Origin of the sequence: Dulcicalothrix desertica PCC 7102, from assembly GCF_003991905.1 — a bacterium.
Taxonomy (GTDB): domain Bacteria; phylum Cyanobacteriota; class Cyanobacteriia; order Cyanobacteriales; family Nostocaceae; genus Dulcicalothrix; species Dulcicalothrix desertica.
This window is the reverse complement of record NZ_RSCL01000011.1, coordinates 68,984-126,654: the sequence shown is the minus strand read 5'-3', so window position 1 is coordinate 126,654 and position 57,671 is coordinate 68,984. Positions and strand designations below refer to the sequence as shown.

At 37.4% G+C, this 57,671-nt stretch carries 52 protein-coding genes and 1 pseudogene (1 of these 53 cut by a window edge); 31 read left to right on the top strand and 22 right to left on the bottom strand.

Annotation, left to right across the window (positions count from 1 at the left end):
- The 3 genes in view from arsJ to DSM106972_RS23130 are tightly spaced (at most 45 nt apart) and all read left to right on the top strand, a layout consistent with a single transcriptional unit that may run on beyond the window.
- Positions 1 to 1,217: the 3' portion of an organoarsenical effux MFS transporter ArsJ gene (arsJ, locus tag DSM106972_RS23140; RefSeq protein WP_127082924.1), read on the top strand. Its footprint begins 31 nt before the window's first position; the window shows 1,217 of its 1,248 coding nt (coding positions 32–1,248); the start codon falls outside the window, past its left edge; the stop codon is at positions 1,215 to 1,217.
- 36 nt (positions 1,218 to 1,253) lie between these two features.
- Positions 1,254 to 2,225 carry a phosphate ABC transporter substrate-binding protein gene (locus DSM106972_RS23135; protein WP_127082923.1) on the top strand — a complete coding sequence of 324 codons (972 nt, stop codon included), beginning with the start codon at positions 1,254 to 1,256 and terminating at the stop codon, positions 2,223 to 2,225.
- Between the two features lie 45 nt (positions 2,226 to 2,270).
- Positions 2,271 to 2,618, top strand: coding sequence for a phosphatase domain-containing putative toxin (locus DSM106972_RS23130; RefSeq protein ID WP_186538598.1), 348 nt, complete (start codon positions 2,271 to 2,273; stop codon positions 2,616 to 2,618).
- Between the two features lie 28 nt (positions 2,619 to 2,646).
- Here DSM106972_RS23130 and DSM106972_RS23125 read toward each other — a convergent pair whose 3' ends face one another.
- Entirely contained in the window at positions 2,647 to 4,368 is a 1,722-nt protein-coding gene (locus tag DSM106972_RS23125) for a transposase (RefSeq protein ID WP_127082922.1), read from the bottom strand.
- Positions 4,369 to 4,683: 315 nt separating this feature from the next.
- On the opposite strand from DSM106972_RS23125, the gene DSM106972_RS23120 reads away from it, so the two are divergent.
- Positions 4,684 to 4,824 (top strand): hypothetical protein, encoded by a 141-nt coding sequence (locus tag DSM106972_RS23120; RefSeq protein WP_186538595.1) that lies wholly within the window; start codon positions 4,684 to 4,686, stop codon positions 4,822 to 4,824.
- 138 nt (positions 4,825 to 4,962) lie between these two features.
- On the opposite strand, the gene DSM106972_RS23115 is transcribed toward DSM106972_RS23120, so the two are convergent.
- Positions 4,963 to 6,015, bottom strand: coding sequence for a PstS family phosphate ABC transporter substrate-binding protein (locus DSM106972_RS23115; protein ID WP_127082921.1), 1,053 nt, complete (start codon positions 6,013 to 6,015; stop codon positions 4,963 to 4,965).
- Positions 6,016 to 6,222: 207 nt separating this feature from the next.
- Between DSM106972_RS23115 and arsB the strand changes: the two genes are divergently transcribed.
- Positions 6,223 to 7,374, top strand: coding sequence for an ACR3 family arsenite efflux transporter (gene arsB / locus DSM106972_RS23110; RefSeq protein WP_127082920.1), 1,152 nt, complete (start codon positions 6,223 to 6,225; stop codon positions 7,372 to 7,374).
- 48 nt (positions 7,375 to 7,422) lie between these two features.
- On the opposite strand, the gene DSM106972_RS23105 is transcribed toward arsB, so the two are convergent.
- Entirely contained in the window at positions 7,423 to 7,752 is a 330-nt protein-coding gene (locus DSM106972_RS23105; protein ID WP_127082919.1) for an ArsR/SmtB family transcription factor, read from the bottom strand.
- A 96-nt stretch (positions 7,753 to 7,848) separates the two neighbouring features.
- Positions 7,849 to 8,172 (bottom strand): ArsR/SmtB family transcription factor, encoded by a 324-nt coding sequence (locus DSM106972_RS23100; RefSeq protein ID WP_127082918.1) that lies wholly within the window; start codon positions 8,170 to 8,172, stop codon positions 7,849 to 7,851.
- An 89-nt stretch (positions 8,173 to 8,261) separates the two neighbouring features.
- Between DSM106972_RS23100 and DSM106972_RS23095 the strand changes: the two genes are divergently transcribed.
- Positions 8,262 to 8,675: an ArsI/CadI family heavy metal resistance metalloenzyme gene (locus DSM106972_RS23095; protein WP_127082917.1), complete on the top strand. Its 414-nt coding sequence runs from the start codon at positions 8,262 to 8,264 to the stop codon at positions 8,673 to 8,675.
- On the opposite strand, the gene arsC is transcribed toward DSM106972_RS23095, so the two are convergent.
- The 3 genes from arsC to DSM106972_RS23080 form a co-directional block, all read right to left on the bottom strand.
- A complete protein-coding gene (gene arsC / locus DSM106972_RS23090; protein ID WP_186538593.1) occupies positions 8,646 to 9,050 on the bottom strand; it encodes an arsenate reductase, glutathione/glutaredoxin type in 405 nt (134 codons plus the stop codon). The two genes, DSM106972_RS23095 and arsC, sit on opposite strands and share 30 nt — an antisense overlap.
- A gap of 39 nt (positions 9,051 to 9,089) precedes the next feature.
- On the bottom strand, positions 9,090 to 9,785 hold the full coding sequence (locus tag DSM106972_RS23085) for an MIP/aquaporin family protein (RefSeq protein WP_127082916.1): 696 nt from the start codon (positions 9,783 to 9,785) through the stop codon (positions 9,090 to 9,092).
- Between the two features lie 201 nt (positions 9,786 to 9,986).
- The gene (locus DSM106972_RS23080; protein ID WP_127082915.1) at positions 9,987 to 10,940 is read right to left on the bottom strand and encodes a phytanoyl-CoA dioxygenase family protein; all 954 of its coding nucleotides are present in this window, start codon (positions 10,938 to 10,940) and stop codon (positions 9,987 to 9,989) included.
- Between the two features lie 454 nt (positions 10,941 to 11,394).
- Between DSM106972_RS23080 and DSM106972_RS23075 the strand changes: the two genes are divergently transcribed.
- The 8 genes from DSM106972_RS23075 (at position 11,395) to DSM106972_RS23040 (ending at position 19,611) form a co-directional block, all read left to right on the top strand.
- The gene (locus DSM106972_RS23075; RefSeq protein ID WP_127082914.1) at positions 11,395 to 14,502 is read left to right on the top strand and encodes a peptidase domain-containing ABC transporter; all 3,108 of its coding nucleotides are present in this window, start codon (positions 11,395 to 11,397) and stop codon (positions 14,500 to 14,502) included.
- A gap of 213 nt (positions 14,503 to 14,715) precedes the next feature.
- Entirely contained in the window at positions 14,716 to 16,323 is a 1,608-nt protein-coding gene (locus tag DSM106972_RS23070) for a beta-barrel domain-containing protein (protein WP_127082913.1), read from the top strand.
- A gap of 20 nt (positions 16,324 to 16,343) precedes the next feature.
- Entirely contained in the window at positions 16,344 to 16,766 is a 423-nt protein-coding gene (locus DSM106972_RS23065; RefSeq protein WP_127082912.1) for a HetP family heterocyst commitment protein, read from the top strand.
- Between the two features lie 225 nt (positions 16,767 to 16,991).
- Positions 16,992 to 17,222, top strand: a complete 231-nt coding sequence (locus DSM106972_RS23060; protein WP_019496950.1) for a hypothetical protein — start codon at positions 16,992 to 16,994, stop codon at positions 17,220 to 17,222.
- Positions 17,223 to 17,295: 73 nt separating this feature from the next.
- Complete coding sequence (locus tag DSM106972_RS23055) at positions 17,296 to 17,532, top strand: hypothetical protein (RefSeq protein ID WP_127082911.1); 237 nt, start codon at positions 17,296 to 17,298, stop codon at positions 17,530 to 17,532.
- Between the two features lie 74 nt (positions 17,533 to 17,606).
- Positions 17,607 to 17,894 (top strand): hypothetical protein, encoded by a 288-nt coding sequence (locus DSM106972_RS23050; RefSeq protein ID WP_127082910.1) that lies wholly within the window; start codon positions 17,607 to 17,609, stop codon positions 17,892 to 17,894.
- Between the two features lie 53 nt (positions 17,895 to 17,947).
- Complete coding sequence (locus tag DSM106972_RS23045) at positions 17,948 to 18,679, top strand: peptidylprolyl isomerase (RefSeq protein WP_127082909.1); 732 nt, start codon at positions 17,948 to 17,950, stop codon at positions 18,677 to 18,679.
- A 101-nt stretch (positions 18,680 to 18,780) separates the two neighbouring features.
- Positions 18,781 to 19,611 carry a hypothetical protein gene (locus DSM106972_RS23040; protein WP_127082908.1) on the top strand — a complete coding sequence of 277 codons (831 nt, stop codon included), beginning with the start codon at positions 18,781 to 18,783 and terminating at the stop codon, positions 19,609 to 19,611.
- A gap of 54 nt (positions 19,612 to 19,665) precedes the next feature.
- Here the strand turns inward: DSM106972_RS23040 and DSM106972_RS23035 are convergent, their stop codons facing one another.
- The 4 genes from DSM106972_RS23035 to DSM106972_RS23020 all read right to left on the bottom strand — a co-directional run bounded on the left by DSM106972_RS23035 (position 19,666) and on the right by DSM106972_RS23020 (position 23,857).
- Complete coding sequence (locus DSM106972_RS23035) at positions 19,666 to 20,073, bottom strand: GNAT family N-acetyltransferase (RefSeq protein ID WP_127082907.1); 408 nt, start codon at positions 20,071 to 20,073, stop codon at positions 19,666 to 19,668.
- Between the two features lie 187 nt (positions 20,074 to 20,260).
- The gene (locus DSM106972_RS23030; protein WP_127082906.1) at positions 20,261 to 20,659 is read right to left on the bottom strand and encodes an Mpo1-like protein; all 399 of its coding nucleotides are present in this window, start codon (positions 20,657 to 20,659) and stop codon (positions 20,261 to 20,263) included.
- Between the two features lie 68 nt (positions 20,660 to 20,727).
- Positions 20,728 to 22,431, bottom strand: a complete 1,704-nt coding sequence (locus tag DSM106972_RS23025; RefSeq protein WP_127082905.1) for an N-acyl-D-amino-acid deacylase family protein — start codon at positions 22,429 to 22,431, stop codon at positions 20,728 to 20,730.
- A gap of 145 nt (positions 22,432 to 22,576) precedes the next feature.
- Positions 22,577 to 23,857, bottom strand: a complete 1,281-nt coding sequence (locus tag DSM106972_RS23020; RefSeq protein WP_127082904.1) for a glycosyltransferase family 2 protein — start codon at positions 23,855 to 23,857, stop codon at positions 22,577 to 22,579.
- 240 nt (positions 23,858 to 24,097) lie between these two features.
- Between DSM106972_RS23020 and DSM106972_RS23015 the strand changes: the two genes are divergently transcribed.
- From DSM106972_RS23015 to DSM106972_RS55395, 4 genes are all read left to right on the top strand, one after another.
- A complete protein-coding gene (locus DSM106972_RS23015; RefSeq protein ID WP_127082903.1) occupies positions 24,098 to 25,447 on the top strand; it encodes an AAA family ATPase in 1,350 nt (449 codons plus the stop codon).
- Positions 25,444 to 28,143: an ATP-binding protein gene (locus DSM106972_RS23010; protein ID WP_233787212.1), complete on the top strand. Its 2,700-nt coding sequence runs from the start codon at positions 25,444 to 25,446 to the stop codon at positions 28,141 to 28,143. Before DSM106972_RS23015 ends, DSM106972_RS23010 begins: the two co-directional genes overlap by 4 nt.
- Positions 28,134 to 28,322 (top strand): DUF8622 domain-containing protein, encoded by a 189-nt coding sequence (locus DSM106972_RS23005; RefSeq protein WP_127082902.1) that lies wholly within the window; start codon positions 28,134 to 28,136, stop codon positions 28,320 to 28,322. Before DSM106972_RS23010 ends, DSM106972_RS23005 begins: the two co-directional genes overlap by 10 nt.
- Before the next feature lie 496 nt (positions 28,323 to 28,818).
- On the top strand, positions 28,819 to 29,178 hold the full coding sequence (locus tag DSM106972_RS55395; protein ID WP_127082901.1) for an Imm5 family immunity protein: 360 nt from the start codon (positions 28,819 to 28,821) through the stop codon (positions 29,176 to 29,178).
- 113 nt (positions 29,179 to 29,291) lie between these two features.
- Here DSM106972_RS55395 and DSM106972_RS22995 read toward each other — a convergent pair whose 3' ends face one another.
- Positions 29,292 to 30,059 carry a zinc-binding dehydrogenase gene (locus DSM106972_RS22995; RefSeq protein ID WP_233787663.1) on the bottom strand — a complete coding sequence of 256 codons (768 nt, stop codon included), beginning with the start codon at positions 30,057 to 30,059 and terminating at the stop codon, positions 29,292 to 29,294.
- 353 nt (positions 30,060 to 30,412) lie between these two features.
- On the opposite strand from DSM106972_RS22995, the gene DSM106972_RS22990 reads away from it, so the two are divergent.
- The 5 genes from DSM106972_RS22990 to DSM106972_RS22970 all read left to right on the top strand — a co-directional run bounded on the left by DSM106972_RS22990 (position 30,413) and on the right by DSM106972_RS22970 (position 35,926).
- On the top strand, positions 30,413 to 32,653 hold the full coding sequence (locus DSM106972_RS22990) for a CHAT domain-containing tetratricopeptide repeat protein (RefSeq protein ID WP_127082899.1): 2,241 nt from the start codon (positions 30,413 to 30,415) through the stop codon (positions 32,651 to 32,653).
- The gene (locus DSM106972_RS22985; RefSeq protein ID WP_127082898.1) at positions 32,650 to 33,063 is read left to right on the top strand and encodes a hypothetical protein; all 414 of its coding nucleotides are present in this window, start codon (positions 32,650 to 32,652) and stop codon (positions 33,061 to 33,063) included. Before DSM106972_RS22990 ends, DSM106972_RS22985 begins: the two co-directional genes overlap by 4 nt.
- Positions 33,064 to 33,069: 6 nt before the next feature.
- Complete coding sequence (locus tag DSM106972_RS22980; RefSeq protein WP_127082897.1) at positions 33,070 to 34,533, top strand: hypothetical protein; 1,464 nt, start codon at positions 33,070 to 33,072, stop codon at positions 34,531 to 34,533.
- Positions 34,534 to 34,656: 123 nt separating this feature from the next.
- Positions 34,657 to 35,268, top strand: a complete 612-nt coding sequence (locus DSM106972_RS22975) for a hypothetical protein (protein ID WP_127082896.1) — start codon at positions 34,657 to 34,659, stop codon at positions 35,266 to 35,268.
- 13 nt (positions 35,269 to 35,281) lie between these two features.
- Positions 35,282 to 35,926, top strand: coding sequence for an Imm5 family immunity protein (locus tag DSM106972_RS22970; RefSeq protein ID WP_127082895.1), 645 nt, complete (start codon positions 35,282 to 35,284; stop codon positions 35,924 to 35,926).
- A gap of 113 nt (positions 35,927 to 36,039) precedes the next feature.
- Here DSM106972_RS22970 and DSM106972_RS22965 read toward each other — a convergent pair whose 3' ends face one another.
- The gene (locus tag DSM106972_RS22965; protein ID WP_127082894.1) at positions 36,040 to 37,074 is read right to left on the bottom strand and encodes a zinc-dependent alcohol dehydrogenase family protein; all 1,035 of its coding nucleotides are present in this window, start codon (positions 37,072 to 37,074) and stop codon (positions 36,040 to 36,042) included.
- Positions 37,075 to 37,213: 139 nt separating this feature from the next.
- Here DSM106972_RS22965 and DSM106972_RS22960 point away from each other — a divergent pair, with 139 nt between their 5' ends.
- Entirely contained in the window at positions 37,214 to 37,669 is a 456-nt protein-coding gene (locus tag DSM106972_RS22960) for a cupin domain-containing protein (RefSeq protein ID WP_127082893.1), read from the top strand.
- A 143-nt stretch (positions 37,670 to 37,812) separates the two neighbouring features.
- Here the strand turns inward: DSM106972_RS22960 and DSM106972_RS22955 are convergent, their stop codons facing one another.
- The 4 genes from DSM106972_RS22955 to DSM106972_RS22940 form a co-directional block, all read right to left on the bottom strand.
- Positions 37,813 to 38,580 (bottom strand): phycobilisome rod-core linker polypeptide, encoded by a 768-nt coding sequence (locus DSM106972_RS22955; protein WP_127082892.1) that lies wholly within the window; start codon positions 38,578 to 38,580, stop codon positions 37,813 to 37,815.
- Between the two features lie 216 nt (positions 38,581 to 38,796).
- The gene (locus DSM106972_RS22950) at positions 38,797 to 39,531 is read right to left on the bottom strand and encodes a phycobilisome rod-core linker polypeptide (RefSeq protein WP_127082891.1); all 735 of its coding nucleotides are present in this window, start codon (positions 39,529 to 39,531) and stop codon (positions 38,797 to 38,799) included.
- 62 nt (positions 39,532 to 39,593) lie between these two features.
- A complete protein-coding gene (locus tag DSM106972_RS22945) occupies positions 39,594 to 40,154 on the bottom strand; it encodes a hypothetical protein (protein ID WP_127082890.1) in 561 nt (186 codons plus the stop codon).
- Positions 40,155 to 40,198: 44 nt separating this feature from the next.
- Positions 40,199 to 40,789 (bottom strand): phycobiliprotein lyase, encoded by a 591-nt coding sequence (locus DSM106972_RS22940; protein WP_127082889.1) that lies wholly within the window; start codon positions 40,787 to 40,789, stop codon positions 40,199 to 40,201.
- A gap of 349 nt (positions 40,790 to 41,138) precedes the next feature.
- Between DSM106972_RS22940 and DSM106972_RS22935 the strand changes: the two genes are divergently transcribed.
- Positions 41,139 to 41,306, top strand: coding sequence for an NblA/ycf18 family protein (locus tag DSM106972_RS22935; RefSeq protein ID WP_127082888.1), 168 nt, complete (start codon positions 41,139 to 41,141; stop codon positions 41,304 to 41,306).
- Positions 41,307 to 41,496: 190 nt separating this feature from the next.
- On the opposite strand, the gene DSM106972_RS22930 is transcribed toward DSM106972_RS22935, so the two are convergent.
- The 4 genes from DSM106972_RS22930 to DSM106972_RS22915 all read right to left on the bottom strand — a co-directional run bounded on the left by DSM106972_RS22930 (position 41,497) and on the right by DSM106972_RS22915 (position 48,044).
- Positions 41,497 to 41,733 (bottom strand): hypothetical protein, encoded by a 237-nt coding sequence (locus DSM106972_RS22930; protein WP_127082887.1) that lies wholly within the window; start codon positions 41,731 to 41,733, stop codon positions 41,497 to 41,499.
- Positions 41,734 to 41,942: 209 nt separating this feature from the next.
- The gene (locus tag DSM106972_RS22925) at positions 41,943 to 46,370 is read right to left on the bottom strand and encodes an nSTAND1 domain-containing NTPase (protein WP_127082886.1); all 4,428 of its coding nucleotides are present in this window, start codon (positions 46,368 to 46,370) and stop codon (positions 41,943 to 41,945) included.
- A gap of 81 nt (positions 46,371 to 46,451) precedes the next feature.
- A complete protein-coding gene (locus tag DSM106972_RS22920; protein WP_127082885.1) occupies positions 46,452 to 47,366 on the bottom strand; it encodes a DUF1822 family protein in 915 nt (304 codons plus the stop codon).
- Positions 47,367 to 47,408: 42 nt separating this feature from the next.
- Positions 47,409 to 48,044 carry a sigma-70 RNA polymerase sigma factor region 4 domain-containing protein gene (locus DSM106972_RS22915; RefSeq protein ID WP_127082884.1) on the bottom strand — a complete coding sequence of 212 codons (636 nt, stop codon included), beginning with the start codon at positions 48,042 to 48,044 and terminating at the stop codon, positions 47,409 to 47,411.
- A 257-nt stretch (positions 48,045 to 48,301) separates the two neighbouring features.
- Between DSM106972_RS22915 and DSM106972_RS22910 the strand changes: the two genes are divergently transcribed.
- The 6 genes from DSM106972_RS22910 (at position 48,302) to DSM106972_RS22885 (ending at position 57,372) form a co-directional block, all read left to right on the top strand.
- The gene (locus tag DSM106972_RS22910; RefSeq protein WP_186538809.1) at positions 48,302 to 48,508 is read left to right on the top strand and encodes a hypothetical protein; all 207 of its coding nucleotides are present in this window, start codon (positions 48,302 to 48,304) and stop codon (positions 48,506 to 48,508) included.
- 353 nt (positions 48,509 to 48,861) lie between these two features.
- On the top strand, positions 48,862 to 51,480 hold the full coding sequence (gene clpB / locus DSM106972_RS22905) for an ATP-dependent chaperone ClpB (protein WP_127083051.1): 2,619 nt from the start codon (positions 48,862 to 48,864) through the stop codon (positions 51,478 to 51,480).
- A 144-nt stretch (positions 51,481 to 51,624) separates the two neighbouring features.
- Positions 51,625 to 51,714: a cytochrome b6-f complex subunit PetN gene (gene petN, locus DSM106972_RS22900; protein ID WP_010998401.1), complete on the top strand. Its 90-nt coding sequence runs from the start codon at positions 51,625 to 51,627 to the stop codon at positions 51,712 to 51,714.
- Between the two features lie 7 nt (positions 51,715 to 51,721).
- On the top strand, positions 51,722 to 51,886 hold the full coding sequence (locus DSM106972_RS52230) for a hypothetical protein (protein ID WP_170213595.1): 165 nt from the start codon (positions 51,722 to 51,724) through the stop codon (positions 51,884 to 51,886).
- A gap of 490 nt (positions 51,887 to 52,376) precedes the next feature.
- Positions 52,377 to 52,691, top strand: coding sequence for a hypothetical protein (locus DSM106972_RS22890; protein WP_127082882.1), 315 nt, complete (start codon positions 52,377 to 52,379; stop codon positions 52,689 to 52,691).
- 232 nt (positions 52,692 to 52,923) lie between these two features.
- Positions 52,924 to 57,372 carry an nSTAND1 domain-containing NTPase gene (locus DSM106972_RS22885; protein ID WP_127082881.1) on the top strand — a complete coding sequence of 1,483 codons (4,449 nt, stop codon included), beginning with the start codon at positions 52,924 to 52,926 and terminating at the stop codon, positions 57,370 to 57,372.
- Positions 57,373 to 57,470: 98 nt separating this feature from the next.
- Here the strand turns inward: DSM106972_RS22885 and DSM106972_RS22880 are convergent.
- Positions 57,471 to 57,671: pseudogene (locus DSM106972_RS22880) on the bottom strand (Uma2 family endonuclease); the annotation flags it as partial.

The following is a 57,671-nucleotide window of genomic DNA, read 5'->3' as shown; positions in this document are numbered from 1 at the left end:
TAGTAACGCTTACATATTGGGGCTTCACAATAACTGATGGCGCCTTGCGAATGTTGGTGTTACTTTATTTTAACCAGATAGGTTACAGCCCAATTCAAATTGCCTCGCTGTTTCTGTTTTACGAAATTTTTGGTATTGTCACCAACTTTTTAGGTGGGTGGATTGGTTCACAATTCGGACTAAAATTAACGCTTTACTCTGGAATAGGGCTACAAATATTTTCTTTAGTAATGTTGTCTGGGTTAAATCGTGGTTGGCCTGAATGGGTAGCAGTACTATTTGTGATGGTTGCACAGGCATTTTCTGGAATAGCCAAAGACCTGACTAAAATGAGTACAAAAAGTGCCATACGCTTAGTTGTACCCCAAGATGCTCAATCTGCACTGTTTAAATGGGTAGCAATACTTACTGGTTCTAAAAACGCTCTTAAAGGTATTGGTTTCTTTGTTGGTAGTGTACTGCTGTCTGTATTTGGCTTCGTGAATGCTCTATGGATAATGGCAGCAGGGCTATTTATAATAATTTTTACAGGTTTAATGCTTCCGAAAGGAATGGGAAAAATCAAGAAAAAAGTCAAATTTTCCCAACTCTTTTCTAAAAGCCAGGAAATCAATATTCTTTCAGCTGCGAGATTCTTTCTGTTTGGTTCCAGGGATGTTTGGTTTGTAGTAGGTCTGCCAGTATTTTTACGCACTGTATTGGGTTGGACATTTTACCAAGTCGGAGGTTTCTTGGCTATTTGGGTAATTGCTTATGGTATTGTGCAATCATCTGCCCCAACCTTGCTAAAACGTTTTGGTTCCGGTCGTCCTCCTACTGCATCAACTATTCAATTTTGGACCTTTACCTTAACCGCAGTACCAGCGCTTATTGCCATTGGTTTACAAGCAGGTATTGAGCCTAACACCGTAATTATTGCTGGACTACTTTTATTTGGTTTAGTATTTGCCTTCAACTCCGCAGTCCATTCTTACTTGGTATTAGCATTTACCGATGATGATAAAGTCGCGTTGAATGTAGGCTTTTATTACATGGCGAACTCAGCCGGAAGGTTAGCTGGTACAGTATTATCAGGAGCAATTTATCAAGCTTTTGGATTAGTGGGGTGTTTGTGGACATCAATGGCGTTTATTTTAGCAGCCGGATTAGTATCGTTGAAATTACCTAATCCTCAACCAAGTAAGAATATTGCATGGAAGGCAGGTGAAGGTGATTAATTAAAGGGTTTTACCCATTTTACAATACCTATATATATGTCAAAAGCAAGCAACAAAGAAACCTTAACGTTGGCCTTAGCTCTGCTTATCACTGGCGGGCTAGCAGCAGGTGGTATATGGTACTTCCAAGGTAATTTATCTAATCAGAGCATAGAAAAAACTGACGATAATCAAAATCGTCAACTCCAAAATTCTACAAATCAAATTATTGGAACGTCGAGCTTAGACACCAGTTTGCCAAGCCCCAGTGTGTTGACTATTGATGGTAGTGTAACAATGGTCGCTGCGATTAAACAGTTACAAATAGCTTTTTCATTAATAAATCCATCTTTGTCTACAACTTATGGTGTACCCGATGGTAAGCCGAATGGAACTAATGCGGGGATCAAAAATCTAATTGATGGTAAAGTTTTGATGGCTGCTTCTTCCCGGCGCCTGAAACCAAAAGAAATTCAAGCAGGTATTGTGGGAATTCCAATTGCAAAAGACGCTTTAGCTGTAACAATAGGTATCAACAATCCCTACCAAGGGGGATTGACAATGGCGCAATTAAAAGGAATATTCCAAGGAAAAATTACAAACTGGTCGGAAGTGGGGGGACTCAACGCACCAATTAAAGTAATTAACCGTTCTCGCGATAGCGGTACTCACACCTTCTTTCAAGATGTAGTTCTTTTAGGAGAAGAGTTTCCTCCAGATGGGGCAAACTTTAAAACGCTTGAACGAGATGAAACCACACCAATATTGCGAGCATTAGGGAAAGATGGCATAAGTTATAGTACCGTAACCCAAATTGAAAACCAAAAAACCGTTCGCATCGTTCCTATCGATGGAATATCTCCCACAGATCAAACCGCTATTCAAAACGCATCTTATCCAATTAGTCGAGTAGTTTACCTAGCAGTACCACAAAAAACCAATCCAGCAACAAAACAATTTATAGACTTCACCTTATCTACTCAAGGACAACAAATAATCAAAAGAGCAGGTTTTATTCCTATTCAATAGCGCCACGCACCAAACAACATCGAAAAAATATAAAAGTTAAACTCAATGCAACAAACAATTCAGCCAATTGCAGAAAATTTATGGTGGGTAATCCCAAACACATTAGCAGGTGTTCGTAAACCAACCTTAGAAGAATTAAGCGAACTGAAAGCTGCGGGAATTAGTGCAATTGTTTCAGTCATGAATTACCCGGCAAACTTAGATTTATACGAGCAGTTCAGTATCCCTCATCTTTGGCTACCCATTGATGTAGGTAGCTCACCAAGTCGAGAACAGGTTCAGGAATTACAACAATTTGCTAACATCCAAAATTCTCTAGGTCATGCTGTAGCAGTTCATTGTACAGGTGGAGTACATCGCACACCTACTAAAAAACCTGATAAAAACTGGTAATAACTTATAAAATCATTACCATCATCAGTTACGGAGCCACGGTGAATGCCCCTGAATTCGTAACCACTGCTTCTTCTCGTTCAAGTAGAACTTGAGCTTCAGTAGGTTTTGCCTTTCCCTTTCTACTCCCCCCAGACTTATCGCTACCTCCCGGCTTTCGCCTTTTATGGGTCTTTTTCTGGGATTCATTTACTAAGGAATTTAATAAGAACCGAAGCACGGTATCGAGTTGAAACAGATGGGGTCTACGGATAGAAAACTTTTTCAGCCAAGCTGAAATCTTTTTCCACCCTCCCCCAAAACCTACATCTTTCCAATCCTCTGGTCGGAAAAACGCAGTGAGTGTTTTTAACCATTTCTGGGGGATATACTCTCTAAAACCCATAGCTCTTCTTGCGATTACCATTGCAGCAGAACTCGCACTATTTAAGCCGTATTTCTGCATATATTTAACCATGCCTATGATGCTGGTCATAAATGGTGATTTGAATAATATCAAGATTCCATGTTTTTCTGCTCTAACAACAAGATAAGAACGAAATTTATCATAAATAAATCCTGATAAAATCCGATTATATTCTTTACTGCCGCTATGCCTTAATTGATTCTTCCTTGTTGAAAAATCAAGATTCTCACAGGCAATAGGACATTGGTATAATTCCGCTAATTTAACAATTTCACATACAATATCCCTAAGTTTTGCTTCTTTCTGTCCAGTTGTTCCTGTTGGAATGGCAAAACTTATAGCATTGCGACATCTTTCGGGATTACCATCACGTTTGATGTAAATAATATCAATACTCTCTGCATTTAAGTCAATTCCAATACAACCATTATTTATACTAGAAACAGTCGGAACATCTTGAACATAAGTCGTTAGATGAATATACCACTGGTCGTTTTTATGCTCACGTCTAAAACATTGAACAGTTACTGGTTTTCCAGACTCTAATGCGTAAAGTAAATTATGCTTACGTTGTCCTGAAACCTCAAACTCAAGACTGACTGTATCTCCATATTTACTACGCAAAAATCTTGGAACAGTAAAGGTGACACTGAATAAATCGTTGTTTATATAAAATATTTTAGCTACAGGGTTGTTACCCGATACTGAGCCTTTACCTACACTGTAGAAGTTTCCACCACGCTTTCTCTCCCAATCTACACGCCATTGCTCATGAGATGAGTATCCATTCTCTTCTAAATGATATTGAGCATTAAACAGCTTGGAACTACCAAAACATATATGTAATCTTTTCGCTTTTGAAAATTCTTCTTTTTCAACTTGTTTACGTTCAAGTCTACTAATTTTTGATTCTAATCCCATTAACCGCCTTGCAAAACCTTTCATATTCTTACGTGTTGGGTTTGCTAACTGTTGCTCCATTAATTCAATTGTCAAAGCAACAGATTTCCAACCTGCCTTTATATCATCATCTAAAGCTTTAATTCTTAAATCGCGCGCGGTTGTGAGCTGGTCAAATATACCTTTAGCATCGCTTGCTACTGAATCAGCCCATGCCCAATCAATATCAAACTTGCCTTGAAATTTTTTTTCAATATCATCTTCTGATTGCCCACTTTGTAACGCATTTAATGCTGTACGCATTATTGACTGATATCTATCACCCCAATCTGACAAGAATGAGTGATAAGGCAAGATAGCTTCAACCCCAATTCGTAATTGTGGATTACGTGTGCCGTCAGGATTTTTGGTTTTTGAATAGGGGCGATGTGTTAACTCACTCAACAACGACTTTCCCATATTATAACTGCTCGACCTACAGTTGTTTATTTAATTTATATTTTAACATATAATATTTATTTTTTCAAACATATTTGCTATTTTAAGATTTATTAATTGTTTAAACTATTTGACTTTAAATATGTTTTGAGTTTAGTTTATTGAAATTAAGATTATCTAGCCTCAACTAGTTTAATGGTTATATTTATTACATGCGAACGCTGAAATGTAGATTTTAAATAATTTCTCAGGTATAATGGCTTACTAGTAGATATTAATAGTTATTACCAGATTTTATTAACTTGAACACGAGCAGGTACAATGCTAGCTTCTTACCTAATTTTCAATGGCTATTCTTACAACGATGCGATGCAGAAAATTCAGAATGCTAACCCTTCAGTTCATTTAGAACAAGCTCAAACGAGCTTTTTAGCGTCGTTGGCAGATCAATTAAGCATTTAGTACTCGCTTGACCCAAGCTTGAGCGCTCCGAAGCACAGTATCCCAAGGACTGTTATAAATAATAAACCATCTGGCGCCGACCGTAAATTGAAGGCGCCTTCAGGAGTCAAATAGTAAAAGATACGGAGTTAAATGAACCTAAAATTGCTTCTGCTTCTGTAGTAACTGTCCTATCGTCAAATCAAACTGTGACTCTCCACCAAATACGGTTCCCACTTTACCTTTATTTAAGTGAACAACACCAATTCTATAGATTTCGTCAGGCAAAGACACATAACCTACAGAATCTGCAACAGAAGATGCTTTTTGCAGATAAAAGTTAACAAATTCGTAAACATAGTGTTTTTCAGACGAATATGGATTTACATATATAAATAAGGGTCGAGACAGTGGTTTGTATTTATTCTTATATACAGCTTCTGGTGATGGTTCGACTGCTCCGTTTCCGTTATCTACTCCTAAAGTTTTTAATTTATTTTTGTGTTCTTTGTAGTATGCATAGCCAAAGTAACCCAATGCATTAGGGTCTTGAATGATTCCATCTACTAAGACTTCATCATCTTCACTTCCTATATAATCTTTACGACTGGCTTTAGCTTCACCTACAGTCGCTTCAGTGAAGTAGTCGAATGTACCAGATTTTTCACCAGCACCAAATAAAGTAAGGGGTTTATCGGGCCAAGATGCACGTACTTGAGACCAACGAGTAATTTTACCTTCACCTGCTGGTTCCCACATTTTTTTCAACTCGGCAACAGTAATATCTTTTGCCCAGTCGTTTTGAGGGTTTACAACTACAGTAAGAGCGTCAAAAGCTACCGGAATCTCTACATACTGAATATTATTCTGTTTACAGACTTCTATTTCTTTCTTGGAAATAGGTCGAGAAGCATTGCTGATATCAGTTTCTCCAGCACAGAATTTCTCAAACCCACCACTAGTACCCGAAATGTTTACCGATACTTGGGCTTTAACGTTTGGGTTCGCTTGATATTGTTTTGCAATTGCTTCTGTGATAGGAAATACTGTACTTGAACCATCTATTTTGATTGTAGGAACGATTTCTTTATCTGTGACACTTTGCCCGGTAGGTGATGACTGAACTTGAGAAGGTGTATTAGATGTGTTAGTACAGCTAGCCAGTACCAACATCCCGACCACGAGAGCCAACTTTTTCACAACTGCGTTCATTGACCACACTCCTGTGGGTTAGTTACATCAAAGGTATGTGCCCATCATTTCAAATAAAATTGATGTGTGAAACGTGCGTGCGATACAAAAAACAAAACTTATCAATTTTTTTTGATGCTTTTACCAAGATGGGATTATCATGAAACTTATGCATCAATTTTTTTTGAAATAATCTAATTAAATGATTTGGGTCACGGAGTGGAGTTTATGAGTGCAAACAATCCGCAAGTAAGACCAGTTAGGGTACAAGCAGGTAGCAATTTAAGCTTTTTTGAAAAATACCTGACTGTTTGGGTGTTTTTATGTATCGTAGCGGGAATAGTACTTGGGAGATTATTTCCGGGAGTTGCGGTAGCGCTTGATGCGATGAGTGTATATCAAGTATCTATACCTATCGCGATATGTTTATTCTTCATGATGTACCCCATCATGGTCAAAATTGATTTTACTCAGGCAGTTAATGCTATTCGGGCGCCGAAAGCGGTAATTTTGACGTTAGTGGTGAATTGGTTGATTAAGCCATTTACAATGGTAGTGTTTGCTCAGTTCTTTTTAGGATGGTTATTTCGTCCTTTGATAGTGGGGACAGAAATAATTCGTGGAAGTCAAGTACCAATTTTTAATTCTTATATAGCGGGTACTATTTTATTAGGAATTGCACCTTGTACGGCGATGGTGTTGATGTGGGGATACCTTTGCTATGGTAATCAGGGACATACTTTAGTAATGGTAGCCGTCAATTCTTTAGCAATGCTATTTTTATATGCTCTTTTAGGAAGATGGTTGCTGGCAGCAAATGATTTAGCTGTACCTTGGGAAACGATTGTTTTGTCAGTCTTAATTTATGTTGGTTTGCCATTGATAGCAGGAATGTATAGCCGCTACTGGATTTTAAAGCATAAAGGTAGAGAATGGTTTGAAAGACGTTTTTTGAAGTATCTTAGTCCAATTGCGATTACTGCACTATTAATTACATTAGTTTTACTATTTGCTTTCAAAGGAGAATTAATAGTTAATAATCCTTTACATATCTTACTAATTGCTGTTCCACTATTTATTCAGACAAATTTTATTTTCTTGATTGGATATGTCGCAGCGTTAAAGCTCAACATACCATACGAAGATGCGGCGCCAGCAGCATTAATTGGAGCTAGTAATCATTTTGAAGTTGCAATTGCCACTGCTGTGATGTTGTTTGGTTTAAATTCTGGCGCCGCACTAGCAACAGTAGTAGGAGTTTTAATCGAAGTACCTGTAATGTTAATGTTGGTAGAACTTTGTAAGCGAACAGCAGCTTGGTTCCCACGCGAACCAGAAAAAGCTACACTGCTTGACCCCAGGTGCATTAAACCCTTTTAATCTTGTATTTAATCTTGTATGGTGGGCAGTGCCCACTGTACGATAGTACTATTTATTATCAGAACAGGGTGAAGCAGGAGTAATTTTACTAATTCGACTAAAATCTCTTAAATAATTTTGTAAAACTTCAAATTGAGAGCTATTCAGACTGTAGTAAATCCAACGTCCTTCTTGCCGCGCGTTAACAAAACCAGCTTCTTTAAGAATTTTAAGATGAAACGATAGCTTTGACTGAGTGACACCTAACACTTCACACAAATCACAAACACACTGCTCTCGTTTCCGTAATAGTTCCAAAGTGCCAATCCGTAAAGGGTCAGAAAGAGCATGAAAACCAGCAGCGATATTTTTCGGAACGATAGCTTCTTGAGTTGGCATTTTGTTGCTGTACTTATATATATGTGTTTTTTCTAACAGGGTATACTTCTTCTATATTAACAACTAATATAACCAATTGTTGAAATATGCCGCTTATTAAATTGCTTCTTTAAGCGTTATTAACTTCTCTGTGATAATTCTGTAATAAATCCAAGTTCCACGCCTTTGTTTATCTAGCAAACCTGCTTCATACATCACTTTGAGGTGATGACTAATTGTTGGTTGCGAAAGTCCTAGTGGTTCTACCAACTCACATGCACAAACCTCTTGATTTGGTTGTATAGCAATTAAACTTAACATCTGTAAACGCACTGGCTCGCCTAATACCCGAAAAATAGCAGCTAAATCTACAGCTTCACTTTGCGTAAGCTTACCACTAAATAATCCAGAACAACAGGGACGCGAGTTAGACAATTTCATACTTCTATATTGACATATATCGATATGTATTGCAAAATATTGATATTGGTCTATATAGACTAACATCAATATTTAAGGGATTAATAACTATGTCACGTGTACAGTTAGCTCTGAATGTAAGTAATATCGATGCTGCCGTTGACTTTTACAGCAAGCTTTTCGGCACTGAACCAGCAAAACGGCGCCCTGGTTACGCGAATTTTGCGATTGTTGAACCACCTTTGAAGTTAGTGCTAATTGAAAACTCTTCAGCAGCAGGTAGTATAAATCATCTGGGAGTTGAAGTTGAATCATCAGAGAAAGTGATGGAAGCAAGCAATCGACTTCAAGAAGCTAATCTAGAGATTACACCAGAGAATCAAACTACTTGCTGTTACGCCTTACAGGATAAGGTTTGGCTAAAAGACCCTGATGGCGCCGATTGGGAAGTTTACACGGTTCTGGAAGATTCAACAACTTTTGGAGTGTCTCGGTTAAATTCCGAAAATGTTTGTTGCCAATAACTGTTCAACTCGTTCTTTACAAAGGTCACGAACAATGCGGAATTTTTCAATGTCTTGTTCTTCTGGGTCTTCGAGTTGCCAATCTTGAAATACTTCTCTTAGTACCCATTCTTCTGGTAAGTTAACTCCACAACCGCACAGAGAAATTACAGCATCATAATCTTGCGAGTTAAATTCACTCAGTGCTTTCGATGTTTGGTTGCTAATATCAATACCAATTTCCGCCATAACTTGTACGGCAACTGGGTCTACATGACTTGCTTCTAAACCAGAACTAGAAACTGTAATTTTACCTTCACCTAATACACGAGCAAATCCTTCTGCCATTTGGGAACGGCGAGAATTCTTCTTGCAAACAAACATAACTCTTTTCATAATTATCGTAGTCTAAATTTAGACGGTAAGCTCAATAAATTATTGAGCATCACGAAACTGATTTGAAAGGTTTCTGTATACAATTACAGCAATTTGTGCCCCTAAAATTGGCGCCACCCAATATAACCATTGGTGCTGCCAAATACCTGCCATCAATGCCGGACTAAACGAACGCGCAGGATTCATACTTGCACCTGTAATTGGGCCCATACAAGTTGCTTCGACCCCAACTGTTAACCCAATTGCCAATCCAGCAAGATTTGAATGCGCGCGTTTATCAAGTGCGGCGCCAAAAATTACAAACATTAAAATAAACGTCAGAACTGTTTCCAGTATAAAAGACTGTAACCAGTTTCCATTCAACGGCAGCGTTGCTCCCAAATTCCCAACTTTCCCAAAGCTTATTAATAACAACCCCGAAGCCATTATTGCCCCTACTAACTGCGCTAATATGTACGGCAATACGTATCGTCTTGGAAAAAAACCACTCGTCCAAAACGCTAACGTTACAGCTGGATTAAAATGGGCGCCACTTATATGTCCTAGCGAATAAATCAACGCTGTTACAACTGCACCAAAAACAAAGCTAACTCCAACATGCGTAATCACACCTTGACTTATGGAATTTACAACTATGGCGCCAGTTCCAACAAATATCAAAATAAAAGTACCAAATAACTCAGCAGCAAGCAGGCGCCTGCTTTTAGAGACTTCTTTTAAAAAAGACTTTACCAAGCTCCCTCACAACTGAAATAATCTATACCTCCATCATTTCAAAAAAAATTGATATGTCAATGTCGTCAGGTACACTTTAGATTAAAATTATGATCGGTGCTTAAAGAAACCGGGCTTCTTGACAAAGACTTTGCTATAAAACGTTGATTTTTCGTACAGAAGCCCGGTTTCTGGGCCTGGTGCATTCCGGTGAGGTAGAGGCTAAATACATTTTAATAATGAAGGGTCTCTAATATCATGCTGCATTCCATAGTCGGTTGTGGCAAATTCGATTTGTAAGATTAAGCGATTTTTATGGGTAGGAGCAACTCCTTTATGAAAACAAAGTCCATCTTCCACAAATCCAAAACCAGCTTGACCATAAATTGTGATTAAAGATTCTGCACCATAATACTTGATTATATCTTCGTCAGTTTCTCGTTTACGCAGTATTAAATGTGAAAGTTTTTTTTGCTTATGACTGCCACGAACACAAATATGAGGACCACTCAGCTTATCTACATCAGTTAAATAAAAGAAAAATTTGATAAAACGATAATCATCGAGGTCGTAGTGAAAAAGTTGCCCATTAGAACTAAGTTGTTGATATGTTCTCTCTCCGGGAAAACTCCACCAAAGTAGTGAACCTTGATGTACTGGTTCTCGCTCTAAATATTTAGCTGCTATTGCTAATAATTTTGTATCTTTTTGGAGTTTATTAATAGCAGGACAAAGTGAAGCTGTATTAAAATAACTGCCTACTATAAACTGCTTTTTAGTTTGAATTTGTGCCTGTTCTTTTTGATGATAATAAAATCCTAGTTCGGGCTTTCGATTTGCATAGCAAAGAGTAGATTCTGCAAATTCAACTATTTCTTTAACTATGCACTGAGGTAAATTGATGCCCAGAACAATTCCGTCTTCTTTCAATTGATTTACAACTTCATTAACATTAACATTTGTGAAATATGAATTACTTTCATCTATAGTTAATTGAGATAATTTACTTTTACGAGTCAAAAAATATCTAATTGTTCTACCAATTTTAAATCGTGAAACTTTACGCATTAATAACCATTTAGGATTTTTGGTTAAACCTTTATAATTTTCATAAACTGCATTATATAAGTTGGAGAAAATTCTCTGTTTGTAGTTATTTACTTTTTGTATAAACATGATAAGATAATTAAAATAATACTCTAATTATGATGCAATTTAAATCAACGACAAGTGTACAAATGCACTAAAAAGAAAGCATGTACGTTAAAAAAGATTGCTATTGGTACTAACGAGAAACAACTTCAAGCTGCTTAGAGGTAAATACTGGACTGAATAAATGAAAATTTTAATACTAAGTATTTAGTTTTGTAAACATTTTTTATTTTTGCCGTATCTAGCTAAACTCTAAGTGTAAATATAAACATAGAGAATAAAATCACATTGTAATTCATGTTAAGTGTTTTACTGTTTGTGCATCTACGTAATAAACAAAATTTTTTTGGCTGAATTGTATTTTGTTTAAATAGAAGTTATTTTGCTGCTGTTCTTGTAGAACAGGCATAGAAAGCCTGTGATAAATATAAATACAAAGATAAGGGCGGGCAAGGATGCCCACTCCACAAGAGTGAATATGAAACAAATAATTGGGTCTACTGGAGATTCTTTGTCTCCTAAATTTGACGGTATTCATAAACTGCTTGATGATATTCTTTCAAATTTGTTTCCTGGCAATAACAGCTTAGTTTCTGAATTCAGCAAAGAATTTGAGGCTATTCAGTTTCATTTGGGAGATGAGATTACTAATTACACAAAAAACGTTGAGTTATCTAGGCGCCCCCTAAACAGTTACGATAATGGCAAGGGTTTTTATATTATTTGCCAAGGACGAGTGCGATTAGTTGGTTTTAATACAAGTTTGCAGCGTGAGGTTTCTGTATCTTTACTCGAAGCGGGTGATTGCTTTGGCGCCAATGAATTATTTAATAATAACCCTTTGCCTTATCGTGCTGTCGGTGCAGCAACGGTAATAATTGCGTTTATTAGTTCAGCAAAGTTGGAAGCATGGTTAGATAAAATACCTAATTTAAAAGGTTACTTATGCGATGTAGTTAAAGAGCAAAAAGCACTAATTTTCTTTAAAACTTTAACTAAATTACGTGCTGTATCTAGCTATCATCTCAAACAAATTATTCCATATTTAGTAGAAACACGCTTTCAAGCTGGCGAAGTGTTACATAAAGCCACACAGAAAGAAACTGGTTGCTTTTGGCTGCAAATGGGAGAAGTTGAAAGTCAAAATCCTTTATTAAAAGCTCCTCAAGTCGGCGCCAATTGGGGTTATCCAGATGAAATACCTGTTGATTGGGTTGCTAAAACCGATTTGCTTGTATACAAACTACCACACGAGCATTGGGAAGCAGTCCAGTTAGTGGCGCCATTATTAACAGAGACTGACAATGCCAAAAAGCAAGTCGTTAAAGCGAAAATTCCTAACTTACAAGAATCTAAATCTTCTCTGTTAATTCCTACTCCCACATCTGAATCTAAAGTCATTCCCTTTCCTCAACCAACCAAAGGTCGCAAACGTGGTTTGAATTGGCGCTATCCATTTGTTCAGCAGCAGAGCGCAATGGATTGTGGTGTTGCGTGCTTGGCGATGGTGTCGCAGTACTGGGGTAAGCATTTTAGTATTAATATGTTGCGGAACTTGGCAAGAGTAACTCGTTCTGGCGCCTCACTCAAAAATTTAGCGGTTGCGGCGGAAAATATCGGTTTTCAAGCTAGGCCTGTTCGTGCTAGCTTAAATCGCTTAATAGAACAAATGAATCCTTGGATTGCTCATTGGCAAGGCGACCATTATATAGTTGTATACCGTGTTAAGGGGAATAAGATTTTAATTGCAGACCCAGCAGTAAGCAAGCGATGGTTAACAATCCAAGAATTCCAAGCAGGTTGGACTGGGTATGCGTTACTTCTCAATCCAACAAGTCTTTTACAAAAAATACCTAACGCTAAACCATCTTTAGGAAGAATATGGGGCGCCTTCTTACCTTTTAGTTCAATGCTTGCCCCCATTATTCTGGCATCAATTTTGCTGCAAGTCTTGGGTTTAGTTACACCCCTGTTCACCCAAATCATTCTTGACCAGGTGGTAGTACACAAAAGCTTGATGACTTTACATGTATTTGCTATAGGAGTGCTACTGTTTGGTGTTTGGCGAGTTGGCTTACTTGGCGTTCGTCAGTACTTATTAGATTATTTCTCAAACCGTGTAGATTTGACGTTAATTAGTGCTTTTATAAGTCATGCACTCAATCTACCTCTAGAGTTTTTTGCCGACCGTCATGTTGGCGATATTGTGACGCGCGTGCAAGAAAACCAAAAAATCCAAATGTTTCTCACCCGTCAAGCTGTCACAACTGGTTTAGATGCGCTGATGGCATTTGTTTATGTGGGGTTGATGGTTTATTACAACTGGCGCCTAACTTTATTAGTACTTGGCATACTACCACCTATTATTTTATTAACAGTGCTGGCAAGTCCAATGCTGCGACAAGTTTCACGAAATGTATTCACTGAATCTGCAAAACAGAACTCATCATTAGTAGAAATGCTGACTGGAGTAGCAACTTTGAAGACAGCAGCAGCAGAACGAGATTTGCGCTGGTTATGGGAAGACCATTTGACAAGTATGTTCAATGCTCAATTTCATGGGCAAAAGCTCGCTAATAACTTACAAGTCATTGGTGGACTAATTAATACTTTGGGCAGTACTGCTTTACTATGGTATGGAGCAACGCTAGTAATTCAAGACCAATTGAGTATCGGTCAATTTGTTGCGTTCAACATGCTAATTGGTAATGTTATCAACCCAGTTTTATCATTGGTTAGTCTTTGGGATGAATTGCAAGAAGTAATGGTGTCGGTGGAACGTCTCGATGATGTGTTTGCAGCACAACCAGAAGAGAGTGTAGATAAACCACTGTTAGTTTTACCGAAGTTGAAGGGTGAAGTTAAGTTTGAAAATGTCTGTTTTCGCTACCACCCTGATGAACAACAAAATATATTGCAAAATATTTCCTTTGAAGTGCATCCTGGTGAAACGATAGCAATTGTTGGACGCAGTGGTTCAGGGAAGAGTACTTTAATTAATTTACTCCAAGGTTTATATCATCCTACCAGTGGTCGGGTGTTAATCGATGGGCACGATATCCGCCATGTTTCACCGCAATCTTTACGGCGCCAGTTAGGAGTCGTACCGCAAGAGTGTTTTTTATTCTCCGGTACAATCTTAGATAACATCACGTTGTATCGACCGGAATATCCTTTAGCGCAAGTAGTAGAAGTTGCCAAGTTAGCTGAAGCACAAGCATTTATCCAAAGTTTACCCCTTGGGTACAATACCAAAGTTGGTGAACGTGGTTCTGCATTGTCAGGTGGACAGCGACAAAGAATAGCCATTGCTCGTGCGCTTCTTGCTAACCCACGTATTCTAATTCTCGATGAAGCTACTAGTTCTCTAGATACTGAATCCGAAAGACGCTTTCAAGAGAACTTACGCCGTATTAGTAAACAACGCACTACTTTTATTATTGCCCATCGTCTGTCAACCGTGCGAAATGCTTCGTGTATTCTTGTTCTAGACAAAGGCGTTATTGTTGAACACGGCACCCATGAGGAATTAATGCAGCAAGGTGGTCTTTACTATCACCTGGCACAGCAGCAGCTTGATATATGACTGAAATAAATATCTGCCAATTTGGCATCAACTGCGTACATTACTAAATTAATCAGGAATAATATGTATATAAGAAGACTTGCAAAGGATGCAACGGATGTAACGGATAGAAACCGGGTTTCTACGCCAAATGATCATTTTTATTACAATATGTCAACGAAGAAACCCGGTTTCTCTTTGTTGTAAAAATCGTTTAAAATTTTGAGTTTTTATATGAACATTTCTATGTCTTCACTTTCTTTAAAGGATGAAACTTTATCATCGATTAGTGACGAAGCTGACGATGATGAATTAAATATGCTTTATGGTGGTTCTACTGCTTCGGTCGCAATTGCTAATTCAATGGATATGATGCCATTGGCGCCTGTTGGTACGAGTCCATCTAATTGGTCTGCATCATTACAAACAGTTCTGGATAATCCACCAGCGTCGTTACCAAGTCGTGTTGTTTTGGGTGGAATCGTTTTTTGCGCTGCGTTTGGCGCCTGGGCAAATTTAGGACATATTGACGAGGTGGGCAAAGCTAGTGGTTTGTTGGTGCCGCAGGGTGAAGTCTATAAAGTTAATCCAGTTGTTGCAGGTAAAATTACAAAGCTATATGTTCAAGAAGGTACACCAGTCAAAGCTGAACAAGTTGTGGCTGAGATTGATAATCAAATTGCATTTAAAGAAATTGAGCGTTTAGAGCAAGAAAGTACAGCTTTACATACAGAATTAGTTCAAACTGAATCTTTAATTGATAAAACACAGTTGGAACTACAAACGCGCGCGCAAATAGCCCAAGCTGAACAACAAGCGCAGACCAGTGCTGTTACCGGAGCGAAGGTTAGGTTAGTGGCAAGTTATCAACTGCTTAATCAATTACAAAATCAGTATACAGATACCATTAACAGACGTTCTGCTATTGAGCCTTTACTGGCAAAGTCAAAAGAACTATTAAAGCAAAGACAAGAAGAAGTAAATGCATATCGAGAACGTGTTGAACGTCTTAAACCTTTACTTAAAGAAGGCGCCATTTCCCGTGATATGGTATTTAATGCCGAACAAGAGTTGCGTACACGTCAGCTTGCAATTACTAAAAATCAGCTTGAAGAAACACCAATGACGCGCGAGCGTTTATTTGAAGCCAAACAATCTGAAGCACAAATAGTACGTAGTATTACTCAGAACCAAAGCGAAATTGAACAGACGCAAACTGAAATCAAACGACTTCAAGCTGAGTTGATGCAAAAAGGCGCCGAAGCAAGTACAGTAAAAATTCAATCGCAACAAAAAATTCAGCAACTAGAAGTTGAAAAGACGCAAATCAAAGCCAAAATTCAACAAGCGGGAAAACTTATAGAGAAAGCTAAAGCTGAATTGAAGCAACTTTATCTAACTGCACCTGTTGATGGAGTTGTATTATCGCTGAATATTCGTAACAGTGGTGACACTATCGAAGCTGGGCAAACACTTGCTGAAATTGCACCACAGTCGGCGCCGTTAGTTTTACAAGCAGTGTTACCTAACCGTGAAGCTGGCTTTGTCAAAGTTGGGGAAACTGCACAAGTCAAATTTGACGCTTATCCTTACCAAGACTACGGAATTATTACAGGTAAGGTGAAATCAATATCTCCTGGCGCCAGAGTTGATGAACGCTTGGGTGCTGTCTACCGCGTTGAAATAGAGCTTGAACGTAATTATGTGACTGCTAATAAGCAAATTATAAAATTTAAACCAGGTCAAACTGCAACTGCCGAAATTATTACTCGTCAGCGTCGGATTGTAGATGTTTTACTCGACCCAATTCGGCAAATCCAAAAAGGTAGCTTGAGTTTATAAAATATAGGAGATTTATGATAATGGTACAAAATATAACAGCTAATCAAAAGCACCTTGACAGAACTATGAAACCGGAACAATTCAGTCAAGTTGTAGAAGCTATTTCATCTGGTAGGTATTCTTGGGCTTGTGTATTAATTTTGCGCTTTGCTGGTTATAATCCTTTGCATTATATACCTTACCGCACTTACAGCCGTCTTTTGAAAGAAAATCGTCAACAATATTCTATGGCGAGTAATATAAAGAGTCAGGAAGTGACAGATTATTCAAATTCTACACAAAGGCAAGATATTTCTTGTTTAAATCAAATTAATGATTTGACTTATTTGGAACCTATAGATAATCAGGCATTAGCTTCTAGAGGTGGTAAGGGTTCTATTTATGGGGATATAGAGGCTAAAAGATGGAATCTTTTTGTTTTTCCATTTTTTAAGTTTAGATAAAATACACAGGTCGAAAAGCGTGTGTTACAAGAGGTGTACTCTGTTTAGAGGGCGCCTTTTTTATATGTGAACAAGGCTGCTTATAAGAGAAGAAATAACATGCCACAATGGCATCATATTCTGTAATAAATGGTACACATTAAAAAGAAAAGAGCTACATTATAAATATCAACTCAAGAGAGAGTTGAAAGCAAAAAAATCAAAGTTTTTAACAAGGAGAAAGGTATGTTAATTCAAGATTTAAGTTACGTTGAAATTTCTAATGAATCAGTTCAAATCGAAGGTGGTGTATCTCCTTTTGATGCTATTGGATTTAGTGGCTCATTTGATAGTACTCATATGGCTGGTATCAAAACACTTTCTAGTTCTGGAGCAGGTGGAACTGTTACAGGTTCAGAAAGCGTTAATATGACCAAATTTACTGGAGGAGCAACATTTGTAGGTTGGAACTTCTAGAGACTAAAGAGCTAACCAGGATTGCACTACCAATACAAATCATAAAAACTAGTATTTTGCACAGGAGCAAGTTATGTTGATTAACGATTTAAATTATCTCGAAGCTGTAGATGAAGCAAATAATCTCGAAGGTGGTGCTTTAGTTCTACCTAATCTTACAGCACTTGGCGCCAGTGGTTCAGTATATGCAGAACACTTGAGAGGAATCAAAACCTACTCTGCTTCGGGACCAAATGGTACTACTACAGGTTCTGAAAGTATGGATTTAAGTAAAATCACTGGCGGATTAACTTTAGTAGGTTGGAATTAAAACAATAATTAGAAACCGGGTTTCTTTAAAAACCTAGAAACCTGGTTTCTTTATAAATAGTAAAGGAGCAATTTATGATTATCTCTGACCTTGAGCATATGGAGCAAATCACCGAAGCATCTAATATAAAAGGTGGTTTTGATTGGTCAACTATTATGCAATCACTTAGTATTTATCCTGCTGCATCATCTGCTGTAAATACTTTAGGTGGACACTCAATAGGTAATACGGTTACAACCATGAATATATCCATGCCCATTTTTTTAGTGATTAATTACTCACCAAATAGGTCATCTCGAAGTCGGTTTAATCCTTTTTTTATAAGACCGGGAAAATCTTCTAGAAGAGGATTATTTTTTTAGTTTGTCATCTCATAATTCTAATTAGTTTTTATTTTATGTGAGGTGAACACCTTATGATTAGCCTAAAAGGTAAAATAATTCAACCGGAGGAAATTATTGCTGCACTAAGAAAAGACATGCAATTAAAAGATGTATGTCAAAAAGTATTAGAAAAGCAAATCATTGAACAAGTTGCTCAATCGCGAGGAATAACGCTAACATCCGAAGAAATTCAAACCGAAGCGGATAGGCAAAGATATGCCAAAAGGTTAGTCAAAGCTAGCGATACAATTGCATGGTTAACAGATAATTTAATAACTTCTGAGGACTGGGAAGCTGGCATTAGAGATAATTTGCTAGCAAGTAAATTAACTCAAGAGTTATTTGCTAAAGATGCTGAAGTTTTTTTTGCAGAGAATAAACTAGATTTTGAACAAATTATACTTTATCAAATAGTTGTTCCTTACGAGCAACTCGCACAAGAAATTTTTTATCAAATTGAAGAAAGCGAAATGAGCTTTTATGAAGCTGCTCATTTATATGACAGTGATGAGCGCAGGCGCCGAGACTGCGGTTTTGAGGGTAAACTATACCGTTGGAATTTACAACCAGATGTAGCAACTATTTTATTTAACAGCAAAGTTGGAGAATTAGTAGGCCCTATACGCATTGAGCAAGCAAGTTATATTTTTCTAATCGAAGAAAAAGTTTCCGCAGAACTAACATCAGAAATTTATGAAGAAATTTTAAACCGAATATTTAGAACATGGCTAGATTCAGAGTTAAACCATATTGGAATTAGATAAATATGAAAAAAATATTAAATATCACAGGTTTTTTCCGAAATCAACGATAATCGGCTTGTTTTTACGTTTAAGAATCAATAAGAGCGGAAATGCTACAAATCATGATTAACAAGCGATTTTTACCTGGTGCTGTTGTAATTAGTCTTTTATATTTAACAGGTTGTGGGCAAACAAACTCTAACTCTGCAAGCGTATCTCCTACTGTAACATCTAGTCCAGTAGCATCGGCTCAACCAGATACAGTCACACCTGTATCCCAGACATCCCCAACAACCTCACCTGATAAAGCTGGTAAACAATTGGCGCCTGGTAAATATTGCTATGCAGCCAAAACAAAAACGCTTGATGCAACAGCAGAAATAAATATTGGTGCAGCCAATAATATTAGTGGTACTGTGCAAGCAACTATCCAAAATCCTGCTGCAAGTTATTATAGTTCTTATAACCAAACCTTAATAGGAGAATTAGCTGCTGATAAAGCAAAGCTTAACATTGTTACACAAATAGAAGAAGATACTCAAAATACTCAAGAAACGTGGACAATTACCGAGTCCAAATTAAATACAGGTAGAGAAACCTTTACTAAAGCCAATTGTACAACCGCGACTGCTGAAAAAGAAACAACTGGAGCAAGAAAACCTGTACGAGTCAACTTTGCTAGTGGCGCCAACTCAACAACAATAAAACAATCCGTAATTAGAGGTGAGCGCGATACTTACTTGCTTGGCGCCAAACAAGGACAGCAAATGAATCTAAAAATTACATCCTTAGAAAATAACGCTGTATTCGATGTCATCGCACCAGATGGTAAAACTATTAAGCAAGAAGCTACAACTTGGAGCGGAAAACTTCCAGCAAATGGAGATTACCAAATTGTAGTCGGAGGAACTCGCGGGAATGCTACCTACGAACTAACTGTAGAAATAAAATAAAAATTACATTTACACGTAGAGACGCGATTTATCGCGTCTCTACAACACATAATGTTACGAATGATTTACTAACCATTTACCAATTACTTTTTCCATACAAGTGTCACCTTCGGAAAAACCTAACTTTTCATAAAAATCTACCGCATCCTCAGTAAGTAAACAAACATGTTGACCAGGTAACTTTTCTAGCAATAACGATATCATTTTACTGGCAATACCTTGGCGCCGATGAGGAGTGAATGTCCAAACATCTACAAGATAGGCATTACAAATACCATCCGACAATAAGCGCGCAGTTCCAACTATACAATTATCAATATAAGCAATACAAGTTGCATAGCTATTTTCAAAAGAATCTTTAAGTTGTTGTGGACTTCTGCCATTATCAAAAGCATCTTCTTTGAGAGTCGCTTTCATCTCATCCCAGTTTACATTACTCAAATCACTTTTGTACGTCACCATAACATTATATATAGAAGTTTCAGTTTAGGGACTTCCAAAAATTTAATTCTCCATCTTGTGGGGTGGGCATCCTTGCCCGCCTTCTTTAAATGAACGGGCAGGATGCCCATTCCACAAGAAGAGATTGGAGATTTTTTTATTTGGAAGTCCCTTAGAGGCACAGTAAGCAAGGGCTAATCCTTCTTGATTACAAAATATTTTTGCGGTAAATACTTAAATAAGTGTGTAATATATCCAAACGTTGTTGAATATCCTCTTTATATTTACCTATTATAACTCTCCATAACATTTTTCCTAAACAACGAGAGGCGCGCCATGAGAATACTGCATCTTGTATATCAATATGGCTACGTTCAAATAATAAGTGTCCTGTTAAACCTACTAGCTGTGTTAGAGGTAAGGCACAGAGTAACCAAATATTGTGAAAGTAAGCGGCGCCAAGAAGTAAGCTGTAAAATATGAATATTCCTAGGATGTGAAGGATGATGTTAATAGGGTGTTGGTGTTTGAGAATAAATATGTCCCAATAGTCTGTAAATGGATGGTCTGTGATATTATTGTTAATACTGTTTTTGGGATTTTTCATAGTATAAGTAAGATTTATGTTGGGTTGCGCCTACGGCGTACTACGTAAACGCAAAGCCTCCACCCAACCTACGATTTTGTGAATAGAACTGTTCCGAGTTGTTGTTGACCTAAGCGTTTACTTACTTTACCTTGGTCAATGACTTTTATACCGCGAATATATACGGCTTGAATTATTTCTTCTGAACCTCGTTTAACCATTCGTGGTTCTCCGTCGAGTACTGGGTCGAAAACTTCTATTTGGGGACTGATGGGTTGATTGAGTGCATTAGGGTTGATAATAACTATATCGGCTTTGGCGCCTATTTTTATTACTCCTGTATCTAACCGAAACCATTGGGCAGGTTCTCCTGTTACGCGAGAAATTGCTATTTCGGGTTTCATAAATTTGGTGACTACTGCTTGTTTGAGTAAAGATAAGGCGCCATCATAATATCCTAAGTTCCGCACATGTGCCCCTGCATCGGTAAAACCTGGTAATATATGCGGGTGTGACATCATTGCTTTTCTGGGTTCGAGTCGGTCGTTGGCGCCTGTTGCTACCCATCGTAAATCTATATCATATAGTTGTAATGCTTCGATAAAAAAGTCTAAGGGGTCTTGCTGTCTTTTACGTGCAACTTCTGCAAAGCTTAAACCTTGCCATGTTTCATCTGGACAGCGTACTATTTCCATGTTTTCTAACTGACGATGAAATGAACGGCGCCATTTATTACACCAGTCAGTACGAAATTGAGATACAAAACCAGGTGATGTCCATAGTATTTGACGTTCTTCTCTGGAGTTACAACCATTCAGCTTTACACCACAAGCAAATTCTTCAAATAATGGTGTAACTGGGCCGTTGGAATAAATTGTAAAGGGTTCTGTTAGAGTTTGAAACCTGACATTGCCTCTCATTATTCGGTTCCAAAAGAATAATATAGGAGCAAATACTCTCCAGAGTTTACGGTCGTGAACAGCATCTAATGCACTTAGCACAGTTAAGCGCAAAGGTCGCTTTCCTATACTCATCCGAAAAATTTCCCAAAATGAAGCTAGTCGCTGTAGGTTTGGTGTTACCTGAAAAACTTTATCGTGTTGCCGACATAAATTTGCCAGCATTGCATATTCTTTATATTGCGCGTGTTGCGAAGGAATAGTGCAACCACTCCATTCTCCACTCATTAAATGCCAAGGAAACATATCTATAGAGATACCAATAAATCCTGATAATAATGCTTTTGCTGCGATATCCTTCATTATTTGTAGTTCTTTTGCGTTGGGTTGAGCAGTTAAGCTACGTTCCAACCCCATGACATGCGCGCGTAATGCACTATGTCCAAACATTACTGCTACGTTTGGCCCTAACGGTAACTGCTGTAAGTGTTGTAAATATTCTTTGGGAGTTTGCCACGAAACAGATTTTTGTAACCATTTCTCAATTAGTCTGTGTGAGAGCGTTTCGACTCGTTGAAAAATGTCTGCTAGTACTTGCGGCGCCCCTATTGCCACGGACAAGCTACAATTCCCAATAACTACACTCGTTACTCCATGACGAACTGACTCGCTTAAACCGGGTGCTATCTCTACTTCTAAATCATAGTGCGTATGAATATCAATAAAACCAGGTGTTACCCATAAGTCCGTTGCATCAACGATTTTATGTGCATCCATAGATAGCGATGGAGCGATATTGACAATTTGCCCACTTTGAATAGCAATATCTCGACGCACTGGCGCCGTTCCTAACCCGTCAAAAACTAAACCGTTTTTTATTAATAGGTCTAGCATAATTAATTTCCATAATACTCAGTTTTTACCTAGTTTAACTGTTGTAACTTTATATATAAGCGTGCAGTGGTCACAATCATAACTGGTATGCAAGGTACGTCTTGTAGCACAGGCTAGAAGCCTGTGCAGTAATGTACGTAAGTCTTTAATTTCCATAATGCTCAGTTTTTACCCAGTTTAACTGTTGCGGCTTTATACATAAACTAAGTGTAGTAACAATCATAATTGGTATCCAGTGCAGCATGTAAAAAGAGCCTTGAAGCGTTGACCATAATAATGACCATCCCCGTAAGTTTTGAAATTGGTATAGTCCTGCTATAAAACCAATGGTGAGAATTATACCTAGGAGGGTTTGAAGTGGAAGCAGTACGGCATTATGGCTATAAAAAACTGTCCATAATAAATCTGGAATTAGTCCAATTGGTAAAACAAACTGTAGTAATAAAAATAAAAGTAAATCTATTTCTTTTTTCCAACCCAAATTTAGCATTTGTGGTAAATAGTCTAAATAACGCTGATAACCTCCTAGTGACCAACGATAGCGTTGATGCCATAGTTGTCCCAAGGTTGTTACTCCTTGTTCTTTAATAGCAGGCGCCGTGATAAACTCAATTTCTGCTCCTGCAATATATAATCTAAATGCCAAGTCTAAATCATCGGTAACGGTGTTTTCATTCCAGCCGTTACATTTCTCTATAAGCTGGCGCCTTACAAACATTCCACTTCCCCGCAGTTCTGTCATACCAGAAGCTGCAATGCGATGAGTTTGTAACCAAGCATCACAACTCATTTCCATTTGTTGACAGCGAGTGAGAAAATTAAGATTACGATTAGCAATTGTTTTTCTTACTTGTACTGCGCCAATTGTGTTGTCTTGAAATATTGGAAGTGTTTGTTGTAAAAAGTTAGTGGGAAATTGTGCGTCAGCATCGCAAACAAGAATAATTTCTCCTTTCGTGGCGCCGAATACTGCATTTAAGGCGCCTGATTTACCTCCACCTGAAGTTTCACGATGATAAACTTGTAATGCAGAAAATTGAGATTGTAATTTTTCTAAACGTTGACGAGTATTATCTGTACTAGCGTCATTAATAATCCAAATGTCTAAATTTGATGCTGGATAATCTAAATGAAATAAGCTTTCAACTATATTAGGTAATACTATACTTTCATTTTTGGCTGGAACTAGAATTGTTACAGTAGGTAAATAAGCTTCGTTTAAATTAATCAAAGTCTTTGGTTTGGCTATGAGCATTCTTACTGCTTGCCAAGTCAAGATAAGTGTTAATACCAACATGAACCAGCGTGTAATGGGTATTAGGTGCATCAAGCTGATAATACTCCAAACTGAGACTACTATTGTGATGGCTTTGAGGCGCCTATAGTTAGTTGTATTGTGGTTTTGTTCTAAGGTAATGTTTCTCATTACTGTGTAGTAGATATATATACTTAACATTACCACAGAGACACAGAGGACACAGAGAGTTTTTAAGTATTTTTTTAAATGTATTTTTGTAGACTACACACTTTATTGATAAAAAATATACCATTATATTAAGCTCGGTTTATCAATTAGTTATGTAAGTATTATTGCTTTTTTATAAATGTAAACAGTAAATTCACGGAACTATTTTTACGAACTACAAAGAAAAAAAGGAATAGAAACATGATAGATTTACGTGCCTTTTATCAGGCGACAAATCCTAGTAAGACGATAGTTTTTGATAATGTTGAAGACCAGAAGTTGTATATCGATTTTTCTTCGGTCAGAGGTGGAAAAATTATTGAGGAGTTGAGAGATAATATTAGTTTTTTCTCTCCATATGAGCCGACTTGTCAATTATTCACAGGTCACATCGGTTGCGGTAAATCTACAGAATTATTACAGTTAAAATTAGAGTTAGAAAAAGAAAACTTTTATGTAGTTTACTTTGAGTCTAGTCAAGACTTAGAAATGGCTGATGTTGATATTGGTGATTTTCTACTAGCTGTTGCGCGTCACGTTAGTCAAAGTTTGGTTGATATTAAATTAAGCGAACCTGGTAAACTCAAAGAATTACTAATCGGCGCCTGGAAAATTTTGAATTCAGAGATTATTGGGATAAAAGCAAAGCTTCCTATTGGTGATGTTGGTTTTAATTTAGATGGAGATAAGTTTTCGCTCTCAGTTGGTATTGGTGAAATTACAACTAGAACCAAAGGTGATGCGATGTTACGCGAACGACTCAACCAGTATTTGGCGCCTCAAAAAGGTAAGTTATTAGAAGCGATAAATACAGAGTTGCTAGAACCCGCTATTAAAAAACTCAAACAACGCGGTAAAAATGGACTTGTTGTCATTGTCGATAACCTTGACCGTATCGACAGTCGCGCGAAACCTTGGGGGCGCCCGCAACAAGAGTATTTATTCATCGACCAAAGCGAATATCTAACAAAACTACATTGCCATGTAGTCTACACAATGCCCTTAGCCTTAAAATTCTCTAACGACTACAATAACCTAACACAGCGTTTTCCTGAAGAACCAAGAGTCTTACCAATGGTACCAGTCCATCATAAAGACGGTAGTTATGATGAAGCAGGAATACAACTGATGCGTCACATGGTACTAGCACGGGCTTTCCCTAATTTAGACGCAAACGAACGTCTAAGCAAAATAACCCAAATATTTGATACACCCGAAAGCTTAGACCGTTTATGCCAAATTAGCGGTGGTCATGTACGTGACTTACTCAGATTACTAAACAACTGGATTCAACGCCAAAGAAAACTTCCGCTACAAAAACAAACACTAGAAGCATTAATTCGTTCGCGTCGAAACGAAATGACTATGCAAATATGTGAAGAAGAATGGGAACTTCTACGACAAGTACGCATCCGAAAAAAAGTGGGTGGAGACAGAGACTATCAAAAACTCATTCATAGTCGCTTAGTATTTGAATACCGCAACTACCACGGAGAATCTTGGTTCGACGTAAACCCAATATTAATAGAATCAGAAGAACTAAAACCATGATGTCTTTCCAAAACAAAAAAACCGATGCCATCTACCCAGAAATCTCTCCATCTTTAGAAGAACTAGCGTGGACATTATCAGCATCACAAGGAGAATTTCGATTAATCTTAGCACACTGTAACTACATACTTTTACGCTCAGTTTTATACAAACACCTGCAAAAACTAACAGACATTAAAATACCCATACTAAACTTAAAAAAAACAGAAACGAGCTTGTACCAAAAAATAGAAGCACTTCAACCCAAACAACCAGATGCAGTCATGGTATGGGGTTTAGAAACACACTTAAATATAGACCAGTTACTAACCACAACAAACTTAATTCGCGAAGAATTTCGTAAAAACTTTAATTTCCCCATAGTATTATGGGTAAACGATGAAATTTTAGCCAAAATGATGCGGCTATCGAGTGACTTTGAAAGCTGGGCAACCACCATAGAATTTACCATTAGCACCTCGGAACTTATCAAACAACTAAAATGCGATACTGACGCAATTTTTGAATTTGCACTTTTTTCTGACACATATTCTATTGGTTGGCAAATAGGATATATCCGGCGCCGAGAAATTATTAGATACTATTACGATTTAAAACTGATAAAATACCCAGTAGAACCTATAATACAAGCAGGTGTAGATTTTGTACGTGGACAAGAAGCTTATCTAAAAAATCACATAGATACAGCTTTAGATTATTTTCAGCGTAGTTTGATTTTTTGGAATCAAGAAGAACTATTTGAAATGCGTGCAGGAGTACTACTTTTTCATATCGGATTATGTTACTACCAAAAAGCTGAACAAAAAACAGTTTCACGACAATACTTAGAGCAAGCAAGATATTTTTTTGACAAATGCATTAGTATATTTACTGAAGCAAACTATCCAAACTTAGTAGCTAAATATATTAACCCATTAGGTGAAACACTACGACGGTTAGAAGCATGGGACGAGTTGCAAAATTTAGCACTAACAGCCTTAAATTTACAGAAATTATATGGTAATTCAACACGAGTCGCACGTGCTTATGGTTTTTTAGCAGAAGCAGCTTTGAGTAAACGACTTTGGAATCAAGCCAAACAACATGCATATCAAGCGTTACACTATATTATTAAAGACCCAGTTGCACAACAGCATCAAGGACTATATTTACTATTATTAGCTCAGACAGAACTTAAATTAGGTAGAACACCGCGTGCAGTAAATCATTTACAAAAAGCGCGTTTTCTTGGTCATAAAGATAACCCTCAACAGTTTATTCAGATTTTACAGTTACTAAGAACTGTATATTTAAAACAAAACCTTTATCTTGAAGCTTTTCGAGTCAAACTAGAAATACGTTCTACCGAACAGCAATATGGGTTTAGAGCATTTATCGGCGCCGGAAAAATTCAACCGCAGCGAAAACCCCAGTCAAGCTTAACTCAAATTATAGATAGAGTAAATGATAGCTCAATTGAAGAAACACTGGCGCCGGAAATTACTGCATCTGGACGCGAGCAAGATGTTAAACACTTACTCGAACGTCTAATGCGTCCAGACCATAAATTAATCGTTATTCATGGATATTCTGGTGTTGGAAAAACTTCGCTCGTACAAGCTGGTTTAATTCCCGCCATTAAACAAACAAACATAAATACTCGTAATAATATTATACCTGTATTTGTGCGATATTATGATAACTGGATTAATGAATTAAACAAAGCATTATTTTCAGTGCTACCAGCAACACAAGAACACAATAAATTCACATCAGATGAGATTTTGCAAACTCTACGAGAATCTTGTACGTATAATTTTAAAATTATACTAATTTTTGACCAATTTGAGGAATTTTTATTTAAATATAACACCTATCAACGGCGCCGTGAGTTTTTTTCATTTTTAGGAGCATGTTTAAATATACTAGGAGTCAAAGTTATATTATCATTACGCAAAGAATATTTACATTACTTGCTCGAATGTATTCAAATTCCTAGCATGAATATTATTAACCATGATTTACTTAGTAAAAACGTTTTATATGAACTAGGTAATTTTTCAATCAACGATGCAGAAACATTAATTGAGCGTTTAAGCAAACGTTCAAAACACTATCTAGAACAAGATTTAATTAAGCGTTTAGTACATGACTTATCAATTAAATTTGGTGAAGTGCGTCCTATTGAATTACAAATTGTTTGCGCGCAGTTAGAAACAGAAAATATTACAACATCAGCACAATATAAACAGATTGGAACAAAACAAGAACTGATTAAACGCTACTTACAAGAAGTAGTTAAAGATTGTGGAGATGAAAATCAAAAAGTAGCAGAAATATTATTATACTTGCTGACTGATGAAAAAGGAATTCGACCTGCTAAAACTCGTACAGAGTTGAAACAAGATTTTATTTTAAGAATTACAGATACTAATTGGAAACCAACTTTAATAAATGATAAACAATTAGATTTAGTCTTACAAATTTTCGTGACAGCGGGTATTGTAGTATTAATACCTACCAACCCTGAAGACCGTTATCAACTCGTTCATGACTATTTAGCGACATTTATTCAAAAGCAGCAACCAAAAGTAAATGACTTAATTATCAAACTTCAGCAGTTACAAACAAAAATCAAATTTTATAACTGCATATTATTCATTTTATTAATTATAATAGTATTATTGATAGTACTACTTATTAAAGTATGGCTGTAAGAGCGCGCGTAAAACCTTGTCACATATGTAATCAATCGGCGCCTGTTTTGTACCGTGTCAAATACGAAGAAGAAGGAGATTGGGTTTTCGTATGTCCAAATTGTTGGCAGGACATTAGCCAAGATAACCCATTTTACGTCTACGGGGGAACCTGGAAAGCTGAAAAAGCCAAAAAATAATGTGGTTATTGTAGAGACGTTATATGTAACGTCTCTCAGTAATTTCGTACTGGTATATAAAAGACAAAATATACCTCTTAGGATAGAGAATTTGCTCTTAAATAATATTTCTTCGGAATGAGGATTTTAAATTTTGGGTTCTTTCGTACATAGCGTGCTAAATTTTAATTAAAATTTATAACTATGCTTTATTTACAAGGCAGACGCTTATAGTTTTAATTTCAGACAAGAACACCATTTTTAAGATAATAATGGCTGTAATATAAGCCCGACACGGATTTTAAGCTAATGTTTCACTAAATTAGCACGCTAAGTACGCAAGAATCGGCAATTGTAATTAAATTCCTTAAAGAACTAGAGCAAAGGAAAGAAAGTATAGTTTTCTGTTCGATAAGGAATTGATTCGCTTCGATACCGTATGCGTAACCTGCTTCGTTATATCTTTCATTCAAAAATTTTTGGTTATGCCCAGTAAAAATAAAATTACTTATTGTTTTTGAATGGATATATTTTTTTATGGACAGGCGGGACGCGTATCCCACAAGAGCCTATTCCACAAGATTTTTACAATTTAAATCCACCACTTGCTTCGATGTATTGCCCTGTTACCCAACGACTATCTTCTGAAGCAAGAAATGCAGTGACATCGGCGATATCAACTGAAGGTAACGATAGTAGTTTCTTTGCTGCTTGTGCATATGCGGATGGAGCAGTATGGAAAACTGTATCTGGAGAACAGAACCCTATTAAACGGTTAGAATTTTGGAACTGGTGGTTAACACAAGCTGTTCCTGCTGCTTGGTCTGCTGTCGAAGATAATTCAAATCTTGATTTGGTTTTAAAGACTTGTAAGTAAAAAATCTCTTACATTTTCTTATGGGGTGGGCAAGATGCCTAGCTCCATATTAGAACGGGCAAGGATGCCCATTCCACAATTGATGCCCATTCCACAATTAATTGCACAATTGATTATGGTTGTACCATGATTTTAATTGCTTCTCTGTTATCCATTGCGGCATAGCCAGAGGGAACGCCGTTTAGGTCAACTGTTATATCTAATACTGCTGAAGAGTCTAGTTTACCTGCTACTGTGTCTTTTAATAGTTCGGGAATATAAGCACGTGCAGGCGCCACTCCACTGTATAAAGCGATATTAGACATGAACATTCTGCTCAAATTTATTGACCCACTACCGTGAGGAACCCCGACAAAACCAACGGCGCCACCAGGACGGATGATTTTTATTGCTGTGTCCATTGATGACTCAGTACCAACACATTCTAATACTGACTCGGCGCCACCTTTGGTCATTTCGATTACTTCTTCTACTGCTTGCTCGTCTCTGCTTTTTACTACATCAGTAGCACCAAAGCGTTGAGCTATAGCAGGACGTTTTTCGTGGCGCCCTAATATAATAATTCGCTCTGCACCTAAGCGCTTTGCTGCGAGTACACCACATAAACCCACGGCGCCATCACCAAGAACTGCTGCTGTTTTACCTTTTTGTACCCCCGCAGAAACTGCTGCATGATGACCTGTAGACATTACATCAGTAAGCGGTAATATGGCTTTGAGCATCGCTTCGTCGCCTTCCACTTCATGAGGAATTGCTACAAGAGTACCATCGGCAAACGGCGCCCATACTGCTTCAGCTTGTCCACCCCAAAAACCACCTTCAAAACAAGAAGTTTGTAAACCTTTACCGCAAAATTCGCAAGTGCCATCAGAAAAAGCCAACGGAGCTAAGACTTGATCACCTTGTTTCGGGTTTTGAGGTTCACAATCCGTAGTTAAGAAAATAGAAATGTTTAGTGGCAGTTAAAATTTAATATAAATACTATAAAGTATTTATGAACTAAATGATTGGTTTCGAGTCAAACTGAAAATGCCCTTGCTCTGTGAGGAAACACTAAAACCCTTGTCATTTCGCTCCCTCCGTTTTTTAGTTCCTAAAAAATGTACGAATCAAAAGATATAAAAGAATTTTGAGGCAATTACCTGGCAAAGGACTTACCTCAATTATTTTGTTCCTAAGTCAAAAACTTTCTTGCTGGGTCATACTGGTATTAAGTGTATGGAGACTATGCTAGATGACTCAGCGTGAACCGAAAAGCGCCGATGAATGGTTTAACCAAGGAAAAAAGCTATACTGGGAAGACAAAAATTATGAAGACGCAATAATATGCTTTGATCACGCTCTTGATCTTGTTCCGAGAAAATACACTGCTTGGTACTACAAAGCGCTTGCTTTAAGAATGGTAGGTAGATATCAAGAAGCAATTATTAGTTGCAGCAGATCTTTGGAAATAAAAAATGATTATCACAAAGCTTGGAATAATCTTGGTTTAGTATTAGATGAATTAGAACGTTATGATGAAGCAATATCCAAGTACAATAAGGCTCTGACTATCACACATAGTAAGTATCACCAAGCGTGGAATAATCGAGGTAATGCGTATAAAAGCTTGCGTAACTACAAAGACGCAATTGAATCCTATGATCGTGCATTGCAGTTAGATAATCAGTACTGGCGAGCTTGGAAAAACAAGGGTTGGGCACTTTTCTTTTCCTCACGCTACCAAGAAGCCTTAAAAAACTGGGATGCTGGTTTACAGCAACTAAAACCAAAAACTCGCGGTTATAAAGCCCGTAACTACCAAGAAGGTTGTGGCAGATTACATGAAGCGAAGGGTCTTGCACAATATCTGCATGGGCAGCATCAAGAAAATCCTTTTCCATGCTGGCAAGAAGCGGTAAAAAGTTATCATGAAGCTCTCAAATTTCTGACTTTTAAGCATTTTCCAATACCACATTTGGAAATTATACAAGCTCTTATTAAGGTGCTGAAAGGCTTAGGTGAAAAAGATAAATACTGTATGTTAGAATCCGAAGGTTCAGAGTTATTAGGAAGTTTATTGCAACAAACACAATCAAATACTAAAAAAATTCAGTTAGCACGAAAGTTTGCTGCATTTAATCAATATCGCGTAGATTCTTTAGCTGAGTCAGGCAATTGGAGTGCGGCTCTAGAGTTAGCCGAGTGGCGCAAAAACCTGTGTTTGCATTGGCTTCGCGAAAACCGTTGGGTTGAGCCAGCAGAAGTAGATGTTTTTACAAGTATACCTTTAGTCAATTCTCAAACATCTGTTATTTATTGGCACATTAGCCCTGCTGCGATCACCACATTTATCCTTAAACACAATGAACCAGTGATAGGATTTATTTTAACAGCTGATAATACATCTGCTGGGGCTGATAGGCAACTGCAAAAGTTTGAAGGTTGGATGAAAACTTGGAAACAGGATGTAAAAAGTGGATTCAAAACATACGCAGCAGAAAAATATAACGAAATTATACACGACGAAACATTATCTAAATTAGCATCAATTCTAAAAGTTCCAATAATTGAGTCAATGCTAGAGGACATCAGTCAATTAATACTTATTCCTCATAGAGATTTGCATTTGCTGCCTCTTCATATCCTATTTTCAGACACAGTTTCAATCACCTATTTGCCCAGTATTCAAGTAGGCATAGATTTGCAAAAATCTTTCCCTAGTATTTTAGATATGATTGACAAATTGCCTATACTTAGCATAGAACATCCCAAAACAGTTAAAAATCAGGACAAATTACAAAAATTGGATGAGACATCTTTGCTATATGCTGAAATTGAATCAGCCGCCATTACCAATATGTATCAACCTTGCTACCGTCTCACTGGTTCAGCTTGTACTCTCGAAGCATTTATTCAGGCATTAAAAATTACGTCTGGAATTTTTCACTTTACAGGTCACGCATATCACAATACCAATAACCCTGTAGACTCAGCCTTGTTATTCGCAAATACCGAGCAGTTAAGATTACAAGATTTATTCAGATTAGATTTTAAGCATTACCACCTTATATGTTTGTCTGCTTGCGAAACTGGAAAGACTAGCAAACAAGGCTTAATAGATGAATTTGTTGGTTTAGCTGCTGGCTTCTTAGCGACTGGTGCATCTTGTGTTGTCAGCACTTTGTGGCGAGTCGATGAAATCTCAGCTGCCCTATTAATGATTCGTTTTTACCAATTGCTTCCTAATTTTTCTCCGCCAATTGCTCTTAAACAAGCACAACTGTGGCTACGTGACGCTACACACGACACTCTTGCTCAGTGGTGCCTTGATATTGCCGAAATATTAGCTAATAATTTACTCCAAAGTGAAAATTTAGAAGATGCTGCTGCTGACTTCCAAGAAAAAGCAGGTAAAATAGGAATACACTATTGCCCGTATGCTCATCCATACCACTGGGCTGCTTTCACCGTTACTGGTAATTTTACAATATGACACTTCCATACACAAACAACACAACTGAGGCAATCGTATTGCAAGCGCTACGAAAAGCTCTAGATCAACTAAACTCTTTGATACCTGATTCTTTGAAGCTAGAAATAGAGCAGCAATTAAGCCAAATCTTGGCAAATCCAAATTCTAGTTCTGTAGAAAATCTAATTAAACTAGTAAAAGATTATCCCGATATCTATAACGAGTATCGTACTTGTCGTAAAAATATATTTAGAGATTATCAAGCTCAGGAACGAAATAAAGGATTTTATCCTAAAGATAAAGATATACAACCTACAACAGCCCCTATTATTATAGATAATTTTATTGCTCCTACACCAACAATAAATGAAGTATTTATAAAAGTTAAAGAGCAAGTTGAAAAAGATACACAAAGCCCAAACAATCAGTAATTAGTAATGAGTAAATTAATTTATCCAACGCTTGATTTATTTGCTTACCAACTTGGGGAAGGATTAGGAGATAGTCAGGATGAAATCAAAAAACGCCGTGATAATTTCTTGAAAATTTTACCTCAAGATATTGAAAATATACTAACTAGCATTTATGATAGAGAGTTGGCATTTGAAAATCAAGAATATATAAAATTAGTAGAAATAGCAGGTAAAAGTTCACAAGATTTTGATTTTGTTCAATATTTAAATAATTATGTTTTGAAAAGTTATTATTATCCTGTTCGTTTAAATGATACCTATGGCCTTTTATTCGATTGTTCTGTTGATAATAAAGATATAAATAAGGAATATATTCCTCAAACGCTTGATTCATTAAGATACCTTAAACAGCAAACAAAATCAGTACAAGGAATTTTAGGTAAAACATGGTTGATTTCAGGAATAATACCTAATTTAAGTATCGACCATGAAAATTTAGCAAAAAATATTTATAAAGTATTTATGCTAGAAGACAAGCCTAAATATTTAACTAATAAAGCATATGAAGATTTGATAGCAAAGCAATGGCAATATAGAAAAATTGGTAAGTTTTTAAAAGCTTCAGTATTTGAAGTATGGCAACCATCACAAAATTTGAAAAGTGTAGAAGGTAATATTCATGTCCTCATCTTTATTTATCCTAATAAAGAAAGTATGGAAAATGCAGCCGAATTTTACGATGATTGGATGCGGTTGTTTTGTTATCGTAATAAAATTTTATGGGCTTACAGCGAAATTTATTGTATTAAATTAAAACTCAAAGAAGGATTTAGAAGTATCAGAGAAACAATCAATATACTAAATAATAATTTTGACTTGCAAAAGTTAAAATTAATTTTAGAAAGCAATATTCAAACTTATTATAAATATGTAATAAATCTCAATTATTTAGAAATTCAACGTGGTACAATTGAAATAAATTTATATAATTACCAAGAACATTTAAAATATATGGATAATTACATTAAAGAGAATTTAACAAAGTTTGGTGATACTGATTTGAAATTTTTTGAGGATTTCAGTGTTATTGTTCAGCAAAAATACTTAATACAGGCAAAGAAAGACTATGAAAACTTAACTCCTGCGGTAAATATTTTAGAAAATCAGCTTAATAGTATTAGAGGTATTGTAGAAATAGAACAAGCTGAACGTGATCGTCGTCTTGAGACCCAAAACACTAACTTTCAAAACAAGATAGCTGTTGTAGGTGTGGCAGTTGCTACTGCCTCATTAAGTACTAGTGTTATTTCTCCATTTGTGAAAGACATTTATGGATTGCCATCTATAAAGCCTCTTACTTATAAACAACCATTTCCCGAACCTATTTTTAATATGCTGCTAGTGCTAGTGCTTAGTACAATTCTAGGATGTATAGCTGGTTGGATTACTCAGAAACGCTTACAGTCTCGCCATTTATCTACTAAATAATCTCTCTTTCTCTTGTACAATGCCTCTTGTATATACTTAATTTTTTTATTTAATAGAGCCTAAATGTATTAAAATAGTTGCGGAATAAGTGTGCTATATTTCTGCTGTCCGCGCTCGATATTTATGACAGATTTACAAGTTGTAGCAAATTTTGAAGAATTAGTATCAAACTTAGAACCAGAAGTTGCGGCTTCGATTATGACGTGTATTGAAAATGCTCTTGATTATCAACAAAAAGCATTATCAATATATTCTATCCTTCTAAGCGGTCAATTAGTGAAGCCCAAAATGGAGAAGAAAAAAACAATTGCTGTAAGTGAAAACGTAGGTGTTGTGAGTGGCTGGAATTCCTTAAACCCTAAATGGACAGTGTTTATAGCTGAAAATAATGGTATATTATTAGTACAAAATGAAACATTAATTACAGAGTTTTATCAAAATCGTATAGAAGAATTCAAGAGATATGGTTATGAGACAAAAAAATGGGATTTAGATTCAGAGTTAAATCCTGGCCGTCACTATCGTTCGCACGCTGAAAAACAAATATCAGTAATTAAACCTTGTAATTCTATCGGTGTTTCTAAAGGTATATGTGAAGAGGATTGTTATCCTTATCTTTGTGCGTTAGCTCAAATTAGAAAACAGCATATTGTTGTTGCTGACCCAAACGGTGTCTTTCTATTTTACAGTAACGGTCAAGTAAAATTTGTTTATCATAAAAATAAAAGTAAATAGAGGTATAATCTATATGGATATTCCTTCAAAGTTACAAGAATTAATTTTAAGTGCGCTTTCATCAGTACGTGTACATCCATCACACGATTTAAATCTTGGCTATCGTCATGCTATCTGGGCTGCTTTTGGGGATGATGAATATGGTCACAGGCGCCGTGCCATGCTAGCTTTAAAGACAGTCCGTCACGTACTTCCTATCTGGAATAAAAAATTTCCCTACGATGATAGACCCGGATATATTCTTAATCTTGCAGAAAAGACACTCGCTGGGACTATTAGTGTAGAAGTTGCGGAAAATGAGAGCGAGCGCCTGTGGAGGGAAATGCAACAATTGGGATATGGCGGTCATGGTATGGTTTTTACTGTTGGGTGTGCTGCGGTCGCGGCGCTTGATACAGCTATTGATGATGAGACCTTTGACCCAGACGATATTGATTTTAATTTGACAGATAACGAAGATACTGAAGGTAACGATAGTAGTTTCTTTGCTGCTTGTGCATATGCGGATGGAGCAGTGTGGAAAACTGTATCTGGAGAACAGAACCCTATTAAACGGTTAGAATTTTGGAACTGGTGGTTAACACAAGCTGTTCCTGCTGCTTGGTCTGCTGTCGAAGATGACTCAAATGTTGATTTGGTTTTAAAGACTTGTAAGTAAAAAATCTCTTACATTTTCTTATGGGGTGGGCAAGATGCCTGCCTCAATATTAGAACGGGCAAGGATGCCCATTCCACAATTGATGCCCATTCCACAATTAATTCCACAATTGATTATGGTTGTACCATGACTTTTATTGCTTCTCTGTTATCCATTGCGGCATACCCAGAGGGAACACCGTTTAGGTCAACTGTTACATCTAATACTGCTGAAGAGTCTAGTTTACCTGCTACTGTATCTTTTAATAATTCGGGAATGTATGCACGTGCAGGCGCCACTCCACCGTGTAAAGCGATATTAGACATGAACATTCTGCTCAAATTTATTGACCCCCTGCCGTGAGGAACTCCTACGAAACCAACGGCGCCACCTGGACGAGTGATTTTTATTGCTGTGTCCATTGATGACTCAGTACCGACACATTCTAATACTGACTCGGCGCCACCTTTGGTCATTTCAATTACTTCTTGGACTGCTTGCTCGTCTCTGCTTGTGACTACATCAGTAGCACCAAATTGTCGGGCAATTGCAAGACGTTTTTCGTGGCGCCCTAATATAATAATTCGCTCTGCACCTAAGCGCTTTGCAGCAAGTACACCACATAACCCCACGGCGCCATCACCAACAACTGCTGCTGTTTTACCTTTTTGTACTCCTGCAGAAACTGCTGCGTGATGACCTGTAGACATTACATCAGTAAGCGGTAATATTGCTTTAAGTAGCTTTTCATCACCTTCTACTTCTTGAGGTATAGCTACAAGAGTACCATCGGCAAACGGCGCCCGTACAGCTTCAGCTTGTCCACCATCATTTTGTCCACCCCAAAAACCGCCTTCAAAACAAGAAGTTTGTAAACCTTTACTGCAAAATTCGCAAGTACCATCAGAAAAAGCAAACGGCGCCAAAACTCTATCACCTTTTTTCAGGTTACGAACTTCAGAACCGACTTCTTCAACAATGCCCATCCACTCGTGACCAGTACGCCAGCCAGGTTTCCAATTATCTAAGCCACGATAAAACCATAAATCAGAACCACAGATACAAGCATGGGTAATTCGTACTATTGCATCAGTTGGGTTTTTAATTACTGGGTCTGGAACGTTCTCGACTCGAACATCACCTGGAGCATGGTAAACTGTAGCTCGCATTGCACGCACCTTGAAAAATGTTGATGATTGTTCAAAATATTAGTATTCCTTCAACTGGGTGATATATATCTATAGAGTGAGATTTCACTACCAAAAATGTAACAATGCAACTGATGTTGAACTTATAATTAATTAAACCATGATTATTAACCCTGAAAATATTCCTCAAAGAACAACTTCAACTTACCCCGAAGAATTTAAACAGCGGGTAGCAGGACGTATAAAACAAGCTGTAGGAAATGCAGCTCTAATCAAAAATTTTGGTGTGAATTTAGTTAAGCTGGCGCCGGGAAGTTGTTCGGCACTCCGGCATTGGCATAGTAAACAAGATGAATTTATATATGTGGTTGAAGGTGAAATTACGTTGATAACAAATGCAGGAGAGCAAATATTAACACCCGGAATGATGGCAGGTTTCCCCGCAGGTAAAGCGGATGGACACCACTTAATAAATAAATCGAGTCAAGTAGTAATTTATTTAGAAGTTGGTGATAGAACTCCCAATGATGAAGTAGATTATCCTGATGATGACTTAATTGCTTCGTCTAGTGAAAACGGTTGGATTTTTTCGCATAAAGATGGTAGCGAATATTAATATAGTTATTTCAAAAACCAAGGTCATTAGTCTTAAGCCCTAAACCGAAAGCTAAAAGTTCAAGTACAACTCTTAACTCTTGATTCTTGACTAATGACTAATGACCAATTGTGAGATATTAAATGTTATTTAACGCGCGTGTGTTATCTTACGCCAGATTTTTGACGGTAAGGAACATCTTTTTGAAAGTCAACGTTGAAAGGTGACAAGCGTTGTGGGGTGTTGCCAATTTGACCGTAGCTTTGTGCCATAGCTAAGAAGTTTGCTGGGTCGCCAGCTTTTGCTTTCTTCTCTTGAGGTACATAGCGACGTACTTCGGTTTGCCAGATAATTTGAGGGAAACCAAGTTTAGCGCGGGTATAGTCTTCGTAACGTGGGGACTTGATGTTAAAAGGTAGTTCACCTTCTGCACGTCCAGGTAAGTTACGACGACGTTGGTAAGGAACTGTTGAATAGCCAAAGTTATCTAAATATTCTTCGCTATCGAGCAGTTGGTCAACAAAACCGCGAATACCTTTGGTTGCGACTACAATTGACCAAGCGATTTTTTCACGCTCGCTATATACATCGCGTCCAAGTACACGTTGTACAGTTTGCTCAACAAAGCGGTAATTGCTGTTGAGGTCGTAGAAGCTTCTTCTGTATCTATCTGAAAGTACTAGTCCACGAATAAAGTCGCGCACGGTAATTTGTCCGTTGCGGAGTTGAGATTCGAGGTATCTTTCGCGGTCTGCTGCAAACGCATGGAAGAACATCTGACGGTACGCTGCCTCAATCAGATTATCCATATCGCTCGAAGACAATAAGTTATCCGTGGAGAAAATCCTTGGCTTATCGTCATTTCCTACCTCGTAGCCTTCAACACGTTGGTTTTGGCTCTTTGGTGCGTAATCTAGTAGAGGTAATGCCACAACTACACTCCGTGAGGTTAACTAAAATTAACAAGTTCAAAAAATATCTTAAAGGAGTAAGTGTAGCTTAATCTCATAATTAATATAAAAATTAACGAAACTTCACGGGGAAGAGGTTCATTCGTGGGGGGAGAGGAGGAGGAGGACTGCATTCGTAATAAGCACTTCAGTGCTTTATTCTTAAACACTAAAGTGCTTAGTACGCGACAAACCAAACTACCGCACAGGGTCTAATCCATACCCAATCAACAACGTAAGCACAATAACCGCTACAAAAATTGCCACAACACCACCAACGGCTCTAAAATCTGCTTCTCGCAAGAAGGTCGCCAAATTAAACGGCTTAACCGTATCGTAGAATCGGTAAATATGACCGCTCGGTTGCGTTTCTCGATAATGCTTATCATAACGGGCCATACGCGCGAATGGAAGTTCGCCAATACTATGCTGCGGTAAAATGCGGCGCCGTTGAAATGGCACAATATTATAACCGAAGTTGGTTAAATACTCTTCACTCGATAGCAAATCATCGATAAAACCTTTAAGACCTTTGGTTGCTAGCACAGTTGACCATGCTAATTTTTCGCGCTCATTGTAAACTTCGCGTCCCAGAATACGCTGAATACACATTTGCACAAAACGATAATTACTGTTGCTATCGTAATTACGTCTTTTAAAAGTATCAGATATCGCAAGTCCCCGTATAAAATCTCTGACAGTAATTTGACCAGCTTTAAGCTGTGATTCTAAAAACGTTTGACGGTTATAAGCAAGCATTTGCTGCTCGTTAAATATCTGCCGATACGCTGCTAATATCAACGTATCCATATCAGATGCAGTCAGTAAGTTATCGGTTGTAAAAATTCTTGGCTGTTCATCACCAGGAATTTCATACCCAGAAACACGCTGATTTTGTGAAGAGGGTGAATAAGTCAATAATGGAAGTGACATGTAAAACGTTCTCCATGTAGCGCTCATTCTTCACTTAACACCAACATAATTACTATTTGCTGTTAATCAATAACAATTTCACCACGCCAAAATGCTAATGGGTCAGTCATCGACCGACAGTAAGGCCAACTTCGTAAGTTTTTCTCCATCGTTTCCGTTTCCCATATAGGTAAAGGAAACCCTAAACCTAAACACAAATGAAATAAAACGTTCGCAAATTCCTGATTGTGTCCGACACTTGCTACATGTGCATGAGCATATTCATGTGCCACAAGACCCAACCAATCTTCTGGCGCCATTCTACCAACATCAATTAAAATAGTTATGGGCGCCATCCAAATATTACACATTCCATCTATACCCAAAGACTGCGCTAAAGGAACTCCAAAAATTTGAATATTACGACGCTCTTCAGGATAAAAACATTCGTGACAAGCTTGTAAATAAGTACTTAATTGAGCATTAACTGAGTCGATATTTTGACCAATCCAATTACAAATTATAGTACTATCGCGCAAGTTTTCCATTACATCAACCATTCGTGACTCCAGCGCAAAACCCCGCACCATTTGCAGGTACTCAAAACCACGAATATAAGTATCACTTGAACGAGAATTAATCATTATGCCAATGAGAAGGGGAAAATAAACACTTTCCCCTTAACGCTTTACCAACCTAATACTGAAGCAAATTGTGGCGCCGTATTATTATCTGATGTAGATGTTTCACCCTCAGCATTAATACGACTTTCAACGCAATACGAAGCAGTACTAAAACCACCAAAACGTTTTACAGTACTAGTACGCATCCGCATATTACCACCTGAGAACCAGAACCGTTCTATGGAACTCATAGTCTCATAATCGGTAGTTAATACTAAACCGTCTTCTTCATCCATATGGAACTGACCGACCACAGGCATAATTTCTGCATAACCACGCTCGCGTAACAATCTACCCTTGCGAGGATTATCTGCATCTGGCACAATTGCAAATACTGTTTTACCTTCGTGGTTTTCTTCCCCTTCTCTATCCCATGCCATTGTGCCTAACCAACGCACACGCGAACCACCAATTGATAAATTGGGGTCAATATCGTGCATTTTGCACAACTCAATAATTTCAGGGTCGTCAGCTTCCAACGTTTCCACCAAAATTTCAGATTCTCCTGTCTCGGAACGCTTAAACGCAAGGTGGTGTGTCACCCGCGAAGATTTCCACTTGCCCGCACTTGACCGGAAAAACTCTAATGCATCCATCTAACTTTTGACTCCTATTGTCTAATTCTTGAGACTGATGTGTTAACTTTTGTTTGTTCTTAACCTTATTACTTAACATTACAGCTGTTTACAATCAGCTTTCAACTCCTATCCTTGGTTGATTACCCCACCAGCTAAAGTGTTGATTGCTGCAAGCGGCGCCTGTTTCTTACTGACCTGTTACATCGTTGCTCAATTGTAAACTTTCTTTGCCTTAATTAATTAACGCTTGACAAAGTAGACAAAATTACTTTGTAGATGTTAAACTAATGTAAAGTAACAAAAACCATAGTAGTAAGTACATTACTACTATATGTTAGTGATTCAGTCATTTACTAGGAGTGAATAAATGAACTTCCCCAATGAATTGACCTTAGAACAACAATTTCGCTTACAAACGCTGAAAGACCAGGTTCAAACACTCTCGCAGCAAGAAGCTCAAGAGTTTTTGATGGAAGTGTTACGTCAAATGATGGTGAAAGATAACCTAGTTAAGCAACTTTTCAAGCAAGCCTAATTTACTAGACAAGCGAGTGCATTTGATTCCATATGAAAAGGCAGAGTAAATTAGGAAGAGGTTTGAAAAGGAAAACCTTGTAAATAGCACAGGAGTGTAAAACCCCAACAGAATTAATTATAGCTAAATAGTTATACATAAGTCTGGCTGGAGGTGGTTTAACTTCCCCGGACTCAATATTTCGGTAAAATTATCGTGAAATTTTTGGGCAGGAATTATTTCTTGCTCTCGATATATTAGTTCGTCTACGCGGTTGACGAGTAGTTGGGCATTTTCCAGAAGTAAAGATTTGCCAAAGTTTTTGTGACGTTGAAGTTTCAATCAAATATGTAGTACCCATGTTTGCACGTGTAGGTGCCGCTACAATGACAGCAGAGATAGTGGTGCCAATAAAAAAGGCGCCGAGTAATGTCGCTTTCAAGTTCATACTGGTAAATTATTTAAAGTTGTAAAAACATGCAAAACACCTTGTAAAGATGAAGAGATAACATCTTTGCAAGCGAAAATTTATGTTGCATAAACATGAGAAATATTTAGGCTGTTGGAGACACTGATATGTGTAACGGTGTCATTTGCAACCTTCATTTATAAATACGCTGTTAGTTGAGTGTTTTTATGCAACTAGTAAATTCTTTTTTAATGTTGGGTTTCACCAAAGCTACATTTTACTAAGCTACATCCCCGTTCTAATAAATCATCTAAATTGAGATTCCACGAAATTACGGTATTATCTTTCGACACAGAAAAAAGAGTTTGACCATCTGTACTAAAGCGGGCGCCAATAACTGCACCTTTATGACCTTTGAGAGTTTTAATTTCAGTACCAGTATTGATGTCCCAGAGTTTTACGGTTTTATCACCAGATACAGATACAAGAGTTCTACCATCTGGGCTAAAACTGGCGCCATAAACTAAATTTGTATGTCCTTTAAGAGTTTTAATTTCTTTACCTGTGTTCAAATTCCATAATTTTAAAGTCCGGTCACGAGACGTAGAAGCGAGAGTTTTGCCGTCTGGAGAAAAGCTGATATTCCAAACGTGAGAAGTATGTCCTTTTAAAGTGTAAATTTCTTTACCCGTATTAATATCCCAAATTTTCACAGTATTGTCACTTGATGCTGAAGCGAGCATTTTACTGTCTGGAGAAAAGCTAACATTTATAACTTTATATATATGTCCATTAAAATTTTTAATCTCTTTGCCTGTATTAATATCCCAAAGTTTAACAGTTTTATCTTCAGATACGGATGCAAGCATTTTGCCATCCGCGCTGAAACTGGCGCCGAAAACTGCCTCAGTATGTCCTTTAAAAGTTTTAAGTTCTTCACCAGTTAGGGTGTCCCATAATTTAACTGTCTTGTCCCAAGATGCAGAAGCAAGCATTTTACCATCGGAACTAAAGCTTACGCTATTAACTAAATCTGTATGTTTATTTAAAGTTTGAATTTCAGAATTATTTTGAATATCCCATAATTTTATGGTATTGTTATCTAACGTAAAAGCAAGATTTTTGCTATCTGGACTTAAGCTAGCACTTATTATCTTATTTGCGCTTTCTTTAAAAGTTTTAATATCAGAGCTAGTATTTACATTCCAAAGTTTTACTGTTCTATCGGCAGATGCAGAAGCTATAGTTGTACCATCTGGGCTAAAGCTAACACCAATAACTGAGTCTGTATGTCCTTTAAAAGTTTTAATTTCCGAACCAGTATTAATATCCCATAATTTTACTGTTGTGTCTTTAGATGAAGATGTGGAAGCTAAGGTTTTACCATCTGGGCTAAAACTAACTCCAAAAACTGAGTCATTATGGGCTAAGAGAGGTAAGATTTCTGTACCAGTTTTAACGTTCCATAGTTTAATACTGCTATCCCAAGATGCGGTAGCAAGCATTTTTCCGTCTGGACTAAAGCTAACCCCCCAAACTTGGGATGTATGTCCTTTTAGGGGGGGGTTTATTTCTTTACCAGTTTTTATATCCCAAAGTTTTATTGTTTGGTCAGTAGATGCAGAAGCAAGCATTTTGCCATCTGGACTAAAGCTGACTCCGAAAACCGCTTGATTAGCATTATTAGGATTATTACTTTTATGACCTGTAAAGGTTTGAATTTCCCTGTTTGTATTGATATCCCAAAGTTTTACTGTTTCGTCTGCTGACGCAGAAGCAAGCATTTTACTATCTGGACTAAAACTGATACTAAAAACAGCGGCGCCATATGAATGTGCTTTAATGGTTTTAATTATTCTAATTGCTTTAATATCTCTAACATCCCAAAGTTTTATTGTTCCATGACCAGAAGCAGAAGCAAGAACTTTACCATCAGGACTAAAACTAACATCTGTAACGCTAGATATATGACCTTTAAGAGTTTGAAGCTCTTGACCTGTTTTTGCATCCCAGATTTTTATTGTTTTATCGCTAGATGCGGAAGCAAGAACTTTACCATTAGGATGAAAGCTAACTCCAAAAACCGCATCTGTATGTCCTTTTAAAGTTTTAACTTGTAAATTGTAAACTGTCTCTTGTAATGTAGATACAGTTAATATTTGAGTTCCTGCTGATATCCAAGGTTGCCAAATACCTTTTAATTTTTTTCCAGCTTTGATAGCTTCTGCTAAAGCTGCCTCTTGGTCATTTTTGGCAAAGGTCTGTTCTGCGGTTATACTTAGTCTTGCAACTTCTGCATCTATCCTACGTATTTCACTGAGTCCAGCAAATATAGACACCGCTAACAAGCCAAAAGCAAGTGCAAAAATAGTTAGTCTACGTCTAATTTTTTGTTCTCTTTCTTTTTTATTTTGTTTAGATATACTTGCTTCAATAAACTTTTGTTGTTTCTCAGATAGTTCTGATGCGCGCAAATTATACCAGTTTAACGCAACATTTAATGGAGTTTCCTGTAATAACCTACCAGAATCATAATCATTTTTGTGCCATTCCTGTACTTCTAACCTTAATCTTTCTTGCCAAATCCTAAACTCGCGGTTATCATGAATCCAATCACGAAGTGTTCCCCATTCTCGAATTAAAGCTTCATGAACAATTTCTACTGTCTCTTCTTGATTTATATTATTAAAATTTGTTACTATCAATCTTTCGTTTGCTAAATATTGTATTAAATCCCAATTTTCTTCTCCAACTTCGTGTTTTGTTGCTATACGTCGAGTATCTTCGGTACCTTCTCCAGGTTGAACTAATTGAATAAATACTCGTGGCGCCATTTTTTGCTGATGTTTACTCAACTGTTTATAAACATTTTCTGCATGAATAGCTATAGCTTCTCTGACTCCACCAATTTCTCGATAAGCTTGATGTGTTAATAACCCTGGACGTTGTTTTTGCCACAGTTGAGTCAAAGCAAACTGCTGTAAAGGTAAACTACCTTCCCCATCTCCAACATCATCAATTAACTTATTAACTAAGCCAGATTCAAATTCTACACAATACTTTACCGCAGGTTGTATAATAGCATTTTCTAATTCATGACGGTTCATTGGCGCCAGTAAACAAGGAGGATATTTTTGCAAAGCTTTACCCAAAGGTTCGTAAGATATCGCTTTACCTAAAAAATCTGCCCTTAAAGTAATTAATAAAGTAAATGTAGATGAATTATTTACTTTTTGCAGCAATTTATCGATAAAGATTTTACGTTGTTCGACATTTGAGCAAAGCGTGAATATTTCTTCAAATTGGTCAATAATAAGTAAAGTCTTATTGTTACTCTGCTCTAAAGCCATAGCTAATGACTCTAATGGCTTATTTCCGGGACGAAACGAAATTATCTGCCAGTTTTGATTATTATCACGTAATTTAGGAATTAAGCCAGCAAATACTACAGAAGATTTTCCACTACCAGAGGCGCCGACTACGGCAACAAAAGGTTTACGATTAACATCTGCCAGCAAATCCTTAACAAAAGCTTCTCGTCCAAAGAAAAATTCTGCGTCTTGTTCTCGAAATATTTCTAAACCTCGGTAAGGACATAAAGAAATTATTCCTAAACTTTGCCAAGTAGGTGGTGTTTCTAATTGGTTTTGGATAATTACAGGTAGCCAACTAACACAGGGGAATGTAACATCATAGTTGTTACACAAGAATTCGCGCGCTTTTCTAATAGAGAGATATAGCGACTGACCACCAGTAAATTCATGTAAAAAATATTTTAAAAATTCCTGTGCTACTTTATCTGGCACAGGTTCCCGCATAACAATAACTTGTGGTATATTTAATTGTTCTAATTCTATAGCAATACCTAAACCATCACACGAATTAAAAAATGCTATTTGTAATCGCTTGTTGATGGCTATTTGCATGGCGCCTCTTAATTCTACCATCGTCAAGCTATCATGTTTGTTCAGGAATATACGTCCCTGTGTTCCTTCAGTCCGAGAATGTCCTGAAAAAAATAACATGTCCCATCCAGCATTATCACGTAGATGGTTAATTAAGATTTCGCGCGATGGTTCTTTGAGTAAAACTATTTCACCGTTTTTACAATATTCTTGAAGAAGTTGTCTATCAGCTTCAACATTTATATCTGTACTATCACCAAGAACAACTAAAATTTTAGCTTTGTCTCGATAAATACGCTCTCCCCGTTTAGCATCAGGTGCGCTTAAAGCAACTTCAACATAAGGATATTTTTGTAAGACATCCCATAAATGCCAAGGCAGCTTACGCAATTTTTGACAACTAGTAGCAATAATTACACGAACTTCATCTTCTATATTGAGTTTTTCTAAACAATCCTTAACTTTAATAAAAGAATTTGATGCTAACCAGTTATTTAAACTTGTTATTAACTCTTGTGATTTTTGAGCAAAGTCTTGATTAAGAGCTTCAATGTTTACATTTTTTGTACCTAGAGGTCGAATACGAGATTGTCCATAAAAGCTGCGATAAGTATCACACCAAGATTGAGAATGTTCGATAACAGCGAGTGCTGATGGTAATTTTGCGCTGATAATTAAATTTGGTGTTTCACCAGCGTTACTAATTGTTAAATTTACTCGATAACCCGATTTTAAGGCGCCGTCAAATTTAAGAACAACTAGTTTTTTCATAAATGGTTTAATATTAAAATATTTTGTAAAATTTGTGTATTGTAGAGACGCGATAAATCGCGTCTCTACATTTACACGTGATTACACGATAAATTCTTGTGTGACTTTTGACTCTCCTAAACAAATATCAACACTAAATTTTTCACCGACTTGGGCACTCAGTGTAACTTCGACCCAGTTATCATGTTCTCTAGAAGTTGCATTTAAAACGCTTTCTCCATTTTCATCATTGACAATTAACTCTAATCCTTGAGGTAAATATGTACTTTCTAAAGGACAAGCTTGAATTGTCATGTTAATTGTGTCTTCATTTTCTGAAGCAACTCGTGCAACTAATGCAATAGGTGTACTATCTAGTTGTAAACCCAAATCAATCTTTTTTGCTTGCGTAATGCTAAATTGGCGACTCCTGACGAAAGCTAGCTGCTGTGGATTTAATATATTTTCCAGATTTTGCCAACCTTCTGTAATCAATCCTTGTATCCATTTACTAATGTTTACAATCGCTGCTTGTTCTTTCTGAGTTAAATATTCTAGTAAGTTATCTACTGATTGTAATTGATTTAATGTAATAGTAGGCGCCGATTGAACAGTGACATTAGGTGTAAATCCAATAATATGTGCTTCGTCTAAAGATGAATTTATTTGCACGAATATATATCCTATACGGTCAGAAGCAACTTCCTGGGGAATTTGACACTGCTTAGTAGTTGAAAGGACAGGAAAACATTCAAGCTTACCAATATTCTTAACTTCAACATCTGCCGCATTAATGAAACTTTGCATCCAAGGATTTTGACTACTATCTCGATCCTTAATAGTTTCAAAGCTCATACAATTTAGATAATACTCTACTGCATAGGTAGCTAAAGAATTGAGATAAACCTTTTTCGTTGCTTCAGCACTAGATATACCTTGACTTTGCTTTTTAGCAACATCATGTGCTGAATAAGATAAAAAGACTTTAAAACTATCTTGTTGAGTACTTATGTTCATAATGAATTCCCTGTTTGCATTGATTTAATTACTGAATATGGTTTACTGTAAATATTTACGACAATACTCAACGACATTACGCTTTTTTATGCTTCTTTGATAAAAACTTGAAAGTGTAGGAATAGGATGACCTGATTTTGTAGATATATCTTTCCACTCTCTTCCCTCACAAAGGAATATCAAAATTTTTTGTAAATTGGTATTTCTATCTCTTCTAATATGTAAGTCTCGCAAAATACCTTCTGGGTCACTTTCAATAAAATCTCTAAATAAATTGGCATCTTCTTTACTTTGCCCCTCCCCTTCCAGCAAATCTTTAAATAGTCTCTCTTCTGCTGCTTCCTCATCAAAAGAACATATTGGTGTACGTTCGCGATATCTACTCACCGCATCTAAAAAACACCACCTAAATATATGATTTACCCATGCCATCACAGGATATTGAGGACTGTATTTCTCTATATCTTTACAAAACTTGACTAAAGCATCATTAACTGCCTCTTGATATATCTCCTCAAAGTTTGGCAACTGCGACCAACTTTGTTGCCTAGTCAACAGTCCAGAACCTTGAATTAATTTAACCAAACTATTTAGCGCTTTACGTCTAGCCACACTATTAGAAGAGTTATTTTGCGCTTCCATTGCCAACTGCCGCATTTGTTCAGCTAATTCACACATCGAAACCTCCGTTCCTAACGAGCGTCTTCAAGGTAGTTTTAGGTAATATCCCTACAACTACCAAGTTGTTTACGAAGAAAGCAACGATGTTTTATGCAAAATTTATGACAACCTAAATAAATTTACATAACGTAACACAACTTAGGTTGGGTGGAACGACAGCGCAACCCAACGAAAAATAAACTCTATGTTGGGTCTCGTTCCTCGACCTTATATTATATATGCATGTATATCCCTCTTATTTGTGGGAAAGGGTGATGACTTATTGGAAAACACATTTACATAACTTTATACCCAAACCGGAAGACTCCCAAGGTTCTGATTATACACAACATGCTAAGTGGATGGCTGCACTTTTAGAACTGGCGCCGGAGGATTACAATAAGTTACTTCAAGAGTGGAAAGTTGTACACAAAAGGCGAAGCAACTTGTGGAAAGCAATGGACAATTTAAAACTGCGGTGAATCATACATATGCTAAATATTGCATTTTCAACCAAGTAGGGCACAAATTAAGTTAGTAAAACTCTTGTGGAACGGGCATCCCTGCCCGTGATTATGTACTTCATTTAAGCCGCACACCCTGCATTTTTCTGTTGGGTCAAGGAACGAGACCCAACCTACGAAGAAAGCGAATTTACGATGGCGCCTCACTCCAAGCGTCTTTTTTCGGTAACTCTACCATATGGAGGGGCGAACACCGAACCAGTGATTTGTACACTTATATTTACAATGACGGTAGTAGAAAAATAAATCTTAGATTTCCTTATATCTCGGCGCCAAGCCTAAAAGTTCGTCGTCTCTCACATTATAAGCCTATGCAACCAACTAACCCTAACCAATTTACGGAGAAAGCGTGGGAAGCTATAGCCCACACCCCTGATATAGCGAAGCAAAACCAGCAGCAGCAAATCGAAAGCGAACACCTAATGAAAGCGCTGTTAGAGCAAGATGGACTTGCTGGCAGTGTATTTACTAAACTTGGTGTTGATGTTTCAAAGCTGCGTGATAAAACTGAACAGTTTGTACAGCGTCAGCCTAAAGTATCTGGTAGTAGTAGTTCTGTATACTTGGGAAGAAGTTTAGATACGCTGCTTGACCGTGCTGACGGTTTTCGTAAGGAACTCCAAGACGAATTTATTTCTATTGAACATTTATTACTTGCTTATGCCAAGGATGACCGCTTTGGCAAAGGTTTATTTAAAGAATTCGGCTTGGATGAAGCCAAATTAAAGAATACTATTAAACAAGTTCGAGGAAGCCAAAAAGTGACCGACCAAAACCCAGAAGGTAAATATCAATCGCTGGAAAAATATGGGCGTGACCTTACCGAAGCTGCGCGTGATGGTAAGCTTGACCCAGTGATTGGACGTGATGATGAAATTCGCCGCACTATACAAATTCTCTCACGTCGTACTAAGAATAATCCTGTACTAATTGGTGAGCCTGGTGTAGGTAAAACTGCTATTGCAGAAGGACTTGCACAGCGTATTGTTGCGGGTGATGTTCCTCAGTCGCTCAAAGACCGTCAATTAATAGCTTTAGATATGGGCGCCTTAATTGCGGGTGCTAAGTATCGAGGTGAGTTTGAAGAACGTCTCAAAGCTGTATTAAAAGAAGTTACCGATTCTAAGGGTAACATAGTTCTATTTATTGATGAAATTCATACCGTTGTTGGTGCAGGCGCCACTCAAGGTGCTATGGATGCGGGAAACTTGCTTAAACCAATGTTAGCGCGTGGTGAGTTACGCTGTATCGGCGCCACTACTTTGGATGAATATCGTAAATATATAGAGAAAGATGCTGCATTAGAACGTCGCTTCCAACAAGTGTACGTAGACCAACCTAGTGTTCAAGATACTATCTCTATTTTGCGGGGATTGAAGGAACGCTACGAAGTACACCACGGGGTACGTATTTCTGATAGTTCACTAGTAGCAGCAGCGACATTATCTAATAGATATATCTCCGACCGTTTTCTACCCGACAAAGCAATTGACTTGGTAGACGAAGCTGCCGCACGGTTGAAAATGGAGATTACTTCAAAACCTGAAGAACTCGACGAAATCGACCGGAAAATATTGCAGTTAGAGATGGAAAAACTCTCATTGCAAAAAGAAAGCGATTTAGCTTCGCGCGAGCGTCTCGAACGTTTGGAGAAAGAACTTGCTGATTTAAAAGAGGAACAAAGTACTCTCAACGCACAATGGCAGTCAGAAAAAGACGTTATTACCAAAATCCAGTCGGTAAAAGAAGAAATCGACAGGGTAAATTTAGAAGTTCAGCAAGCAGAACGTAACTATGACCTTAACCGCGCGGCTGAATTAAAATATGGTAAGTTAACCGACTTGCACCGCCGTTTAGAACAAACCGAAACTCAACTAGCACAAGCGCAACGTAGCGGTAAGTCGTTGTTACGTGAAGAAGTTACCGAAGCGGATATTGCTGAAGTAATTTCTAAGTGGACAGGTATACCCATCAGCAAGTTAGTCGAATCTGAGAAAGAAAAGCTATTACATCTAGAAGACGAATTGCATGACCGTGTTGTAGGGCAAAACGAAGCTGTCACCGCAGTAGCAGATGCAATACAACGTTCGCGTGCCGGACTTTCTGACCCCAATCGTCCTATCGCTAGCTTTATTTTCCTTGGGCCGACAGGTGTAGGTAAAACCGAGTTAGCGAAAGCTTTAGCAGCGTACATGTTCGACACCGAAGAAGCGCTAGTACGCATTGATATGTCCGAATATATGGAGAAACACGCAGTTTCTCGATTAATTGGCGCCCCTCCAGGATACGTTGGTTACGATGAAGGTGGACAATTAAGCGAAGCAATTCGGCGCCGTCCATATGCGGTAGTATTATTCGACGAAATCGAAAAAGCACACCCAGACGTATTTAATATTTTCCTGCAAATACTCGACGACGGTCGTGTTACCGATGCTCAAGGTCATACGGTAGATTTCAAAAATGCCATCATTATAATGACGAGTAACATTGGTTCGCAGTATATTCTCGATGTTGCAGGTGATGATAATCGTTACGACGAAATGCGTCATCGAGTCATGGAAGCAATGCGTAGCTCATTCCGTCCAGAGTTTTTAAACCGTGTTGACGAACAAATTATCTTCCACGCACTGCACAAAAGCGAACTACGCAAAATTGTACAATTGCAAGTCGAAAGATTACGCGACCGCTTGGCAGACCGCAAAATGTCGCTCAAGCTCTCTGATGTGGCACTTGACTTTTTGGCAGAAGTCGGATACGACCCCGTATTTGGCGCCCGTCCATTAAAGCGCGCGATACAACGTGAGCTAGAAACACAAATCGCCAAAGCTATTCTACGCGGTGAATTTAACGACGGAGACACAATTTTCGTTGATATCGAAAACGAGCGTCTAGCATTCAAACGCTTACCTGCTGAGTTATTAACAACCTAATACCCAGCTGCAAATTAAATCCTCCTGTATTGTGGAATGGGCATCCTTGCCCGTTCCAACCGTTGATATTTATAAGCTATGCAAAGTATTGTAAAACATGATAAATGTTAAAATCGTGTTGTAGACAAATTTAAAAGAATCACTATGGCTATCTTGACATTAGGTTGGGTTTCACTGCTAGTTGTTTTTACTTGGTCTATTGCAATGGTAGTCTGGGGTCGCAACGGATTGTAGGAGGACTGTGGAAAGTCAATTTCTCAACGTTCTAACAATAACAGCCATAGTACTACTTGTTGCAGTTACAGGTGGTGTTGGCTATTTAACTTTAGCTGACTGGCGTGACCGTCGTCGCTTTGAACAAGAAAACCGCGAAGTACGACGTTCTACTGCCCCAAAGCGAAAATAACAACTCGCATATCAACCAACATTGGTAAGGGTACGATAATATCGTGCCCTTAGTATTTTTAACATCAAAATTATATTTTCCTACCCAGGTAATTAATTTATAAATTTAAATTTTAAGAAAAATAAATATATTAAATTTAGGGCATTTGTACCAGCATTTGTTATATGCTGATTGATGTGAAGGTTTATCCTTCACATCATACTATGAGAGTAAAAAGGAGGTATTTTACTGACTAACCAGCAAAATGGTAATGGCCGTAAAAGGTTTTTTAACCCAGTCAAAATTTTTCTGCGCCTTATTACAGGATTGTGGGAAAAAAGAGACGGGGTGTCCGGCGAAACCTATATAGTCAACTCTGATGTAGTTAGAGATGATATTGAGGATATCGCAGACGAACCAGAAAACCTAGACGACAACCGCAACAATTAAAACGAAGTCGCCTCTTATTAGCCATAGAGGCGACCAGTATTACTTTAATAACATACTCAATATGTCTACAGCAACCGTAGTATATCCGGTCTACATTAGAATAGTTTATCGTCGTGGTGGTGAATGGCATTTTCTCAAGGGAGAACCGTTCGTTAACCTATTCAATTGTCCGTTGTTAGAACAAAAAGACTTATTTGCTGCATTTGGCTTATCTTTAAAAGAAGTGTCAGTAGAACTTTTCCGAATTAATGCTGGAATGGCTGGTTACTATTTAGCTGATATTAAAGACAAAAAGTATTATTACTGCGGACAAAATTGGGAGGATGTGAAAGTTAAATTATTAGATATTGGAATTGGTAAGAGAGATAACCCATAGCTGTGCTTCTCGCTTCTCACCTTTTCAAATCTTAAGAGTTTACAACCAATTCAGTTATATTTTTTACATTGCAATTCGTGGTTAAGCTACCCACGACGGGAGCAGTGCTACGTATCCGCGAAGGATACCTTGCTAAATGGGAACCTTAGTTATGTTGGTTTGCGCGGTGTGCAATCATAAATCACTATAATGAATAGTAAGTTTAAAAAAATGTTTAAATATTAACTCAAGAATGCGAAAGCAACTTTACCTGAAGCTAGACGGTGATTTAATAGTTGGAGTAAGAGCTACGCTGACGATTAAACAAGATAATCAAACTAATTATATAGAAATCACCGGAAATTTGCCTATTAATTTGATTTTATCAACGGTTTTTCATAATTGGAAGTCGGAATACAATAGTGTATACGCTTCCCGAATTATTCCTAAAGGAGTAAAACATGCAAGTAATTGGCGCCTGGAATGTAATGTTGCAGCGAATGAATTACGTAACCAATTGAATCAATGGCTACTTTCAGATTTTTTTCGTCCTATCCGTGACAAATGTCTTCAACAATTTGTTGTCAGCAACGAGGTTCTTTTACTAATTCGTACTTCAAATCAGACGTTGTTGCAACTTCCTTGGCATCAATGGGATTTAGTTGAAAAAAATATTCATGTTGAGGTAGCTTTAAGCACGCTAGATTCTGAAACAACTCAAAGAGCAAAAACGCCTACATTTCGAGATAAAGTTAGAGTATTAGCAATTCTAGGTAATAGTACGGGTATTAATCTTGAAAAAGATAGACAAATACTAACTAATTTACCAGATGTAGAAACTACATTTTTAGTAGAACCGCAGCGTCAGGAAATTAATGACTCTTTATGGGAACAAGCTTGGGACATCTTATTTTTCGCAGGTCATAGTAGGACTGAGGGTAGTAGTGGTCAAATTTATATTAATCCAACCGATAGTTTAAGCATTGAAAGGCTAAAGTATGGTGTGAGAAGTGCCGTTAATAACGGTTTAGTTTTAGCTGTTTTTAACTCCTGTGATGGTATGGGATTAGCGTTTGAGCTACAAAAGCTACATATCCCTCAAATCATTGTGATGCGAGAGCCTGTACCGGATAAAGTAGCACAAGCGTTTATCACTTACTTTCTCCCAGCTTTTGCTAGTGGGAAGTCTATATATATGGCTGAACGAGAAACGCGCGAGAAATTACTTGTTTTAGAAGATGAGTTTCCTTGCGCTAGCTGGTTGCCTGCAATTTTTCAAAATCCTGCTACTCAACCATATTACTGGCAAGACTTGGGTCGGCGCCATACTAATAAATGTCCATATCGTGGTTTGTTTGCTTTTCGAGAAGAAGATGCACAGTTCTTTTTTGGGCGAGAAACTTTTACAGATCAACTACTTGAAGCTGTACAAAGTAAACCCTTAGTTGCAATTATTGGTTCGAGTGGTAGCGGCAAATCCTCAGTAATATTTGCTAGTCTTATTCCACGCTTACGTCAAATTAATAACTCGCATATTATTACATTTCGACCTAGCTCAGAGCCACTTCATGCTCTTACTAATATATCATTAGAGCATTTAGAAGGCGCCGAAAAAGTATTTATAGTTATTGACCAGTTTGAGGAACTTTATACTTTATGCCAAAATACACAAGAGCGTCAGCTTTTTATAGATAATTTATTAACATTAATAAATGAAAGACATAGTTTAACATTTATTATTGCTCTTAGGGCAGATTTTTTAAACCAAGCTCTTTCTTATCGACCTTTTGCTGATGCTTTGCAGCATAACGACTTGAAATTGAGTCAGATGAATAATCAAGAGTTACAAGCTGTAGTGCAAAAACCCGCACAATTGCTTGATGTAACCCTAGAGTCTGGATTAACAGAGCGAATTTTAGGCGCCGTAGGTAGTCAGGCAGGTGATTTACCGTTATTAGAATTTGCCTTAACTCAACTATGGGAAAAGCAAATAGACAACCGTTTAACTCATGTAGCTTATGATGAAATTGGTGGTATAGAAGCAGCTTTAGCTCGTTATGCTGAACAAGTATATAATAAACTCAATTTGGAAGAACTTGAACAAGCACGTCGAATTTTTGTTCAGTTAGTGCTTCCTGGGGTAGGTACAGAAGATATTCGATATTTGGCAAAGCGTGCAGAAATAGGGGAAGAAAATTGGAATTTAGTAATGCATCTTGCTTCTAAGCGTTTAATAATAACAGGACGCGATGAAGTAACACAAAAAGAAACTGTAGAAATTATACACGAAGCCTTAATTAGAGAATGGGAACGCCTGCGCCAATGGATAAAACAAGACCGTAAGTTTCGTATTTGGCTTTCTGAATTACGAGCGACAATGCAGCAATGGGAAAAAAATAATTATGATGAGAGTGAATTATTACGAGGCAACCGTTTAATTGATGCCGAAAGATGGTTACAAAGGCGCCCTTTGGATTTAAATGTTAATGAGCAGGAGTATATAAAAGCAAGTTTAGGATTAAGGGAAAAAGAATTTAAACAAAAAAGACGTTTAAAGAAATTAATTTTGGCTAGTGGAATAGGCGCCAGTTTTATTCTAACAGGAGCATTGACAATAGGATGGTGGCAAACAGACGTTCAACGACGACAAGCACAAAAAAATGAGATTAAAGCTATCGTAATTTCTTCTGAAAACCTTTTATTAGCAAATCAAAAATTAGATGCATTAATATCGGTTTTAGAAGTAGGGATAAAATTTAAATATATTATCAATACAGACTCACAATTAAAGCAACAATTTGTAAAGACGTTACAATTAGCAGTTGATAGTGAAAAAGAACTCAACCGTCTACAAGCACATACTAATTGGGTTTATAATATTGCTTTTAGCCCCAATGGTAAAATAATTGCTTCCGCTGGTTTAGATGGAAAAGCCATACTCTGGAATTTAGAGGATGGTTCGCGTAAAATATTAAATCATCAAGATAAAGTTTTTAGCATTAGTTTTTGTACTAACGGTAATATGTTTGCCACTGCAAGCGCAGATAAAACAGTGAAAGTATGGAATATAGATGGCAGCTTACGTAAAAAATTAAATCATAAAGACGCTGTTCTTAAAGTAAGTTTTAGTCCTGACTGTAAAACATTAGTTACAGCTAGTGGTAAACAAGCTCTAATTTGGAACTTAAACAGCCAAACTAAAAAAACTATATGGGCTGATAATGATGTAGTTAGTAGTGTAAGTTTTAGTGCAACAGATAAGATAATAGCGGTTAGTACAAGTGATAACAAGGTTAAACTTTTAGATTTAGATGGTAATCAAATTCAAACTCTTAATGGTCATACTGATAAAATTCATCACATCAGCTTCAGCAAATATGGCAAAACTATTGCTACCGCTAGTTGGGATAAAACAGCTAAATTATGGAATTTAGAAGGCAAAGAACTTGCAACTCTTAAAGGACAAACAGACCGAGTATTTGATGTTAGTTTCAACCCAGACGGCAAAACAATTGCTACTGCCAGTTGGGATAAAACGGTCAGACTTTGGAACCTTGATGGCAATTTACGTACAATTATTAAAGGGCATAATGCTCGTATTAACAGTGTCAGCTTTAATTCTAAAAACAAAGTAATGGCATCAGCAGGCGCCGACAACACAATAAAATTATGGAAACTTGACGACAGGTTGTTACCAATTCAAGCACATAATGGTGCCGTTCGTAGTGTCAGCTTTAGTCCTAATGATGCCTACATCGCAACTGGTAGTGAAGATGGAACAGCAAAACTCTGGACTCAAGACGGGCGCCTTATAAAAGTCATTGATGAAAACACAGGTGGTGTATATGGTGTTAGCTTTAGCAAAGATGGTAAATATATAGCTACAGCCAACGTAAATAAAACTGCCAAAATTTGGTCGAGTAGTAATTACAAAAATATCGTAACTCTTCAAGGGCATAAAGGAGAAGTATTTTACGCGCGCTTTAGTCCAGATAGCAAAACGATTGCGACTGCCAGCGCTGATAAAACGGCTAAACTTTGGAATTTAAATGGTCAAAATATTACAACCTTTAAAGGACATCGCGACCGAGTTGTAGATGTAACTTTTAGTCCTGATGGAACCCTAATTGCTACCGCAAGCGATGACCATACTGCTAAGATTTGGAAGCTGGACGGTACTTTGTGTGCAACTCTCTTAGGACATGACGATGAAGTTAATGGTATTGATTTTAGCCACAACGGTACTCAGATTGCGACTGCTAGTGATGATAAAACTATTGGAATTTGGAAAATAGATATTACCACATTATGCCAAGCAAACAAAAACAAGCAAATATATCTTAAAGATAATAAGCGTTTACAGGAACATCAGGAAAGAGTTATCGGTGTAAAATATAACCGAGACGGCAATATAATTGCTTCCACCAGTTTTGATAATACCGTCAGACTTTGGAACCAAGACGGTAAAAGAACACAAATTTTTCAAGGACACGATGACTGGGTTTGGAGTGCTGACTTTAGCGATGATGGAAAAAAGCTTGCCTCAGCTAGCAATGATACAACTGTGAGATTTTGGAATCTTGACACAGGAACACAAACTTGGGATTTAAATAGTCTATTAAAGAAAGGTTGTTTACAAGTGAGAGACTATCTTAGAAATAGCACCAATAAGCACCTTTGTCATGAAATTTCACCAAATTAAGCCTTAAATTAATGAGAATGGGAATCATTATTAAAAATGTGAACCACGGTTCACATTTTTCAACGGCGCCAAATTTTGGTTCCTTTGGCGCCTTCCCGTTAAATTGTATCTGGGTCAATATTTAATTCACGCAGTTTAGCAGCCAATCGTTCAGCCCGTTGAGCTTGTGGTTCAGCCCGTTGAGCTTGTTGGTCGGCTCGTTGAGCTTCTTGCTCGGCACTTTCTTCTGGTGTTGGAACTAGCTGCCCATCTGCTGTAAAAAATCGCACTAGTCCCTGATAAACTCCCAAATACAACCC

Excerpts from the sequence above, each read along its gene's own strand:
- DSM106972_RS22980 (WP_127082897.1), top strand. The coding sequence starts at position 33,070 with ATGAGTAAATTAATTTATCCAACGCTTGATTTATTTGCTTACCAACTT.
- DSM106972_RS23015 (WP_127082903.1), top strand. The coding sequence starts at position 24,098 with ATGATAGATTTACGTGCCTTTTATCAGGCGACAAATCCTAGTAAGACG.
- clpB (WP_127083051.1), top strand. The coding sequence starts at position 48,862 with ATGCAACCAACTAACCCTAACCAATTTACGGAGAAAGCGTGGGAAGCT.
- DSM106972_RS22920 (WP_127082885.1), bottom strand. The coding sequence starts at position 47,366 with ATGAACATAAGTACTCAACAAGATAGTTTTAAAGTCTTTTTATCTTAT.
- DSM106972_RS23120 (WP_186538595.1), top strand. The coding sequence starts at position 4,684 with ATGCTAGCTTCTTACCTAATTTTCAATGGCTATTCTTACAACGATGCG.
- DSM106972_RS23005 (WP_127082902.1), top strand. The coding sequence starts at position 28,134 with ATGGCTGTAAGAGCGCGCGTAAAACCTTGTCACATATGTAATCAATCG.
- DSM106972_RS23095 (WP_127082917.1), top strand. The coding sequence starts at position 8,262 with ATGTCACGTGTACAGTTAGCTCTGAATGTAAGTAATATCGATGCTGCC.
- DSM106972_RS22910 (WP_186538809.1), top strand. The coding sequence starts at position 48,302 with ATGACTTATTGGAAAACACATTTACATAACTTTATACCCAAACCGGAA.
- DSM106972_RS22975 (WP_127082896.1), top strand. The coding sequence starts at position 34,657 with ATGACAGATTTACAAGTTGTAGCAAATTTTGAAGAATTAGTATCAAAC.
- DSM106972_RS23060 (WP_019496950.1), top strand. The coding sequence starts at position 16,992 with ATGTTAATTCAAGATTTAAGTTACGTTGAAATTTCTAATGAATCAGTT.
- DSM106972_RS23135 (WP_127082923.1), top strand. The coding sequence starts at position 1,254 with ATGTCAAAAGCAAGCAACAAAGAAACCTTAACGTTGGCCTTAGCTCTG.
- DSM106972_RS23050 (WP_127082910.1), top strand. The coding sequence starts at position 17,607 with ATGATTATCTCTGACCTTGAGCATATGGAGCAAATCACCGAAGCATCT.
- arsB (WP_127082920.1), top strand. The coding sequence starts at position 6,223 with ATGAGTGCAAACAATCCGCAAGTAAGACCAGTTAGGGTACAAGCAGGT.
- DSM106972_RS22930 (WP_127082887.1), bottom strand. The coding sequence starts at position 41,733 with ATGAACTTGAAAGCGACATTACTCGGCGCCTTTTTTATTGGCACCACT.
- DSM106972_RS23040 (WP_127082908.1), top strand. The coding sequence starts at position 18,781 with ATGATTAACAAGCGATTTTTACCTGGTGCTGTTGTAATTAGTCTTTTA.
- DSM106972_RS23025 (WP_127082905.1), bottom strand. The coding sequence starts at position 22,431 with ATGCTAGACCTATTAATAAAAAACGGTTTAGTTTTTGACGGGTTAGGA.
- petN (WP_010998401.1), top strand. The coding sequence starts at position 51,625 with ATGGCTATCTTGACATTAGGTTGGGTTTCACTGCTAGTTGTTTTTACT.
- DSM106972_RS23130 (WP_186538598.1), top strand. The coding sequence starts at position 2,271 with ATGCAACAAACAATTCAGCCAATTGCAGAAAATTTATGGTGGGTAATC.
- DSM106972_RS23045 (WP_127082909.1), top strand. The coding sequence starts at position 17,948 with ATGATTAGCCTAAAAGGTAAAATAATTCAACCGGAGGAAATTATTGCT.
- DSM106972_RS23080 (WP_127082915.1), bottom strand. The coding sequence starts at position 10,940 with ATGTTTATACAAAAAGTAAATAACTACAAACAGAGAATTTTCTCCAAC.
- DSM106972_RS23100 (WP_127082918.1), bottom strand. The coding sequence starts at position 8,172 with ATGAAATTGTCTAACTCGCGTCCCTGTTGTTCTGGATTATTTAGTGGT.
- arsC (WP_186538593.1), bottom strand. The coding sequence starts at position 9,050 with ATGAAAAGAGTTATGTTTGTTTGCAAGAAGAATTCTCGCCGTTCCCAA.
- DSM106972_RS22945 (WP_127082890.1), bottom strand. The coding sequence starts at position 40,154 with ATGATTAATTCTCGTTCAAGTGATACTTATATTCGTGGTTTTGAGTAC.
- DSM106972_RS22935 (WP_127082888.1), top strand. The coding sequence starts at position 41,139 with ATGAACTTCCCCAATGAATTGACCTTAGAACAACAATTTCGCTTACAA.
- DSM106972_RS22885 (WP_127082881.1), top strand. The coding sequence starts at position 52,924 with ATGCGAAAGCAACTTTACCTGAAGCTAGACGGTGATTTAATAGTTGGA.
- DSM106972_RS22925 (WP_127082886.1), bottom strand. The coding sequence starts at position 46,370 with ATGAAAAAACTAGTTGTTCTTAAATTTGACGGCGCCTTAAAATCGGGT.
- DSM106972_RS22950 (WP_127082891.1), bottom strand. The coding sequence starts at position 39,531 with ATGTCACTTCCATTATTGACTTATTCACCCTCTTCACAAAATCAGCGT.
- DSM106972_RS22970 (WP_127082895.1), top strand. The coding sequence starts at position 35,282 with ATGGATATTCCTTCAAAGTTACAAGAATTAATTTTAAGTGCGCTTTCA.
- DSM106972_RS22960 (WP_127082893.1), top strand. The coding sequence starts at position 37,214 with ATGATTATTAACCCTGAAAATATTCCTCAAAGAACAACTTCAACTTAC.
- DSM106972_RS23030 (WP_127082906.1), bottom strand. The coding sequence starts at position 20,659 with ATGAAAAATCCCAAAAACAGTATTAACAATAATATCACAGACCATCCA.
- DSM106972_RS23055 (WP_127082911.1), top strand. The coding sequence starts at position 17,296 with ATGTTGATTAACGATTTAAATTATCTCGAAGCTGTAGATGAAGCAAAT.
- DSM106972_RS22940 (WP_127082889.1), bottom strand. The coding sequence starts at position 40,789 with ATGGATGCATTAGAGTTTTTCCGGTCAAGTGCGGGCAAGTGGAAATCT.
- DSM106972_RS23115 (WP_127082921.1), bottom strand. The coding sequence starts at position 6,015 with ATGAACGCAGTTGTGAAAAAGTTGGCTCTCGTGGTCGGGATGTTGGTA.
- DSM106972_RS23075 (WP_127082914.1), top strand. The coding sequence starts at position 11,395 with ATGAAACAAATAATTGGGTCTACTGGAGATTCTTTGTCTCCTAAATTT.
- DSM106972_RS23010 (WP_233787212.1), top strand. The coding sequence starts at position 25,444 with ATGATGTCTTTCCAAAACAAAAAAACCGATGCCATCTACCCAGAAATC.
- DSM106972_RS22915 (WP_127082884.1), bottom strand. The coding sequence starts at position 48,044 with ATGTGTGAATTAGCTGAACAAATGCGGCAGTTGGCAATGGAAGCGCAA.
- DSM106972_RS22890 (WP_127082882.1), top strand. The coding sequence starts at position 52,377 with ATGTCTACAGCAACCGTAGTATATCCGGTCTACATTAGAATAGTTTAT.
- DSM106972_RS23070 (WP_127082913.1), top strand. The coding sequence starts at position 14,716 with ATGAACATTTCTATGTCTTCACTTTCTTTAAAGGATGAAACTTTATCA.
- DSM106972_RS22965 (WP_127082894.1), bottom strand. The coding sequence starts at position 37,074 with ATGCGAGCTACAGTTTACCATGCTCCAGGTGATGTTCGAGTCGAGAAC.
- DSM106972_RS23035 (WP_127082907.1), bottom strand. The coding sequence starts at position 20,073 with ATGGTGACGTACAAAAGTGATTTGAGTAATGTAAACTGGGATGAGATG.
- DSM106972_RS23105 (WP_127082919.1), bottom strand. The coding sequence starts at position 7,752 with ATGCCAACTCAAGAAGCTATCGTTCCGAAAAATATCGCTGCTGGTTTT.
- DSM106972_RS23065 (WP_127082912.1), top strand. The coding sequence starts at position 16,344 with ATGGTACAAAATATAACAGCTAATCAAAAGCACCTTGACAGAACTATG.
- DSM106972_RS22990 (WP_127082899.1), top strand. The coding sequence starts at position 30,413 with ATGACTCAGCGTGAACCGAAAAGCGCCGATGAATGGTTTAACCAAGGA.
- DSM106972_RS22985 (WP_127082898.1), top strand. The coding sequence starts at position 32,650 with ATGACACTTCCATACACAAACAACACAACTGAGGCAATCGTATTGCAA.
- DSM106972_RS23020 (WP_127082904.1), bottom strand. The coding sequence starts at position 23,857 with ATGAGAAACATTACCTTAGAACAAAACCACAATACAACTAACTATAGG.